This window comes from Terrabacter lapilli, from assembly GCF_039531305.1.
GTDB lineage: Bacteria > Actinomycetota > Actinomycetes > Actinomycetales > Dermatophilaceae > Terrabacter > Terrabacter lapilli.
Genome location: NZ_BAAAPU010000008.1, coordinates 1 through 55,039, shown reverse-complemented (window position 1 = coordinate 55,039; position 55,039 = coordinate 1). Strand labels below are relative to the sequence as shown.

Annotated in this window: 57 protein-coding genes and 2 pseudogenes; 28 read left to right on the top strand and 31 right to left on the bottom strand. The window is 71.1% G+C overall.

The annotated features are described in order from the left end of the window. Window positions 1-954, bottom strand: a 954-nt coding sequence (locus ABD241_RS13940; protein WP_344063713.1) for a DMT family transporter, incomplete at its 3' end; no start/stop codon positions are given. Window positions 955-1,026: 72 nt separating this feature from the next. Beyond that, window positions 1,027-3,852 carry an FAD-binding and (Fe-S)-binding domain-containing protein gene (locus ABD241_RS13935; RefSeq protein WP_344063710.1) on the bottom strand — a complete coding sequence of 942 codons (2,826 nt, stop codon included), beginning with the start codon at window positions 3,850-3,852 and terminating at the stop codon, window positions 1,027-1,029. Between ABD241_RS13935 and ABD241_RS13930 the strand changes: the two genes are divergently transcribed. After that, window positions 3,851-4,549, top strand: coding sequence for a GntR family transcriptional regulator (locus ABD241_RS13930; protein WP_344063707.1), 699 nt, complete (start codon window positions 3,851-3,853; stop codon window positions 4,547-4,549). The genes ABD241_RS13935 and ABD241_RS13930 overlap by 2 nt on opposite strands. Window positions 4,550-4,698: 149 nt before the next feature. Further along, window positions 4,699-5,973 (top strand): annotated as a pseudogene (serA, locus tag ABD241_RS13925) (phosphoglycerate dehydrogenase); the annotation flags it as partial. A gap of 74 nt (window positions 5,974-6,047) precedes the next feature. On the opposite strand, the gene ABD241_RS13920 reads toward serA, so the two are convergent. Together ABD241_RS13920 and ABD241_RS13915 are read right to left on the bottom strand one after the other, a co-directional pair. After that, a complete protein-coding gene (locus tag ABD241_RS13920; RefSeq protein ID WP_344063704.1) occupies window positions 6,048-7,571 on the bottom strand; it encodes a CYTH and CHAD domain-containing protein in 1,524 nt (507 codons plus the stop codon). A 92-nt stretch (window positions 7,572-7,663) separates the two neighbouring features. Beyond that, window positions 7,664-9,733 (bottom strand): transglycosylase domain-containing protein, encoded by a 2,070-nt coding sequence (locus ABD241_RS13915; protein ID WP_344063701.1) that lies wholly within the window; start codon window positions 9,731-9,733, stop codon window positions 7,664-7,666. Window positions 9,734-9,851: 118 nt separating this feature from the next. On the opposite strand from ABD241_RS13915, the gene ABD241_RS13910 reads away from it, so the two are divergent. Beyond that, entirely contained in the window at window positions 9,852-11,462 is a 1,611-nt protein-coding gene (locus tag ABD241_RS13910; protein WP_344063698.1) for an Hsp70 family protein, read from the top strand. Window positions 11,463-11,482: 20 nt separating this feature from the next. Here the strand turns inward: ABD241_RS13910 and ABD241_RS13905 are convergent, their stop codons facing one another. The 9 genes from ABD241_RS13905 to ABD241_RS13865 all read right to left on the bottom strand — a co-directional run bounded on the left by ABD241_RS13905 (window position 11,483) and on the right by ABD241_RS13865 (window position 18,647). Further along, window positions 11,483-13,942, bottom strand: a complete 2,460-nt coding sequence (locus ABD241_RS13905) for a SpoIIE family protein phosphatase (protein ID WP_344063695.1) — start codon at window positions 13,940-13,942, stop codon at window positions 11,483-11,485. Between the two features lie 164 nt (window positions 13,943-14,106). Then, window positions 14,107-14,229, bottom strand: a complete 123-nt coding sequence (locus ABD241_RS13900; protein ID WP_344063692.1) for a hypothetical protein — start codon at window positions 14,227-14,229, stop codon at window positions 14,107-14,109. Window positions 14,230-14,286: 57 nt separating this feature from the next. Beyond that, complete coding sequence (locus ABD241_RS13895; protein ID WP_344063689.1) at window positions 14,287-15,096, bottom strand: sulfite exporter TauE/SafE family protein; 810 nt, start codon at window positions 15,094-15,096, stop codon at window positions 14,287-14,289. A gap of 142 nt (window positions 15,097-15,238) precedes the next feature. Further along, window positions 15,239-15,406 carry a hypothetical protein gene (locus ABD241_RS13890; protein WP_142222626.1) on the bottom strand — a complete coding sequence of 56 codons (168 nt, stop codon included), beginning with the start codon at window positions 15,404-15,406 and terminating at the stop codon, window positions 15,239-15,241. A gap of 293 nt (window positions 15,407-15,699) precedes the next feature. Then, window positions 15,700-17,079, bottom strand: a complete 1,380-nt coding sequence (locus ABD241_RS13885) for an MBL fold metallo-hydrolase (protein WP_344063683.1) — start codon at window positions 17,077-17,079, stop codon at window positions 15,700-15,702. A gap of 135 nt (window positions 17,080-17,214) precedes the next feature. Beyond that, window positions 17,215-17,520 carry a hypothetical protein gene (locus tag ABD241_RS13880; protein WP_344063680.1) on the bottom strand — a complete coding sequence of 102 codons (306 nt, stop codon included), beginning with the start codon at window positions 17,518-17,520 and terminating at the stop codon, window positions 17,215-17,217. Window positions 17,521-17,780: 260 nt separating this feature from the next. Next, window positions 17,781-17,987, bottom strand: coding sequence for an ANTAR domain-containing protein (locus ABD241_RS13875; RefSeq protein WP_344063678.1), 207 nt, complete (start codon window positions 17,985-17,987; stop codon window positions 17,781-17,783). Between the two features lie 6 nt (window positions 17,988-17,993). Next, window positions 17,994-18,167 carry a hypothetical protein gene (locus ABD241_RS13870; RefSeq protein ID WP_344063675.1) on the bottom strand — a complete coding sequence of 58 codons (174 nt, stop codon included), beginning with the start codon at window positions 18,165-18,167 and terminating at the stop codon, window positions 17,994-17,996. 21 nt (window positions 18,168-18,188) lie between these two features. Continuing rightward, entirely contained in the window at window positions 18,189-18,647 is a 459-nt protein-coding gene (locus ABD241_RS13865) for a DUF5994 family protein (RefSeq protein WP_344063672.1), read from the bottom strand. 292 nt (window positions 18,648-18,939) lie between these two features. Between ABD241_RS13865 and ABD241_RS13860 the strand changes: the two genes are divergently transcribed. After that, window positions 18,940-19,257 carry a hypothetical protein gene (locus tag ABD241_RS13860; protein WP_344063669.1) on the top strand — a complete coding sequence of 106 codons (318 nt, stop codon included), beginning with the start codon at window positions 18,940-18,942 and terminating at the stop codon, window positions 19,255-19,257. A 169-nt stretch (window positions 19,258-19,426) separates the two neighbouring features. Beyond that, window positions 19,427-19,819, top strand: a complete 393-nt coding sequence (locus ABD241_RS13855; protein WP_344063666.1) for a hypothetical protein — start codon at window positions 19,427-19,429, stop codon at window positions 19,817-19,819. An 86-nt stretch (window positions 19,820-19,905) separates the two neighbouring features. Here ABD241_RS13855 and ABD241_RS13850 read toward each other — a convergent pair whose 3' ends face one another. From ABD241_RS13850 to ABD241_RS13835, 4 genes and pseudogenes are all read right to left on the bottom strand, one after another. Beyond that, window positions 19,906-21,144 carry a glycoside hydrolase family 32 protein gene (locus ABD241_RS13850; RefSeq protein WP_344063663.1) on the bottom strand — a complete coding sequence of 413 codons (1,239 nt, stop codon included), beginning with the start codon at window positions 21,142-21,144 and terminating at the stop codon, window positions 19,906-19,908. Further along, window positions 21,141-21,428, bottom strand: a pseudogene (locus tag ABD241_RS13845) (hypothetical protein); the annotation flags it as partial. The pseudogene ABD241_RS13845 and the gene ABD241_RS13850, both read right to left, overlap by 4 nt. A 103-nt stretch (window positions 21,429-21,531) precedes the next feature. Continuing rightward, a complete protein-coding gene (locus ABD241_RS13840) occupies window positions 21,532-22,125 on the bottom strand; it encodes a YdeI/OmpD-associated family protein (RefSeq protein WP_344063660.1) in 594 nt (197 codons plus the stop codon). Between the two features lie 264 nt (window positions 22,126-22,389). Then, the gene (locus ABD241_RS13835; protein ID WP_344063657.1) at window positions 22,390-22,647 is read right to left on the bottom strand and encodes a hypothetical protein; all 258 of its coding nucleotides are present in this window, start codon (window positions 22,645-22,647) and stop codon (window positions 22,390-22,392) included. Between the two features lie 116 nt (window positions 22,648-22,763). Here ABD241_RS13835 and ABD241_RS13830 point away from each other — a divergent pair, with 116 nt between their 5' ends. The 3 genes from ABD241_RS13830 (at window position 22,764) to ABD241_RS13820 (ending at window position 24,842) form a co-directional block, all read left to right on the top strand. Next, entirely contained in the window at window positions 22,764-23,699 is a 936-nt protein-coding gene (locus ABD241_RS13830; RefSeq protein WP_344063654.1) for a threonine/serine dehydratase, read from the top strand. Between the two features lie 39 nt (window positions 23,700-23,738). Further along, complete coding sequence (locus ABD241_RS13825; protein ID WP_344063651.1) at window positions 23,739-24,431, top strand: hypothetical protein; 693 nt, start codon at window positions 23,739-23,741, stop codon at window positions 24,429-24,431. A gap of 81 nt (window positions 24,432-24,512) precedes the next feature. Beyond that, the gene (locus ABD241_RS13820; protein ID WP_344063648.1) at window positions 24,513-24,842 is read left to right on the top strand and encodes a hypothetical protein; all 330 of its coding nucleotides are present in this window, start codon (window positions 24,513-24,515) and stop codon (window positions 24,840-24,842) included. 394 nt (window positions 24,843-25,236) lie between these two features. On the opposite strand, the gene ABD241_RS13815 is transcribed toward ABD241_RS13820, so the two are convergent. From ABD241_RS13815 to ABD241_RS13805, 3 genes are all read right to left on the bottom strand, one after another. Continuing rightward, on the bottom strand, window positions 25,237-26,313 hold the full coding sequence (locus ABD241_RS13815; protein WP_344063644.1) for an NAD(P)-dependent alcohol dehydrogenase: 1,077 nt from the start codon (window positions 26,311-26,313) through the stop codon (window positions 25,237-25,239). Next, window positions 26,313-27,095, bottom strand: coding sequence for a DUF4386 domain-containing protein (locus tag ABD241_RS13810; protein ID WP_344063641.1), 783 nt, complete (start codon window positions 27,093-27,095; stop codon window positions 26,313-26,315). The genes ABD241_RS13815 and ABD241_RS13810 overlap by 1 nt, the downstream gene beginning before the upstream one ends. Window positions 27,096-27,160: 65 nt before the next feature. Beyond that, entirely contained in the window at window positions 27,161-27,883 is a 723-nt protein-coding gene (locus ABD241_RS13805) for a DUF4389 domain-containing protein (protein WP_344063638.1), read from the bottom strand. Between the two features lie 202 nt (window positions 27,884-28,085). Here ABD241_RS13805 and ABD241_RS13800 point away from each other — a divergent pair, with 202 nt between their 5' ends. Continuing rightward, entirely contained in the window at window positions 28,086-28,367 is a 282-nt protein-coding gene (locus ABD241_RS13800; RefSeq protein WP_344063635.1) for a helix-turn-helix transcriptional regulator, read from the top strand. Between the two features lie 141 nt (window positions 28,368-28,508). On the opposite strand, the gene ABD241_RS13795 is transcribed toward ABD241_RS13800, so the two are convergent. After that, window positions 28,509-28,883, bottom strand: coding sequence for a YciI family protein (locus ABD241_RS13795; RefSeq protein WP_344063632.1), 375 nt, complete (start codon window positions 28,881-28,883; stop codon window positions 28,509-28,511). Between the two features lie 179 nt (window positions 28,884-29,062). Next, window positions 29,063-29,500, bottom strand: coding sequence for a VOC family protein (locus tag ABD241_RS13790; protein WP_344063629.1), 438 nt, complete (start codon window positions 29,498-29,500; stop codon window positions 29,063-29,065). Between the two features lie 97 nt (window positions 29,501-29,597). Here ABD241_RS13790 and ABD241_RS13785 point away from each other — a divergent pair, with 97 nt between their 5' ends. After that, window positions 29,598-29,990, top strand: a complete 393-nt coding sequence (locus ABD241_RS13785; protein WP_344063626.1) for an ArsR/SmtB family transcription factor — start codon at window positions 29,598-29,600, stop codon at window positions 29,988-29,990. Continuing rightward, window positions 29,990-30,484, top strand: coding sequence for an SRPBCC family protein (locus ABD241_RS13780; protein WP_344063623.1), 495 nt, complete (start codon window positions 29,990-29,992; stop codon window positions 30,482-30,484). Before ABD241_RS13785 ends, ABD241_RS13780 begins: the two co-directional genes overlap by 1 nt. Window positions 30,485-30,605: 121 nt before the next feature. On the opposite strand, the gene ABD241_RS13775 is transcribed toward ABD241_RS13780, so the two are convergent. Further along, window positions 30,606-31,574: a hypothetical protein gene (locus tag ABD241_RS13775; protein WP_344063620.1), complete on the bottom strand. Its 969-nt coding sequence runs from the start codon at window positions 31,572-31,574 to the stop codon at window positions 30,606-30,608. Between the two features lie 264 nt (window positions 31,575-31,838). Between ABD241_RS13775 and ABD241_RS13770 the strand changes: the two genes are divergently transcribed. Further along, window positions 31,839-32,411, top strand: coding sequence for a GNAT family N-acetyltransferase (locus ABD241_RS13770; RefSeq protein WP_344063618.1), 573 nt, complete (start codon window positions 31,839-31,841; stop codon window positions 32,409-32,411). Between the two features lie 135 nt (window positions 32,412-32,546). Here the strand turns inward: ABD241_RS13770 and ABD241_RS13765 are convergent, their stop codons facing one another. Next, entirely contained in the window at window positions 32,547-32,801 is a 255-nt protein-coding gene (locus ABD241_RS13765) for a hypothetical protein (RefSeq protein ID WP_344063615.1), read from the bottom strand. Between the two features lie 335 nt (window positions 32,802-33,136). Here ABD241_RS13765 and ABD241_RS13760 point away from each other — a divergent pair, with 335 nt between their 5' ends. Next, window positions 33,137-33,775, top strand: coding sequence for an NAD(P)-dependent oxidoreductase (locus ABD241_RS13760; protein ID WP_344063612.1), 639 nt, complete (start codon window positions 33,137-33,139; stop codon window positions 33,773-33,775). Window positions 33,776-34,032: 257 nt separating this feature from the next. Here the strand turns inward: ABD241_RS13760 and ABD241_RS13755 are convergent, their stop codons facing one another. The 3 genes from ABD241_RS13755 to ABD241_RS13745 all read right to left on the bottom strand — a co-directional run bounded on the left by ABD241_RS13755 (window position 34,033) and on the right by ABD241_RS13745 (window position 37,078). Next, a complete protein-coding gene (locus ABD241_RS13755) occupies window positions 34,033-34,419 on the bottom strand; it encodes a hypothetical protein (protein WP_344063609.1) in 387 nt (128 codons plus the stop codon). Between the two features lie 104 nt (window positions 34,420-34,523). Beyond that, window positions 34,524-36,215 (bottom strand): alkaline phosphatase family protein, encoded by a 1,692-nt coding sequence (locus ABD241_RS13750; protein ID WP_344063606.1) that lies wholly within the window; start codon window positions 36,213-36,215, stop codon window positions 34,524-34,526. Continuing rightward, window positions 36,212-37,078, bottom strand: a complete 867-nt coding sequence (locus ABD241_RS13745) for a CDP-alcohol phosphatidyltransferase family protein (RefSeq protein WP_344063603.1) — start codon at window positions 37,076-37,078, stop codon at window positions 36,212-36,214. The genes ABD241_RS13750 and ABD241_RS13745 overlap by 4 nt, the downstream gene beginning before the upstream one ends. 134 nt (window positions 37,079-37,212) lie before the next feature. Here ABD241_RS13745 and ABD241_RS13740 point away from each other — a divergent pair, with 134 nt between their 5' ends. The 7 genes from ABD241_RS13740 to ABD241_RS13710 all read left to right on the top strand — a co-directional run bounded on the left by ABD241_RS13740 (window position 37,213) and on the right by ABD241_RS13710 (window position 43,232). Next, a complete protein-coding gene (locus ABD241_RS13740) occupies window positions 37,213-38,211 on the top strand; it encodes a zinc-dependent alcohol dehydrogenase (protein WP_344063600.1) in 999 nt (332 codons plus the stop codon). 3 nt (window positions 38,212-38,214) lie between these two features. Beyond that, window positions 38,215-38,610, top strand: a complete 396-nt coding sequence (locus tag ABD241_RS13735) for a 6-pyruvoyl trahydropterin synthase family protein (protein WP_344063597.1) — start codon at window positions 38,215-38,217, stop codon at window positions 38,608-38,610. A gap of 11 nt (window positions 38,611-38,621) precedes the next feature. Then, window positions 38,622-39,707, top strand: a complete 1,086-nt coding sequence (locus ABD241_RS13730) for a glycosyltransferase family 4 protein (protein WP_344063594.1) — start codon at window positions 38,622-38,624, stop codon at window positions 39,705-39,707. Between the two features lie 81 nt (window positions 39,708-39,788). Further along, window positions 39,789-40,769: a lysylphosphatidylglycerol synthase transmembrane domain-containing protein gene (locus ABD241_RS13725; protein ID WP_344063591.1), complete on the top strand. Its 981-nt coding sequence runs from the start codon at window positions 39,789-39,791 to the stop codon at window positions 40,767-40,769. Continuing rightward, on the top strand, window positions 40,762-41,550 hold the full coding sequence (locus tag ABD241_RS13720) for a RibD family protein (RefSeq protein ID WP_344063588.1): 789 nt from the start codon (window positions 40,762-40,764) through the stop codon (window positions 41,548-41,550). Before ABD241_RS13725 ends, ABD241_RS13720 begins: the two co-directional genes overlap by 8 nt. Next, on the top strand, window positions 41,547-42,239 hold the full coding sequence (locus tag ABD241_RS13715) for a GTP cyclohydrolase II (RefSeq protein ID WP_344063585.1): 693 nt from the start codon (window positions 41,547-41,549) through the stop codon (window positions 42,237-42,239). Before ABD241_RS13720 ends, ABD241_RS13715 begins: the two co-directional genes overlap by 4 nt. A gap of 333 nt (window positions 42,240-42,572) precedes the next feature. Beyond that, window positions 42,573-43,232: an SRPBCC family protein gene (locus ABD241_RS13710; protein WP_344063582.1), complete on the top strand. Its 660-nt coding sequence runs from the start codon at window positions 42,573-42,575 to the stop codon at window positions 43,230-43,232. On the opposite strand, the gene ABD241_RS13705 is transcribed toward ABD241_RS13710, so the two are convergent. Then, entirely contained in the window at window positions 43,210-43,896 is a 687-nt protein-coding gene (locus ABD241_RS13705; RefSeq protein ID WP_344063579.1) for a hypothetical protein, read from the bottom strand. The genes ABD241_RS13710 and ABD241_RS13705 overlap by 23 nt on opposite strands. A gap of 528 nt (window positions 43,897-44,424) precedes the next feature. On the opposite strand from ABD241_RS13705, the gene ABD241_RS13700 reads away from it, so the two are divergent. The 6 genes from ABD241_RS13700 to ABD241_RS13675 all read left to right on the top strand — a co-directional run bounded on the left by ABD241_RS13700 (window position 44,425) and on the right by ABD241_RS13675 (window position 50,683). After that, entirely contained in the window at window positions 44,425-44,742 is a 318-nt protein-coding gene (locus ABD241_RS13700; RefSeq protein ID WP_344063577.1) for a hypothetical protein, read from the top strand. Between the two features lie 146 nt (window positions 44,743-44,888). After that, the gene (locus tag ABD241_RS13695) at window positions 44,889-46,841 is read left to right on the top strand and encodes an APC family permease (RefSeq protein WP_344063574.1); all 1,953 of its coding nucleotides are present in this window, start codon (window positions 44,889-44,891) and stop codon (window positions 46,839-46,841) included. A gap of 262 nt (window positions 46,842-47,103) precedes the next feature. After that, entirely contained in the window at window positions 47,104-47,487 is a 384-nt protein-coding gene (locus ABD241_RS13690; RefSeq protein ID WP_344063571.1) for a hypothetical protein, read from the top strand. Between the two features lie 448 nt (window positions 47,488-47,935). Beyond that, window positions 47,936-48,391 (top strand): hypothetical protein, encoded by a 456-nt coding sequence (locus ABD241_RS13685; protein ID WP_344063568.1) that lies wholly within the window; start codon window positions 47,936-47,938, stop codon window positions 48,389-48,391. Between the two features lie 1,252 nt (window positions 48,392-49,643). Then, entirely contained in the window at window positions 49,644-50,084 is a 441-nt protein-coding gene (locus ABD241_RS13680) for an SRPBCC family protein (protein ID WP_344063565.1), read from the top strand. 53 nt (window positions 50,085-50,137) lie between these two features. Next, on the top strand, window positions 50,138-50,683 hold the full coding sequence (locus tag ABD241_RS13675; protein ID WP_344063561.1) for a hypothetical protein: 546 nt from the start codon (window positions 50,138-50,140) through the stop codon (window positions 50,681-50,683). Between the two features lie 40 nt (window positions 50,684-50,723). Here the strand turns inward: ABD241_RS13675 and ABD241_RS13670 are convergent, their stop codons facing one another. After that, window positions 50,724-50,963, bottom strand: coding sequence for a hypothetical protein (locus tag ABD241_RS13670; RefSeq protein WP_344063558.1), 240 nt, complete (start codon window positions 50,961-50,963; stop codon window positions 50,724-50,726). A 497-nt stretch (window positions 50,964-51,460) separates the two neighbouring features. Then, on the bottom strand, window positions 51,461-51,796 hold the full coding sequence (locus ABD241_RS13665) for a hypothetical protein (protein WP_344063555.1): 336 nt from the start codon (window positions 51,794-51,796) through the stop codon (window positions 51,461-51,463). Window positions 51,797-52,134: 338 nt separating this feature from the next. On the opposite strand from ABD241_RS13665, the gene ABD241_RS13660 reads away from it, so the two are divergent. Further along, window positions 52,135-52,635, top strand: a complete 501-nt coding sequence (locus ABD241_RS13660; protein WP_344063552.1) for a DUF4825 domain-containing protein — start codon at window positions 52,135-52,137, stop codon at window positions 52,633-52,635. Between the two features lie 271 nt (window positions 52,636-52,906). Here ABD241_RS13660 and ABD241_RS13655 read toward each other — a convergent pair whose 3' ends face one another. Continuing rightward, complete coding sequence (locus tag ABD241_RS13655) at window positions 52,907-54,346, bottom strand: wax ester/triacylglycerol synthase domain-containing protein (protein ID WP_344063549.1); 1,440 nt, start codon at window positions 54,344-54,346, stop codon at window positions 52,907-52,909. A gap of 107 nt (window positions 54,347-54,453) precedes the next feature. Here ABD241_RS13655 and ABD241_RS13650 point away from each other — a divergent pair, with 107 nt between their 5' ends. Further along, window positions 54,454-55,014 (top strand): serine hydrolase domain-containing protein, encoded by a 561-nt coding sequence (locus ABD241_RS13650; RefSeq protein ID WP_344063546.1) that lies wholly within the window; start codon window positions 54,454-54,456, stop codon window positions 55,012-55,014. Window positions 55,015-55,039 lie beyond the last annotated feature (25 nt).

Below are 55,039 nucleotides of genomic sequence, written 5' to 3'. Positions count from 1 at the left end.
ACCCAGCAGGAGGTAGCCCAGGATCACCGACACGACCGGGATCACGTAGGTCACGAGGGAGCCGACCTGCTGGCCCACCGCGCGCACCACATCGAACTGCAGCAGGTAGGCGACGCCGGTGCCCAGGACGCCGAGCGTCAGGAGGGAGAGCACCGGCTGCGCCCAGCCACCCGTGCCACCGGCGACCGCCGACCACGGCGCCGCGAAGGTGCTGCGGTGCAGGACCCACCAGGTGAGGAGGACGACGAGCATCTGCGCGGAGGCGACGAGGAGCAGGGCCGCGGGCAGCTGCAGCCCGCCGAGGTCCTCCCTGGCGAGATGCTTGCGTACCCAGGTCCAGCCGATGCCGTAGGAGGCGCCGGCAACGAGGGTGAAGGCGAAGCCCAGCAGGTCCGGTCGTCCGGCTGCCTGCCACGGCTGCGCGATGACGAGCACGCCGAGGAAACCGACGCCGACCGCGACGACCTTGCGGCCCGGCAGCCGCTCCGCCGGCAGCAGCGCCGCGGTGGCCAGCACCGTCACCATCGGCGTCGTGGCGTTGCCGATGCCCGCCAGCGCGGAGGCGACTCGCTCCTCGCCGAGCGGGAACAGCGTGAACGGCAGGGAGGCCAGGAGCAGGCCCACGACGAGCAGGTGCGCCCACACCCGTCGCGACCGGGGCAGGCGGCCGCCGACGAGGTGCAGCAGCAGCGTTACCGTGACGGCGCCGAGGAGGATGCGGCCCGTGGCGATCTGGATCGGGGCGAACCAGCGCAGCGCGTACTTCATGAGCAGGAAGCTCGAGCCCCAGATCAGTGCCAGCGCGCCGAACTTGACCTGCCACGGCAGCGCCCGACGCTGCGTCGCGGTCCCACCCTGCGCGACGGTGGCCGGCGCGGCGACGATGTCAGGGGCGGTGTCAGGGGCGGTGTCAGGGGCGATGTCGGTGGGGCTGGGGACGACGGGATCGGGCACGGGCAAACCGTAGACCGGGCCACCGGCACCCGGTCCTGCATTTTCCGCACCGCGGCGTCCGCCTCGGGGGCGTCAGCCCCTGTCGGCCTCCCGGGCCCCGTCGAGCAGCTGGGCGAGGTGCAGCCCGCGCCGGTCGCGCAGGTCGGCGATCTGGGTGCGGCAGGAGAAGCCGTCGGCGAGCACGACGGCCTCCGGGGCGGCGTCGATCGCGGGCAGCAGGTTCTGGTCGGCGACCGCGAGCGACACGTCGTGGTGGCCGATCTCGACGCCGAAGTTGCCGGCGAGCCCGCAGCACCCCGCCAGCCTTGTGACGCGCGCGCCCGTGTCGGCCAGCAGGTCCGCGTCCGCCTTCCAGCCGAGGACGGCGTGGTGGTGGCAGTGCGGCTGGGCGATGATCTCGGTCCCGCTGAGGTCGGGCGGCGTCCAGCCGGGCGTCTCGGCGAGCAGCTCCGCGAGCGTGCGGACCTGGGACGACACCGCGACCGCGTCCTCGTCGCCGGGCAGCAGCTCGTGGACGTCCGAGCGCAGCACCGCAGTGCAGGACGGCTCGATGCCGACGATCGGCACCCCGGCGCGCGCATCGGGGGCCAGCGCCGCGACGGTTCGGCGCAGGATGGTCTTCGCGGAGTCGAGCTGCCCGGTGGTGATCCAGGTGAGCCCGCAGCACACCGAGCCGCTCGGCAGGCGTGGCTCGTATCCCGCGTCACGCAGCACGCGCACGGTCGCCTCGGCGACCTCCGGGGAGAAGGAGTCGGAGAACGAGTCGGCAAAGAGGACAACGGGTTTCAGGTCGGAGCGGCGCGGGGTGAAGGTGCGCCTGAAGGGCCGGTCCGGGAAGGCCGGGATGGAGCGGCGCCCGTCCACGCCGGCCAGCCAGAGCGCCGCCGGTCCGACGAGGGGCAGCGCCAGCGCGCGGTTGGCGACCTTGGGCATGCGGCCGGCGAGCCGTGCCCACATCGGCAGCCTGCCGAGCGTGTAGTGCGAGCGCGGCCGAAGGCGGCGCCGGTAGGTCTGGTGCAGCACCTCCGACTTGTAGGTGGCCATGTCGATGCCTGTGGGGCAGTCCGAGGCGCAGCCCTTGCACGAGAGGCACAGGTCGAGGGAGTCGTGGACCGAGGGGTGCGACCAGGCCAGCTCGCCCCGGACGACCTCCTGCAGGACACGGGCGCGGCCGCGGGTGGAGTCCTTCTCCTCGCGGGTGGCGAGGTACGACGGGCACATGACGCCGCCGGCCGCGGAGTTGTCGGCCCGGCACTTGCCGACCCCGGTGCAGCGGTGCACGGCCTGGGCCAGGTCGCCGTGGTCGTGGGGGTAGGCCATCGCCAGGTTGCGGACCGGGAAGCGGCCGGCCGGTCGCACGTCCGCGTCGACCGGGTCGGGGTCGACGAGCACGCCGGGGTTGAGCAGGTTGCCCGGGTCGAAGGCGTGCTTGATCCCGCCGAAGAGCGAGATCGCGTCTGCGGAGTACATGTGCGGCAGCAGCTCGGAGCGGGCCCGTCCGTCGCCGTGCTCCCCGGACAGTGACCCACCGAACCCGCCCACCAGCCGGGCGGACTCGGTGAGGAACTCGCGCATGACCCTCGTGCCGTCCGGCTGGTCGAGCGGCAGGTCGAGCCGCACGTGCATGCACCCGTCGCCGAAGTGGCCGAACGGAGCCGACGTCATCCCGTAGGAGCCGACGAGCTCGTCGAACGCGGCGAGGTACTCCCCCAGACGGTCCGGCGGCACCGCAGCGTCCTCCCACCCGGGCCACGCCGGCTTGCCCGACGGCGCGCGACCGGCGAGGCCGGCGCCGTCCTCACGGATGCGCCACAGTCGTGCCTGCACGACGGGGTCCTCGACGACCTCGGCGTCGTCGGCGAGTCCCTCCCCCGCCAGCCGCAGGGCACGGGCCGCGACCTCGGCGAGCTCCTCGCCGGCGAACTCCACGAACAGCCAGGCCCGCCCACGCGGCAGGGGCGGGATGGCGTCGGGTCCGCGGCGGGCGCGCAGCACGTCGATGAGCCGCGAGTCGAGGCCCTCGCACGACGTCGGGCCGTGCGCGACGACGGCCGGCGCGGCGCGCCCTGCGGTGACGATGTCGGGGAAGCCGAGCACGACGACGACCCGCACGGGAGCGTCGACGACGAGCTTCACGGTGGCCTGCGTGATGACCCCGAGCGTCCCCTCCGAGCCGACGAGCGCCTGGGTCAGGTCGAAGCGCTCCGGCAGCAGGTGGTGCGCTGCGTAGCCGGAGACCTGGCGGCCGAACCGGTCGAACTCGGTGCGCGCCGTCGACAGGTGCCGCGACATCACGGCACGCACCCCGGAGACCACGTCGTCGGCACCGCGGGCGAACGGCACACCTCCCTCGTCGTAGCCGGTGGTGAGGGTCTGGCCGGCCGCCGTCAGCAGCTCGAGCCCGGCGACGTTGTCGGAGGTGCGGCCGTACGCGAGCGAGCGCGACCCGCACGCGTTGTTGCCGATCATCCCGCCGATCGTGCAGCGCGGGTGCGTGGACGGGTCGGGGCCGAAGCGTATGCCGTGTGGCGCGGCCGCCTTCTGCAGCACCGCGTGGACGGTGCCCGGCTCCACCACGGCCGTACGCGTCTCGGGGTCGACCGAGAGGACGCGGCCCAGGTGCCGGGAGAAGTCGAGGACCACGCCCCGCCCGACCGCGTTGCCGGCCACCGACGTGCCGGCTCCGCGCGAGGTGACCGGGATGCCGGTCTCGCGGGCCACGGCCAGGGTGGCCGCCACCTCGTCGACGTGGCGCGGGCGGACGACCGCGAGCGGGGGGATGCGGTAGAGGGAGGCGTCGGACGAGTACATGCCGCGGGTGCCGGCGTCGGCGCGCACCTCGAGCCCGGCGCGTTCCAGCGCCCCCACCACATCAGCCACGTCCACCATGCGTAACATGTTACTCATGGTCCAGCTCGCGCTCCCCGACGGCGCACCCTCACTGGCGGAAGCCGTCGTGGGCGCCGTCCGGTCGGGCATCACCGCGGGAGAGCTCCTCCCCGACGAGACCTACTCCGTCTACCAGCTGGCGGACCTCCTCGGCGTCTCGCGCAGCCCGGTGCGCGAGGCCCTCCTGCGCCTGGCCGAGGCGGGGCTGGTCCGGATCGACCGCAACCGAGGGTTCCGGGTGCTCACCCCGCTGGCGCACGACATCGAGGAGATCTTCGACATCCGCCTCGCCCTCGAGCCGATCGCGGCCCGACGCGCTGCGGAGCACGCCACCGACGACCAGCGCGCGGAGGTCCGCGACGCCTTCGAGGCGATGCGCGCGGCGACGGACGACGAGGCGAGGTTCTGGGTGGCCGACCACGCCGTCCACGACTCGCTGCTGCGCGCCGGGGGCAACCAGCGCGCCGCCACGATCATCGAGCGGCTGCGCGCCACGACCGCCCTGCTCGGACCGCCCACGACGACGGCCGGGCGCACCCTGGCCGAGATCCGCGATGAGCACGAGCCGATCATCACCGCGATCCTGCGGCGCGACGGCGACGCAGCGGAGCAGGCCATGCGTCAGCACCTCGAGCACACCGGCCGCCTGCTGGCCCGGAGCCTGGCCGGGCGCCCCGCGACCACCCCGTCTTCCGCCGAGCCCTGACCGTCCTCGCCGCTCCCCCGGAGGCCGCCCTGCCGTCTCACACACTGCACGGGCGAGCGCCCGCGCCGCCGTCTGGGGCACCCTTGGGACCGGCCTGAACCGAGCAGCACCCAGCCGGCGACCGACCAACACCCGACCAGCACCCGACCAGCAACCGATCGCAACCAACGAGCACGGGCCTCCCGCAGCAGGCGAGGACCCTGAGGAGACAAAACGTGAAGGTACTCCTGCTGGAGAACGTCCACCCCGTCGCAGCGGAGGCGTTCCGCCGTCACGGCTTCGACGTCGAGGTCCGGCCCGGGTCGCTGGGCGAGGCGGATCTCATCGAGGCGCTGGCCGGAGTCTCCGTGCTCGGGATCCGGTCCAACACCAAGGTCACCCGCGCGGTCCTCGACGCGGCTGCCCACCTGCGCGCCATCGGCTGCTTCTGCATCGGCACGAACCAGGTCGACCTCGGCCACGCGACCGACCGTGGCATCGCCGTCTTCAACGCCCCGTTCTCCAACACGCGCAGCGTCGTCGAGCTCGTCATCGGCGAGATCCTCGCCCTGGCCCGGCGGCTCCCGGAGAAGACGCAACGCATGCACGACGGGGTCTGGGACAAGTCCGCCAAGGGCAGCTACGAGACCCGCGGCCGGACCCTCGGCATCGTCGGCTACGGCAACATCGGCACCCAGCTGTCCAACGTCGCCGAGGCCATCGGCATGCGCGTCGTCTTCTACGACACCGCAGACCGCCTGGCGCACGGCAACGCCCGCCGCATGGGCTCGCTCGAGGAGCTGCTCGAGGAGTCCGACGTCGTCAGCCTCCACGTCGACGGGCGCCCCGGGAACGCCGGCCTCTTCGGTCCCGAGCAGTTCGCCCGGATGAAGCGCGGCTCGGTGTTCATCAACGCCTCGCGCGGCATGGTGGTCGACGACCTGGCCCTGCGCGAGCACATCCTCAGCGGCCACCTCTCGGGTGCCGCGATCGACGTCTTCCCCGTCGAGCCCAAGGCGCAGGGCGACCTCTTCGAGTCGCCGCTGCGCGGCCTGGACAACGTCATCCTCACGCCGCACGTCGGCGGGTCGACCGAGGAGGCCCAGGAGGAGATCGGCACGTTCGTCGCGACGAAGCTGACGGCATACATCGCGACGGGGGCGACGGCCCTGTCGGTCAACCTCCCCGACGTGGCGCCGGCGCCCCCCGAGGGCGGCTTCCGGATGGCTCTGCTGCACCGCAACGTCCCCGGCGTGCTGGCCGCCATCAACAACACGCTCGCGTCGGCGGGGGCCAACATCGTCGGCCAGTCGCTCGCCACGCGGGGTGAGCACGGCTACGTCGTGACCGACACCGACGTGCCCCTGGCGCCCGAGACGCTCGAGTCGCTGCGCCACGTCGCGGAGGCCGTTCACCTCGAGGCGTGGTACGGCCGCCCCGAGTGACCGACGGCGCGCCGGCGGCATGCCCGCGCGCCGTCCCGGATATGCCGCACGGGCCTCGCCGTGGCGGCGCCCTGCTACCGCTCCCAGCGACGCACCTGCTTCTTGGCGAACTTCCTCCAGAGCGCGGCGAAGTCGGCCTCGGCCCGGTCGGCCCGCGCTTGCTCCAAGGCGTGCAGGCGTCCGAAGGTGAAGGCGTTCTCCCCGGCGAGGTGGGCCTGCATGCCCAGCTCGCGCAGCCGCTCCCGCGCGACGACGGTGTCCTGGTGGATCCCGAGGGTCTCCTGCACCTTCTTGGTGTCGGAGGCGAGCGACCGGGCGCGCTTGCGCAGCACCGGCACGGCCGACTCGGCGGCATACCTCAGCCGCTTGGCCTTCTTGCGGGCCTCGTGGAACGCGACGTCGCGATCTGCCCCGTCGACGGCGGCCTCGACGGCCTCGACGGCGCGACGGAGACGCTTCACGTCCCGCGCAAGCAGGCCGGGCATGACGTCGGCGGCCACGCGGTCGTCGTCGGCGACGAGCGGCGGGGAGGCGACCAGCTCCTCCAGGCAGTCGAGCAGCCGGACGTAGCGGTCGCTGTCCAGGGCGCGCTCGGCCGCCTCGCGGCCACTGGCGTAGGCGGCGCCGAGCTCCTCGTCGAGGCGCGTCTGCACCGATCCCACCACGAGCTCCGCCGGCTCGGCGGCGAGCACCTCGTGCAGGTGCTCGCGCAGGACCTGGGCGTCACGGGCCTGTGCGAACTCCTCCCCCAGCCAGCGCAGCTCCTCACGCACCGGGTCCGTCACCGTCGTGTCCAGCAGCGGCCTGAAGGTCGTCAGCGCCGAGCGCAGCCGCCGCGCGGCGATGCGCACGCGGTGCACGGCCTCCCGGCGCCCGGCCCGAACCCCGGCATCCTGGTCCAGCAGGCGCTCCAGGTGCTGCCCCAGCTGTGCGCTCAGCAGCTGCCGGACGGTCAGGTCGTCGGCGTCCGTGGACTCGAGCGGCGACGTCACGGCCGCCGGTTCGCCCAGGACGCGCGCGAGCTTCGAGCGGACGGCAGCCGTTGTGGCGCCGGCGTCCAGCAGCCGTCGCTCGACGGCATCGAGCAGCTCCGTGGAGCCGTCGACGAGCTCGACCTCCCACTCGCGCCACACCAGCTCCTCGCGGTCGTCGCCCAGGCGCTGGGCCTGCACGCTGTCGTCCGTGGCAAGCGCCAGGACCGAGCCGGCCGGGTCGTGGAGCGGGTACTCGCGCCGGTTCGTCCGCACGGTGGCGACGGGCTCGAGGGTCCGGCCTCGCGTGACCGAGCGGACTCTCGTGCCAAGGCTTTCCGGGACCTCGCGCTCATCGCCGAGCGGCTCGTGCAGCTCCGTTCGGGTGTCCCCGTGGGCCGGGAGCTTGAGGTGCCACCCCTCGTCAGCGCCGCCGGTCCGACGCCGCAGGGTCACTCCCCGGCGGGCGAGGTCGAGGCCGGACGTGTCGAAGTAGACGGCCTCCAGGCGGTGCTCGACGGGCTGGCCGACGGCGTCGACGCCTTCCGCCTCGGCGAGGTTCGGGAAGACCGTCGCCGCGTCGATGTCGTACTTGCGCTCGGTCTCGTCGTGGTGTGAAGCGCCCATGACCTGATCCTCGCTCAAGAACGGCCCCTGTGAGGTCGTCAGCGACAGACCGGCCCGACACGTCCACCTGACCAGCGGGAGCCGTCAGCGGGTCACGGCATGGGCAGGGCCGGCTGGCCGGCGAGGGCGGCATCCATGATCCGACGCCAGATCGGCGCAGCGAAGCAGGCGCCGGTCATCGCGGTGCAGCTCTTGCCGGCCATCGAGACGTCGAACATCCGCCGCGTCTGGTCCACCGGGTTGCCGACCCACACCGCGGTCGCCAGCTGCGGGGTGTAGCCGACGAACCACGACTGCGCGTTGCCGTCGGCGGTGCCGGTCTTGCCCGCCGACGGCCGGCCGGCGAGCTGGTTGAGGATGCCGGAGCCGTGGGTCATGTTGTACATCAGGTACTGCGTCGCCTGGCTCACGGCGCCGGCGTCGGCGACCCGTGCGCACGACGGGGGCGGCGCGAAGAGCACCGTGCCGCCCTGCGTGATGCTCGTGACGGGCCGGGTGCGGCACAGCACGCCCCCCGCGGCGATCGCGGCATACGCGTTCGCGAGCGTCTGCGGGGACACCTGCTGCGCGCCGAGGACGACCTGCGGCGGGTAGGTGCCGATGGGAGCGCCGCTCGCGTCGTGCATGCCGAACGCCGTCATCGTCTGGTGGATCGCGCAGACCCCGATCCTGATCGCGAGCGCCACGAAGGCGGTGTTGGTCGACTTGGCCGTGGCGGTCATCAGGGGCATGGTCCCGCCGCCCCAGGCCTCGTCGTTGTAGACCTTCCAGCTGCTGTAGAGGCCGCACGGCTGGGGGAACTGGCTGCGGCTGAAGGTCGCCGCCTGGTGGGGGCCCGCCGCGGGGGCGTCGACGGACGCGTTCGTGCCGAGCCCCTGCTCCATCGCGGTGACGAGCGAGAACGCCTTGGCCGTCGAGCCGAACTGGAACCCGCGCGACCCGCCGTAGGCGGTGTCGACCGAGTAGTCGACCTCCGTCTGCCCCGAGCTCGCCGAGGTGCCGTATGCCGTGTCCTGGCCGATCGCGAGCACGTTGCCGGTGCCGGGCTGGGTCACGTAGGCCGCTGCCGCGACTCCCAGCGCGTTGTTCGTCGGCGCGACGGCGCGCAGCGCGTCGTTGGCGTCCTTCTCGACGGACGGGTCGAGGGTCGTGTGGACCGTGAGGCCGCCGCGGAAGAGCAGGTCGTGCCGGGCCTGACGGGTGGGACCGAGCTCGGGCTGCTGCTCGAGCCAGCCGATCACGAAGGAGCAGAAGTAGGGGTAGCGCGAGGACGCGCACGTGGCGGGTGCATAGGTGACGTGCAGGTCGGCCGTGAGTGGCCTGCGCAGGGCCGCCCGCCACGCGGCGGTGGTGACGAGACCCAGCTCGTGCATGCGTCCGAGCACGACGTCGCGCCGGGCGAGCGCCTCCTCGGGGTGGCGGACCGGGTCGGTGGTGCTCGGGCTCTGCACGAGGCCCGCGAGGGTCGCCGCCTCGGGCAGGGTGAGCTCGCTGGCGTGCACGCCGAAGTAGTGCAGGGCGGCGGCCTCCACGCCGTAGGCTCCGTCGCCGTAGTAGGCGAGGTTGAGGTAGCCCTCTAGGATCTGGTCCTTGCTCCACGTGCGCTCGAGCCCCGCGGCGTACCGCAGCTCGGTCAGCTTGCGTGGGAGGGTCTTGGCGACTGCGGCGTCGGCCGCGGCGTTCCTGCCCTCGCGCAGGGCCTGGTCCTGCAGCGTCAGCTTGACGAACTGCTGCGTCAGCGTCGAGGCGCCCTCGCTCGCCGTCCCGGTGCGCACGTCGTCGATCACCGCCCGGGTCAGGCCGGTCAGGTCGATCGCGCCGTGGGTGTAGAAGCGGCTGTCCTCGATGGCGACCTGCGCCTCTCGCATGACCGGCGCGACCCGGCTCAGCGGGACGACACGACGGTCCTGGTCCTGCGGCGTGGCGATGACCGAGCCGTCGGCGGCCAGGATCTGTGAGCCCTGCTGCAGCTGCTGCACCGTGAAGGTGCTCGGCAGCGACATGAACGTGTCGTCCCCCACGGCCGTCAGCCGGCCCACGGCGATCACCGACGGCACGGAGAGGCCGGCGCCCAGCACGCCGAGCACGACGGCAGCCACCACGAAGGCGGCGAGGAGCGGCACGATCCGGTGCAGTCCCCGCCTGGGAGGAGCACTCACCACGCCTTCGACGGTAGGCACGGTCACTGGGCGCTGTCTGGGGTTCGGCTGGGCTGGACCCGGCCGATCCGGCATCCGGGCCAGAGTCCGCGGCGTGACGTGGGCCACCTAGCCTTGGGTCATGGATCTCGGCCTGGACTTCGGCACGACGCACACCGTGGTCGCCCACGCCGACCGGGGGAACTACCCGGTGGTGGCGTTCCTCGACGAGGACGGCGACGCGCGCGACCACTTCCCCTCCGTCGTCGCGGACGACGGGGGCACGCTGGTCTACGGCTTCGCGGCGCTCGAGGCTGCCCGACGCGGTATGCCGTCGTCCCGCTCCTTCAAGCGTCTGCTCGCCGAGCCACGCGTGACCGCCGACACGCTGATGCTCATCGGGGAGCGCGAGGTGCCGCTCTTCGGCGTGCTGACCGGGCTCTTCTCGGCGGTGCTCGAGGCCCTCCGGACGTCCTCGAGCATCGAGGGCCGGCTGGACGGGAGCACGCGGCCACGCGCCATGCTCGGCGTGCCGGCGCAGGCGGGGAGCGCGCAGCGGTTCCTCACGCTGGAGGCCTGCCGGCACGCCGGCTTCGAGGTGGCCGGGCTGGTCAACGAGCCGTCGGCCGCGAGCTTCGAGTTCGCCCACCGGCAGGCGCGCTCCATCACCTCCCGGCGCGACCTCGTCATCGTCTACGACCTCGGCGGCGGCACCTTCGACGCGTCGTTGCTGCGCCTCTCCGGGACCCGGCACGAGGTGCTCGACTCCTTCGGCGTCAACCGGCTCGGTGGCGACGACTTCGACGAGGCCCTCGCCGAGGCCGCCCTGCAGGTGGCGGGCCGCTCGCGCACGGAGCTGCCGGAGGCCTCGTGGGGGGCCCTGCTCGAGGACTGCCGGGAGGCCAAGGAGCGCATCGGCCCGCAGTCCCGGCGGGTCGTCGTGGAGGTGCCGGCGGCCGGTGCCGCGGCGTCGACCTCCGCGACCGTGCCCGTCGACGAGTTCTACGCGGCGGTCACCCCCCTGGTCGAGGCGACGACCGAGGCGATGGAGCCGCTCGTGCAGTCGCTGGGGTCCCCCGACAAGGACGGCGAGGAGCTCCAGGGCGTGGCCGGCATCTACATCGTCGGCGGCGCGAGCGGCCTGCCGCTGGTCCCCCGGATGCTGCGCTCACGGTTCGGCCGCCGCGTGCACCGCTCCCCGATGCCGAGCGCGTCGACGGCGGTCGGCCTGGCCATCGCCGCCGACCCCGACGGCGGGTTCTCGCTGCGCGACCGGCTCTCGCGCGGGTTCGGTGTCTTCCGGGAGCGCGAGGCCGGGGCCGCCGTGTCGTTCGACCCCGTGCTGGACCGCTCCCTCCGCACCGCCGAGGCGCTCGGCGAGACGGCGTCGCCCGAGCCGGTGGTGGTGACGCGTCGCTACCAGGCCGCCCACAACATCGGCTGGTTCCGCTTCGTCGAGTACTCGTCGGTCGACGACCAGGGCGAGCCCCGCGGCGACATCGCGCCGGTGGCCGAGATCGTCTTCCCCTTCGACCCACAGCTGCAGCAGGCGGTCGACGGGAGCACGGCCGGCACGGCAGCCACGGCCGGCACGGCGTCTGGACCGTCGCTCCTGCAGGACGCCCGCATCGTCCGCATGGACGCCGGCCCGCTGCTCGAGGAGCGCTACACCGTCGACCCGGCCGGCATCATCGAGCTGTCGCTGACGGACCTGACCACCGGTTACCGGCAGGAGCACGTCTTCCAGGTCTGAGCCGACGGGTGCCCGGACGGTCAGGTGAGCCGGACGGCGAGCATGCAGACGTCGTCGGCCCGGGTCGACTCGTCGAGGAGCTCCTGCTCGGCGATGCGGCAGAGGTCGTCGGCGGTGTCTGCGGTGCTGTCGGTCATGGCGCTCACCAGGGCGGAGAGCCCCTCGTCGAGCGACTGCGACCGGTTCTCGATGAGCCCGTCGCTGTAGAGCAGCAGGCCGCCCGGGCGCGTCAACGTGCGCTCCGCCCACGCGTACTCCGTCGAGGGGACAGCGCCGAGCACGAGACCTCCCGCGGAGTCCAGCAGCGTCGGGACGCCGGCACCTATCGCCAGCGGCGGTGGATGGCCGGCGTTCGCGTACGTCAGCTGCCCCGTCCTGAGGTCGAGCCGGGCGTAGAAGACGGTCGCCAGCGTGTCCGGCAGCAGGCGCCGTACGGCGCTGTTCGTCCGGGCGAGGACGGTGCTGGGGTCCGAGTCGTCGACGGCGTATGCGCGGAGGGCGTTGCGGACCTGCCCCATCGCCGAGGCCGAGCCGATGTCGTGGCCGACGACGTCGCCGATGACGAGGGCGAGGCGGTTCTCGTCGACGGGGAACGCGTCGTACCAGTCGCCGCCGACCTTCGCTCCTTCGGTGGCCGGCAGGTAGCGGACCGCGAGGTCCAGCCCGGGCAGTCTCGGCAGGGCCCCGGGCAGCACGGCCCGCTGGAGCGTCTCGGCGACGCTGTGGTCCCGGGCGAAACCCTCGACGTTCGCGAGGCCCGCGCTGAGCCGGCGACCGAGCTCCTCGACGACCTCGAGGTCGTTGCCGGCGAACGGGGTGCGGTCGCCGCTGCGGCCCACGAGCAGCAGACCCACGCGCTTGGCGTGGCTGGTGAGGGGCACGGTGATCAGGCTGTTGGCCGACAGCCCCTCCAGCACCCCGGCGAGGCGGGTACCCGGGGAGACCCATGCCCCGAGGGGGGCCTCCTGAGGGCGGAGCAGCTGCCCGGTCGGGGCCGCGAAGGCTGTCTCGAGGGTGACTCCCGGACCCACGACGCACTCGTCCCGCACCCCGAGCCCCTCGAGCAGCGGCCGGCACTCGGGCTGCACGAGCTCGGCGGCGACGACCGCGAGCCCTCCGCCCGGATCAGCGAGGACGACCGCCGAGAAGTCGCCCAGCGCCGGCACGACGAGGCCGGTCGCGTGCTGCAGCATCTGGCGCCGGTCATGGGTCGCCGCCACCACGGCACCGGCACGGAGCAGCAGGCTCAGCCGCTCCTCGACGCGCTCCGCCTGTGCCCGGGCCGCCTCGGCGGCCGCGTGCAGCCGCGTCCGCTCGGCCTCGGCCGCGCGCCGTTCCGACTGGTCGAGCACGAAGGTGATCCACTGGAGCGGCTCGTGGCCGATGACGGCGGCGCCGAGGAGGATCGGCACCCGGTGCCCGTCCGCGTGCAGGAGCTCCTTCTCGAACGGGCGGCACGAGCCGGTCGCGCGCAGCTGCTCGATGGCGTCGGCGTCGGCCGGCACCCACTCGGCCGGCGTCATCTCGGGCCAGCGGATGTGACCGGCCGCGAGGTCCTCGGGCGTGTAGCCCACCATGCGCAGGAAGGCCGAGTTGGCGTCGAAGATCCGGGTCTCGTCCGCCGTCACGATGCCCAGCACGTCGGCGTCGCGCAGGCGCCCGATGAGCTGGTCCCGTTCCCTCAGCGCCGCGGCCGTCCGCTTCTCCCGCGTCACGTCGTCGAACATCGCGTAGACCCGGCGAGGCAGCCCGTCCGGGCCGAAGCTGTCCGGGACCGCAGTGACCGACAGCCATCGCCGCTCCCCGGTCCGGCCGTGCCTGACACCCATCACCCGGGCGCGCACCGTGGTCCCGGTGCGCAACGCCACCATGGCCGGGTGCTCCGCGCCGGGGAAGGGACGGCCGTCCTCGCGCACGGCGTTCCAGCTCTCGCCGCTCGGGCTGAGACCGACGAGCTGCTCGGGATCGACACCGAGCATCTGCCCTGCGGCCGGGTTCGCGGCGGTGATCACACCCTCCGGGCCGTGGTAGACCACGCCCTGCAGCATCGTCCGGAACAGGCTCTGGTAGCGCTCCTGGGTCTCCCGCAGCTGGACGGTGAGCTGCTCGAGCCGCTGCTTGCCACGCACGTGGTCGGTGACGTCGGCGGCCTGGACGAGCACGCCGACCGGCGTCCCTCCGGCACCGCGCACGGGCTGGTAGACGAAGTCGACGAACAGCTCGTTCGGCGTCCCGGCGCTGTCGACGACCACGACTCGTGCCTCACTGCCGCGGTACGGCTCGCCGGTCCGCAGCACCTGGTCCAGCAGCTCGAAGTAGCCCTGGCCCTGCACCTCGGGCAGAGCTCCACGGATGGGCCTGCCCTCGACGTGCCGCCCGCCGACGAGCTGCCGGTAGGCCTCGTTGGCGAACTCGAACCGGTGGTCGGGGCCGCTGAGGTAGGCCACCGCGGTCGGCAGCTCGGACAGCAGCTCGCGCATCAGCTCCAGCCCGACTCCGGGACGGTTGTTCGATACGGGGACCAACGACACCTCTCACCAACGCGCAGCAGGCCCGACGGGCCTGCGGCCTGCCTCGTCCCTGTGGGTCCAGCCTCGCGCACGCGTGCGCGCACGTCCTCGAAATGATGATGGGACTGGTGCCGTCAGGACCCGACGGGTCGGGAGTGCGTCTCGTCCATGCGCCCAGCGACGAGCGCCTCGGAGAGTGCGGTCAGGGCGGCGACGACCCAGACGGAGGCGCGCAGGCCGAGGACGTCGGCGACCACCCAGCCCCAGGAGGGGGCGACCCTGCTCGCGCCCGTTCTGTCGAAGCTGCTGTGTCATCAGCCGGCCAGACCCAGCGAACGGAGACCGGTGTAGAGCGCGACGAAGACCAGGAGGGTCGCGAAGGCGATGGTGAGGTGTCGGGGGTTGGCTCGGCCGGCCAGCCGTCCGCCGACGAGGCTGCCCGCCACGGCGGCGGCGGTGAAGACGCCGATGAGGGTCCAGTCGAGGTGGGCGGCGCCTGAGCCGAGCCGGGCGGCGAGGGCGGTGGCGCTGTTGACGGCGATGACCAGCAGCGAGGTCCCGACGGCCACCGGCATCGGGAAGCCGAGGGCGAGCACGAGCGCTGGGACGAGGGCGAAGCCGCCGCCGACGCCGAAGAAGCCGGTGAGCAGCCCGACGGCCGTCGCGGTCACGACGACCTTGGCCACCCGCGGGCAGGCGCAGGCGAAGGGGTGCAGGCTGAGCATCGGCTCGACGGTGGGGTCGATGGTGTGGCCGAGCTCGCGCGGTGCGCTGCGAGCGCGGCGGATCATCAGGGCCGCGACGAGCAGCATGAGCGCCGCGAACGCGGTCAGCAGGGTGGTCGGGCGCACCGAGGTCGACAGGGCGGACCCCGCCACGGACCCGGCGGTGCCCAGGAGGCCGAAGAGCAGCCCCTGGGTGAAGCGCACGCGCTTGGCCCGCGCGTGCGGGACGAGCGCGAGCAGGGACGTGACGCCGACGATGACGAGCGAGCTGGTCGTGGCCGTCCGCGGGTCCTGACCGAGGACGTAGACCAGGGCCGGGACGGTGAGGATCGAGCCGCCGCCGCCGAGCGCGCCGAGGGAGAGCCCGATGGCGATCCCGAGCGGGATGGCGATCAGCATGGGAGGTCCTCCTCTCGTCGTGGTCGTGATGGTCGTCGGGACGTCATGGTCGTCGGGACACCGGGTGTCCCCCGACGCACCGCCGGTCGGCGGAGGGAGCCACGGACCGGCGGGGCGTCAGGGTGTCAGTGGGGCGGGCTGGTCAGCGGTTGAAGAGACGCGACAGGAAGCCGCCCGAGGCGGACTCGCCCTTGTCGTGGCCTGCGCAGCGCTGCGCAGCCGGGACGTTGCGCATGACCTGGTCGACGTGCTGGCCGCAGCCGGCCCAGGTCGTCTTGCCGCAGGTCCGGCAGGTGGCGGGTCGACACATGGTGGTTCTCCTTCAGGGTGTCCGGCACGTGCCGGGAGTGGGGCCCGCGCAGGTGAGCGCGGGTGTCTGGGTGGGAAGTACGGGGAGGGCGTATGCCGTGTCGTGGCCGCCCGCGTCAGGCGGCGTCAGCCCGGGCACCGTCGACGACGCGCCGGCCCGAGCGGTGGATGGCGGTCGGTCGATGGTGCAGGACGGGAGGCCCGCCGCCCTGGTCGGCGACGTCCGGCACACGGCATACGGCATACGGCATACGGCACACGGCACCTGGTTGTGGTCGACGCCTCGCGCCGGCGTCAGGAGGCCTTGGCGTGGGCCAGGTCCCAGGCGCCGTAGCCGCCGAGGATGTCGGAGACGTCGGTGAAGCCGCGGGCGCGCAGCAAGCTGGCCCCGACCGAGCTGCGCCACCCGCCGGCGCAGTAGACGACCACGGGTCGGTGCCGGTCGAGCTCACCGGCGCGGCGACCGAGCTCGGCCAGCGGGATGTGCCGCGCCCCTGGGAGCATCCCGGCCTCGAGCTCGCCGGCGTTGCGGATGTCGACGACCTGCACGTCGGCGCGGGCCGCCGCCTCGTCCACCTCGGCGACCGGCAGGCGGCTGGCCCGGGTCACCTGGTCCTGGTGGGTCAGGAAGTACTCCTCGAGGTTCGCGACGTAGCCGACGACGTGGTCGTAGCCGATCCGCGCGAAGCGGGTGGCGACCTCCTGCTCCTGGCCCTCGGGGGCGATGACGACGATCTCGTCGTCCGGGGCGAAGACCATGCCGACGGTCTCAGCCATCCGGCCGTCGACCGGGACGTTGACCGAGCCGCGCAGGTGCGCGGCGGCGAACTCTTGCACGTCCCGGGCGTCATGGACGCGCGCGCCGCGGGCCACGGCGGCCTCGACCTCGGCGCCGCTGAGGGCGGGCACCGCCGCGTCGAGGTCGCGCAGGTCGCGGGCCTGCTTGTTGAGCGTCGCGTTGTAGACGAAATACGCAGGCGCAGTGGGCTGCCCGGCGGTGACGACCTCGAGGAACTGCTCCTCGGTCATCGGCTGGCACGCGTAGTTGAGGCGACGCTGCTCCCCGACCGTCGACTGCCGCTCGGTCGAGAGGTTCTTGCCGCAGGCCGAGCCGGCGCCGTGGGCCGGGAAGATGCGTACGTCGTCGGGCAGGCCCATGAGCTTGTGCTGCACCGAGTCGTAGAGCATGCGGCCGAGCTCGGTGGCGGTGACGCCGACGGAGGCGAGCAGGTCCGGCCGACCGACGTCGCCGATGAAGAGGGCGTCACCGGTGAGGACGCCGTAGGCGACCTCGTCGTCGGGGTGCTCGAAGACCAGCACCGAGATGGACTCGGGGGTGTGGCCGGGCGTCGCCATGACCTCGAGGGTCACGTCGCCCAGGGGGATCCGCTCCCCGTCGGCGAGAGAGCGGACCGGGAAGTCGGTGACCGCGGCCTCGCCGTAGCCGATCCACGCGCCCGTGGCCCGGGCGAGCTCGAGGTGCCCGGAGACGAAGTCGGCGTGGAAGTGGGTGTTGACGATGCCGACGATGCTCAGCCCGCGGGCCTGCGCGTCGGCGAGGTACTCCGCGACGTCGCGACGCGGGTCGACGACGACGGCCTTGCCGGTGCTTTCGTCGGCGACCAGGTACGACGCCTGCGAGAGGCAGTCGAGGTAGTACTGCGTGAAGATCACGGCTTCTCCTCCGGTGGGCGGGAATTCCCGAACACCATAACAGGTACCCCCGGGGGTATGCCGAATCGAGGCTACCGCCCTCCCCGAGCCGCTGCAGGCGGCGGGTGACCAGGGCGACTCGCCAACCGCGTCAGGTCACAGCCGCTGGTCGATCTCGATGTCACCCCAGGCGGACTGGGACGCGGGGACCTCTCGCGCCTCGAAGCCGGCCTCGCGCAGCAGGCGCACGACCGCCTCGGTGTGGGCCCATCGGGAGGCCTGGTCGCCCGAGCGCCGGTCTCTCGTGTCGATGAGGCGGACACCACGGAGGGACCCGTCCTCGTTGAGCCACCGGTGCAGCACGTAGCGGTTGTCCCCCGTCAGGGGCCGCAGCGCTAGCCGCACCTGCTCGTCGTCGCCCGGTTGGAGCGGCCGCTCCCTGAGGAAGTCGAAAGTACCCACACGTCTCACCTCCGCGTCCCTCACCCTACGCCGGAATGGTCCGTCACCCGTGGATCCACGGACGTCATCTCCGACGCATCCAGAGGGCCCGACCCACGACGTCTCCCGCGACTGGTCCGACGGCGTCCCGGCGGCGCAGCCGCGGATCCGCCTGCCGGAACTCGGAGGTTTCCCGCGTGGCGCGAGAGGCGGGGGGTACACGAGTGGTGCCGTCACCAACCGTGTTCAGCAGCGTAGGACGGTCGGTGGCGTGCCCATCCCTACTCGTCGATGCCCAGCGTGCCGACGATCTCGGCCAGCGTCACCACGAGGCCGGCGGTGACCTCGAGCAGTTCTCCTCGCCGGATCGTGAGCTCGAGGAGCTCGTCGAAGGCCCCGTCGAAGTCCGCGCCGCCGTGCTCCATCAAGACGCCGACGGCCCGGCACACGAGGTCGTACGAGCTGTGCGGAGCGGAGCGTCCAGCCATGTGCCGTCAGGCCTCGCCGCCGGAGTCCGGGTCGTCGTCCTCGTCGTGCCGTTCGTTCTCGAACTCCCGCACGAGCTTCCGCGCCCTCTTGTCACGGCCGGCGGTGTCGTCGTCGTCACGGTCGTGCATGGCCTGCGCCGTGGCCCAGTCCGGAGGACGACCTTTGTCCTCGTCAGGCATCTCTCCCCAGACCTTCGCGTCTCAGCCGTCGGCCGACTCGAACGTGCTCCGAGAGACGTCCCCGTGCCCCGCCGGCAGCACCGTGAGCACCAGGCGCTGGTAGTTGGCCAGGGAGAGCAGGATGTGGTCGGGGTAGCGGCTGTGCTCGAACCAGCCGAGGTGGGTGACACCCATAGGGGTGCGAACCCTGTTCGGCGCGTCGGGCCAGCGACTGCGTTCGTAGGCGACCCGGCCGATCCTGGCGCGCGTCAGCCCTTGGACGGCGACGTCGAGCAGCGGCACCTCGACCATCAGGTCGCTCGTGCGGGGCCACCAGACGCCGTCAGAGGCGTGCTCGCCCGGATGTGCCGACAACCTGACCCGGCTGCCCGGATGGGCCGCCTCGACGGCGGGACCGGACGCCTCGCGGGTGGCCGCGGTGGCGGCCGAGGGCTCGTGGCCGGGATCTGGATCTGACGGAATACGTGGTATGGCGCTCACAGCGGGCTCCTCAGGAGCATGGTGGTGACGGATGGTCCGCGGCTCTGCCGTCACTCCCAGGTGCGAGGCCGACACCGCGTCAGGATCGGGACCTCTGCTCACTGCCGACGCCAAGGCCCTGGCCGGATCACGACGTCTCCTCACGAGCATACGCCTCGGTACGAAAGTCGCTGGGCGCCAAGCCAAAGAGCCGCGCCGCACATCTCGGTCACTGTGGGACCTCAGGAACCGTAGCGCGGCGTAGGGTCGGCAGGAGGTCGACGCGTCAGGCGGCGGCAGATGGGAGTCCGTCATGGAGAGCGGCTCACCGAGCCTGCCACCCGGCTCACACCTGCGCGAGCTGATGTCGGTGGTCCAGACGGCACGGCGAAAGGTCCATCTCCTCCGCGCCGGCAGGGTCGACCCGGCACTGCTCCTGGCAGCACGCGCGCAGCTCCTGGGAGCCATGGAGGACTACGCAGCGGAGCTGAGCCGGTGTGGGCTGCCCACGCCACCCGGCCTTCGCGACGAGCTGCGGCTGCACCGGGCGATCCCCGGCATAGCGAAGGAGGCGCCGCTGCCGTACCGGCACGGCCCACGGACGAGGCCTGACCGAGGAGGTCCGGCCTGAGCGCGTCGACGCGGACGCGCGCAAGAGCGGCCGGCCACTGGTACCCGAAGGCACCCCGCAAAAGCCACATTCGACTCCGACGTCGTGCGCAGCGCACTGCTTGGCCCGGAAACGACTCTTCGAGCGACGGTTGCCGACCCGCGGCGACCGATTCTCGCAAGGAGTCAGCATGAGGACCAACAGGATCGTCAGCGGCGTCGCTGCCGTCGTGGCCGCCGCCGGACTGATCGGAACCGGTGCGGCGCTGTCCAACGCAGCGTCCACGCCGTCGCCGTCGAGCACCAGCACGAGCACGGCCGGCACCGGCTCGGATGCAGGCTCGGAGGCCGGCCCGGACAGGTCGATGAACCCGAACAACGACACCCCGGTGACCGGCACGGAGCTCGCCGGCGTGACGGCGGCCGTCAAGGCCAAGGACGCCAGCGTCACCGTCACGTCGGTGCGCAAGGACCCCGACGGCTCCTACGACGTCCTCGGCACCAGGTCCGGCGCCGACGTCATGCTCGAGGTCAGCAAGGACCTCAAGACCATCACGACCAACGCGGGGGGCCCGCGAGGCTGACCTCGCGACCAGGCGGGCCCGGAAGGCCCTCGACCGGCTCCCGGTCGAGGGCGTTGCTGGACCGGGAGCCGGCCCACGGGCCGCGGTCAGCGAGCGAGCGGGTGGACGGTCGCGTCAGCGGCGAGGACGTGCAGCGAGTCGCCGGCAGGCGCACCCGTCAGACCCAGGACACCACTCGCGCAGGAGATCTCGACGACCTGGGCATCGAGGACGACTCGGACGTCGCCGCCGTCGAACGGCATCTGCCAGGCCTGTGCGCCCGCTCGCGCCTCGAGCAGGCCCTCGCCTGCCCGCAGCTCCACGACCGGCTGGCCCGCACTCGTCACGACCAACGTGGCGCCCTCGGAGGCTGACCACTCGACGTCAGCCGCGAGGCCGGGCACGACACCGTCCACGACGGGATCCGCGCGGTAGCGCTCCAGGTCCGGGTGGGGCGCGGCGGTGAGGCGGTCGCCGTCCACGCCGAGGACGTACGGCACGCTGTGGGCGCCGGCCCACCCGGCACCGATGTCCTCGACCCCACGCATCCAGAACAGGACGCAGGGCCGGCCGTCGGTGTCGCGGAAGAAGGACGGGGCGTAGTAGCTGGGGCCGTACGTCAGTCGTCCCCACGTCCTCGCGTCGAACCGGCCGGTCGCGTAGCTGCCCAGGGCGTACCCGGCGTAGTGCAGCACGTCGGCGTCCCAGACCGAGGACACCATCGCGTGCACACCCTCGATCGCGATGACCTGCGGGCACTCCCACAGGGCGCCGAGCCACACGAGGTCCCGCACGCCCTTGGACCGCTGCAGCGCCACTCCCTCGTAGCTCCACGTGTCCAGGTCGTCGGAGCGGTAGCTCAGGGCCATGGCGGTCCCGTCGGCGGCGCCTGCACCGACGAACATGCGCCACGCGTCGGGATCGCGCACGACGAAGGGGTCGCGGAAGGCGACGAGGTCGAGGTCGGCCGGGGCGTCGACGACCACCGCGCCCTTCTCCCACGAGACCCAGTCGTCGTCCCTCGGCGTCGCGACGCGGATGCGGCCGATGCCCAGGTCCGGCAGCGTCGTCGACGTGTAGAAGATCCGCGCCTCGCCGTCGTCACCGGTGACGAGGGACCCGGTCCAGATCCCGTCGTCGCCGTCGCCGGGGGCGATCGCGACGGGCAGTGGTGCCAGGGAGAGCAGGTCCGGGCCGGTGGCGTGGCCCCAGTGGCAACCGGGCGCCCACACCGTGCTGTCCGGCACGTACTGGTAGAAGGCGTGATAGGTCCCGTCGCGGACCGTGATGCCGTGCGGGTCGTTGATCCAGCCCCGCTCGGCGGTGAAGTGGAATGCGGGTCTCATCCCTGCCCCTCTCCGTCGGCGCGTACCCCACCGGCGCCCAAGGGCGTTGCTCGTGACACCGGTGAACCAACCGTAGGGGTCGCTCGTACGGCGTTGACCGCCCGGTCGGCGACGACCTGGGCGTCGGTCCCGGAGTCGAGGATCGTGTTCGCGCTGGACTCCGGGTCGACGAGCACGGTCGTGACGGGCAGGACGCCTGTCGCGTCGGTCGCCAACAGGGCGTCCACCTGGGCCGAGAAGCAGGAGTCGCTCGACGTCGACGGCACGTCCAAAGCCACGATGTGCGTCCCTCCACCCGCCCGCACGAACGGCCTTCGTGGTGGACGGCTTAGGAGCGCCGGCGGAGCAGGCCGGGGCACGAGCCGGGGCGACGACCCCCACTTCCCGTCAGTGGACGGTCTGCTGGTGGTGGCACATCTCGACGAACTTCGCGATGCGCGCGGCTCGCGTCTCGGGCTTCTTCGCATCCTGGACGCGGTAGAGGATCGCGTACCGGTTGGCGCCGGTGAGCGTCTCGAAGAAGGCCTCGGCCTGCGGGTCGGCCGCGAGCGCGGCAGCCAGGTCGTCGGGGACGGTCGCGCTCCTCTGACCGGCATAGGCCGCCGCCCACCGGCCGTCGGCCTTCGCGGCGTCGACCTGCGCCTGCCCGGCCGGGCGCATACGGCCCGCCCTGATCAGCGCCTCGGCCTTGTCCCGGTTGAGCTGCGACCACTTGCTCCGCGGCCCGCGCGGGGTGAAGCGCTGCAGCCAGTAGGTGTCGTCGTATCCCCGCTTCTGGCCGTCGATCCAGCCGTGGCACAGGGCGATGTCGAGCGCTTCGGCGTAGCCGACCGTGTCGGCAGCGCCCCTCTTCCCGATCTTGAGCCAGAAGCCGCCATGGTCGGTGTGGTGCTCGGCGAACCACGCCTCGCAGTCCAGCACGGTGGCGAACAGGATCACCGGCTGGCCGGCCAGCTCCTCGGGCTTCTCCCCATCCGACATGAGGCCATGCTCGCACCGCTCACCGACACTTCCGCCTGGCGCGCAGGGATCCTCACTGGCGGGGAGACGGGAAGGCGCCTCGATGGCCGGGCTGTCGACTCGATGGGTGGTGGTGTCGACACGAGGGCGTCAGGCGCCGTGGAACCAGCCCATCGGGCCGTTGCCGACCGCTGCCCTCCCCGCCGGAATGCGCGACTGGCACGGCCCGTTCGGCCGAGGTCGACGTCCCCCTCAGCCGCAGAGCCTGCATCGCGGGCCGAGCCGTTATCTGCTGGCGCGGGCGTCGGGGAAGACGCAGGAGGCGAGCGGGAGAACCATGCCGATGAGCGCGACGATGACCCACTGCTGGAACGTGGACTGCGTCTCGAGCAGGCCCGGCGTCGCCGGGCTCTGCCGAGCACCATCGACAGTGATGGAGCGCCAGATGCTGTGCCAGTTCATCGCTGCAATGATCGCCCCCACGGACACGAGAAGCGAGATGCCGCTCAGCCCGCGCAGAAGTTGCCTCGTGCGGTAGCTCATGCGGGGACGGTAGCGGTCGGCGCGGCGATCTCGCGTCCGACGCCCGGGCGGCCGTCGCTGCGGTACGCGCAAACCGCCGAGGACGCGATCGCTGCTCTCGGCCTCATACTGGCCGCGTGGAAGTGACGAGGCAGGACGTGCTGGCTGCAGCTCGGCGCGTCGAGGGCCGCGTTCGACGGACGCCTCTGCTGCGCCCGAGCGGTCGCGACGCCGTATGGCTGAAGTGCGAGTTCCTCCAGCACTGCGGAGTCTTCAAGACTCGAGGCGCCTTCAACCGGCAGCTCGCGGCGCTCGAGACGGGCGAGATCGGCGACGCCGGAATCGTGGTGGCCTCGGGTGGGAACGCCGGCCTGGCCCAGGCCTTCGCCGCACAGGAGCTGGGGATCCGGGCCACGGTCTTCGTGCCGCAGACCGCGCCAGAGGTGAAGGTGGCTCGCATCCGTCGCTACGGCGCTGACGTCCTGCGCACCGGGACCGAGTACGCCGAGGCGTATCAGGCCGCCATCGACTTCGCCGAAGAGAGCGGAGCTGTCTTCGCCCACGCCTACGACCAGCTGGAGGTCGTGGCTGGGGCCGGCACCGTCGGGGAAGAGATCCTCGAAGACGAGCCGGCCATCGACACGATCGTCGTGGCGGTCGGCGGCGGCGGCCTCTACGCGGGCATCGCCGCCGCGGCGTTGGGTCGCGCCCGCATCGTCGCCGTGGAGCCGGAACGATGCGCCACTCTGAACCAGGCGATGCACGCCGGTGAGCCCGTCGACGTCGCGGTCTCGGGTGTAGCAGCGGACGCGCTCGGTGCTCGCCGAGTCGGAGCGTATGCGTTCGCCGCGCAGGCCCTCGAGCCGCCGGTATCGGTCCTGGTCAGGGACGAGGACATCGTCGAGGCTCGGACGCGGTTGTGGTCCGAGTACCGCGCAGCATCGGAGTACGGGGCAGCGACGGCGTACGCCGCCCTCACGTCAGGCCGGTACGTACCGGCACCCGGTGAGCGGGTGGCGGTCGTGGTCTGCGGCGCGAACACGGATCCGGCGACACTGAACGTGGACACCTGAGTGCCCGGTGACTCCGCTCGGATGACGCACCTGGTCCGAGTGCGGCACGACCAGAGCGGCATCGCCCGCTCCCAGCTCCATGCTGGCAGCATGCATTCCGTGAGAGCCGCTGACGACCTGACGCCTGAACACGCGGACGCCTGGCCGAAGCCTCGCGCCGTGCGGGCCGTGCAGGTGATCTGGCTCGTCGCGGCCAGCCTCCTGTTGCTGGTGTCGCCATTGCTCGTCTTGGGGATCGGTGACGCGTTGTCGCGGCTCGACCCCTCCGTCGACGGCGCGGGTGTGGTGACCCTGCCGTCGGTGGACGCCGGAACGTGGATCGCGGTGCTCGCCGTCGCGCTGGCCGTCGCGGCAACGGCTGGCGCCCCGTGGGGCCGAGCTGCCGTCGGTGACGGCACCTCATCACCCGCTTTGCCTGTGCTGGGCGGCCTGGTCCTCGCGGGCGGATCCGGGCTCCTGCGGTGGCTCGCGAACGCCTTCTACTTCACCAGCCAGGCAGACGGATGCGCCCATCCCGGCTGCGTCCCGCTCACGGTGCAGACGTGGCTGCTCATCGCGCCCGCGGTCATCACCGGCGTGGTCCTCGTTGCCCTGGGGGTCGGCGCCCGGAGGGGTCCGTGGTGGCCACGCGCAGTCGTTCCGACCGCGGTCTGGCTCTGCGTCTCCGTGGCTCAAGTCGCCCTCTGGGACAGCAAAGCCCTCCCGTTGATCGAGCAGAGTGCTGCCCGGTGAACCTGCTGGGCGCCCACAGGTCAGCGCAGCCCACAACCCATCGTGAGACACTGCCGGCTCCTCGGCTCTTGAAAGGGATCCATGTCCGACGTGCCGGTTGTTCGGCCAAGGGTCGTGTGTCTGTGCGGTTCCCTGCGCTTCGGCAGAGAGTTCGCGGCTGAGCGCGCCCGCCTGACGCTCGAGTTGGCGATCGTCCTGGCTCCGGAGGCCACCGAGGTGCCCGTGCCGGACCCAACCCTCGTCCGCTCATTGGGAGAGCTGCACCTTCGCCGGATCGACCTCGCCGATGAGGTGCGAGTCGTGAACCCCGGTGGTTACGTCGGAGAGGCCACCCGACGCGAGATTGCGTATGCCGGCTCGTCGGGTAAGCGCGTGACGTACCTCCACGAACCGTCCACGTCGAACAGCTAGTCAGCGGTTCGGGTCATCCCTGTGGGGGCGTAGGCCAATCTGGCGGAGCCTGAAACCGGTAGCGCCCATCGCGCCATGACCACCACGCCGACCACCCCGCACAGACCGCTGCGCTGATGAGGAACCCCAGCCCGACCGCGGCGAACGTCACAGGTTCCGGGCCGCAGGCACCCGGCCCAGCTCCCGGCGGACACGGTTCCGAGGGGCTGCTCGCGATGAACAGGCTGAGGAAGCCAGCGATCGCGAACACGCCGCACAGGACTCCTCCGACCACGATCAGCGCGGTGTGCCGCGGATGGTCTTCATAGCCGTGCCACTCTCGGGGGTCGGGCGAGGCGGGCGAGGCGGGCGAGGGCACAACGCCCATTACAGATGGTCCCGACTAATGTGCCGGTCACCGCGCCGGGCCGACGCTGATGGCGACCTTGCCGCGGACCGCGCCGGATTCGAGAAGACGCATCGCGTCGGCCGTGTCGGCCATCTCGAAGGCCCGGTCGACGCTCGGGACCAGTTCTCCAGCCTCGAGCAGGACGGCGAGCCGCTCGTAGTCCGAGCCCCGCTCCTTGGCGAGCACGCTGGTGAGGCGATGCCGACCGAACAGTGAGCGGAGTCGGGCTCGCAGCTGCCGGCCGATGGTGCCGCCCGTCCAGTCGCCGCCTCCTTCGCCGCCGACGAGGACCAGCGTGCCGGTCGGCTTGAGCGCCCGGCGCAGCCGGGTGAGGTCGGACAGCCCCGCGATGTCGATGATGACGTCGTAGTGCCGGGACCCGTCGGCGAAGTCGTCACGGTCGTAGTCCAGGACGTGGTCGGCGCACAACGACCGGAGCAGGTCCTGCTTGGCGGCGCTGGCCGTCCCGGTGACCTCAGCGCCGACGGACTTGGCGAGCTGGACGGCATACGATCCGACTCCGCCGGAGGCGCCGATGACGAGCACCTGCTGGCCTGCGGTGACGCCCCCGGCGTCGAGGACAGCCTGCAGCGCGGTGCCACCGGAGACGGGCACGACGGCGGCCTGCTCCCAGCTCAGGTTCGGCGGGCGTCGGGCGAGCTTGTCGGCGCGGGCTGCCGCGTAGTCGGCGACCGATCCCGGGGCGACACCGAAGACCTCGTCGCCGACGCACAGCGTCGTCACCTGCGCGCCCACCTCGACGACCGTTCCGGCGATGTCACGGCCGATGATCGGCTGCTTGGGCGTCCGCAGCCCGAAGGCGAGGCGAAGCAGTCGTGGCTTGCCGGCCATGAGATGCCACGTCCCCCGGTCGAGACCGGCGGCTTCCACGGCGAGCAGCACCTCGTGGGGGCCGACCCGAGGTCGAGGCATCTGCGCCAGGCGCAGGATGTCGGAGGTGCCGTAGCCGTCCTGCACGATCGCGTCCATGGATGGCGCCCGGTCGCTGTCGCGGTCGACGGGCTCGGCCGTGGTCGCCGAGGCACCGGGCAGCTCGTCCCGCACGCCGCGGCGCGGGGTCATCAGCTGCCTCGGACGGGGAGGTCAGCGCCCAGGTCGGTCCAGTACTTGCTCGGCCTGAACCCCTTGACGATGAGCCAGATGCCGAGGGTGAGCTCGAAGGCGGCGACGGGTACCGCAGCGAGGACGGCCACCGGCGAGACGTTGCTGTAGGCGCCGAAGAAGATCGCGATGTCGGAGATCAGGAGTAGCGGGGCGCCGATGAAGGCGATGATCGGCAGGAAGCGCGGCACCAGGGCGGAGCGGTACAGCACATAGCCCAGGAGCAGGTCGCAGAAGACGGGCATGAGGCTCTGGGAGAGCAGGAACGTCCACGTGTAGGAGGCGAGCAGGCTGTGGCCGGTCGTGACGAGCGCCGAGGGGCTCGCGCCAGCGGTTCCGGCGACGTCGGTGCGCAAGGTGAGGATCGTGAGCAGGCTGACGACGCTGGCGAAGACGAGGCTCGTCTCCACGACCCGGGCGGTGACGAAGCCGAGGGCGGCCGTCTGGCTGACCCGTTTGGCGACCGGGTAGAGCACGACAGCGGTGCCGATGCCGGCGATGCCGACGATCACCTCGGAGAGCGCGCCCCACAGCACGCCGGTGTCGCTGCCGGCCCCCAGAACGAAGGCGCCGACGTCGTCCTTCACCGGCTTGTACAGGGCAAGGGTTGGGATCGACACGAACGTGATGACGTACAGCACCCCGGCGGTCAGGGAGATCCTCCGCATCGGGTCCATCCGTCGGCGCGGCGTGGTGGGACCCGGGGTGGTTGTCGTGCCTGGGCTGTGCGTGGCAGCGGTCATGGGGTGCTCCTGAGGGTTCGGGTGGTCGGTGGCGCCGGGTGTCGTTGCCGCGCCGGGCACGGCGCTCATGAGACGACCGGCGTCGGGGTCGACGGGCTCTCGTCGGGCTCGGGGACGAGGGCGGGTTCGGTGCCGCCCAGGTCGAGCCGGAACGGCGGGTAGACATCCGTCATCAGCCCGGCGTAGGCGGCGACGCGGAAGACCCAGCGGTTCATCCCCAGCGCGAAGTCGAACAGGCCGCGCGGGTAGCGGTCGGCGAACAGCAGGACGATCCCCGCGATGAGGACGAGCAGGCCGATCAGCCCGGAGCCGTACAGCCACGCCTCGCCGTGGCTGACCTGGTCGTAGCCGCCGAACGCGGCACCGGTGAAGACGCCGATGATCAGGTAGTGGGGCAGCGCGAGCAGCCACCACTTGACGAGCACGAGCCCGCGCGAGAGGGACGTCGGGTAGTCGACCTCGAGCCGGGCCGGGTAGTCGGACACGTCCTTGAGCGTGAACGGTGGGTACTGGTCGGTGCCCAGGGCGCTGTAGGAGTAGAAGCCGACGCGCCAGGTCCAGCGCAGGACGCCGACGTTGAAGGTGAACAACCCGACGGGATACCGGCCGGTGAAGAGGATCGCGAAGAACGCGATCACGCTCACGAGGGAGAAGGCCAGCCAGAGGAAGACCAGGACGAAGTAGTGCGGGATCGCGAGTAGCCACTTGACGAGCCAGAGGCCCCGGCTCAGTGTCGGGGCGAGCTCACCGGTCAGGCGAAGGGGATAGGGGCGTGCCTGGGTGTCCATGACTGGCCCTCTCTGTCGCGCGGTCGCGACTGATGCTGAACGGGCCCCTTGCAGATGTCCGTGACTCCTGGACTCGACGAGCTTCACGCTCGAGCGTCATCCGCCGGCCTTCGGGCTGGGCGCCGCACTGGTGGTCTCGACGCTACGCATGCACTTCTAAACGCGCAATGTATTGCTAGAATTCGGTTGCTATACTGCGCGTATGGGTGCAGAGTGGAGCTTCCTGACGAACCATGCCCGGGTCCTGGTCTGCATCGCCCACGACCCGGGCTTGCGGCTACGAGACGTCGCCGAGGCACTCGGGCTCACCGAGCGAACGGTGTTCGGGATCGTCGCGGACCTGACCACCGCGGGGTACGTCGTCAAGGAGAAGGACGGGCGACGCAACCGCTATCGGATCCAGCACCACCTGCCGCTCAGGCGGCCCCTCGGCAGAGAGGCGACGATCGGCGAGCTGCTCGAGCTGCTCGTGGCCTCGACCTGACGTCAGCCAACTCGTCGGCGACTCGGGGACTGAGTGGCAGGTGGAGGATTCGACCCTTCGTGGCCGCGGCGGCGGATGTGCAGTCCACACAGTGCAATTCGCTGGTCGTCGCGACTTCAGCGCTCGACGCAGGACCGTGCCTCACCCACCCAGCGCGAGTGCCTGCAACGAGCCGGCCTTGAAGCGGCGCACCTCCTGCGGCCAGCCGCACCCCTCGGCCACCCTGCCTGCCCACATGCGAGCGGACTCGTCGTCAGGCACGTCCACGATGGTGAGCCCGCCGAGCCACTCCTTCGTCTCGACATAGGGCCCGTCGGTGACGACCAGCTCGCCGCTCGTGGCGTCCGCGCTTGCCGCCTCCTCGAGCTCCTCGACCAGTCCGCCGGCGTAGACGAGGACGCCTTGGTCCTGCATGTCTCGAACGACGGCGGTCGACGGTTCGACGCGGCTCTCGAACCACGCCTCGTCGTGGTGGCCGACCCACTGCTGGTTGAAGTAGATGAGGTACTGAGGCATCGGTGCTCCCCTTCGTCGGGCGGACCTGATGTCCGCCACTGTCTACGCTACGAACAGCAGTCGGCCGATACGACACCCACCATTCAGCCCAAGCCACGTGCGGCGGTCCGCTCCGCCCGCGGCCAGGCAGTCGTCGAGCCCCTCGACCCGCGGCGTGTGCCGCGCATGCACGGAGGGCCCTACCGCTCAGCCCCGCCCATTGCGACGCTGCCATCGGAGAGGACCGGCGAGATGAGCCCGAAGACGTTCCCGTCCGGGTCGAGCAGGTACCCGATCCGGCCGACCCCCTGCATGTCGGCCAGGGGCAGCGCCTCCGCGGCACCGAGGTCGAGGCCTTTCTGGAAGAGCTCGTCGATGCTGCCGTCGACTCCGACCACGACGTTGCAGCCGTTCACTGGCGCGCCGCGCTCGGGCGGCGGCCCCTGACGCTGCGTGAGCCCGCCGTTGATGCCGTTCCCGGGAGCGTTCACGCCGATCGACCCTTCGCCGGTGTCGATGGACCAGTACGGCATGTCGCCGAACTGCGTGAAGGTCCAGCCCAGCAACTGCCCGTAGAAGTCGATGAGCGCCTGCGGCTCAGACGCATGGATCTCGAAGTGCACGACGAGGTTCGGCACGGCGGCCCCCTATGACGGTCCCCACTCACGCTACGCCGGGGGAACCACATCCTCGAGGGCTTGACAACATACAACCAGATGGTTGTATGTTGGTCTCATGGACGGAACCGAAGAGGACCGGGCGGATGCCTGGTTCCACGCCCTGTCCGACCGCACCCGACGCGACATCCTGCGCCGGGTTCTGGCCGGGGAGCACTCCGTCTCGACGCTCGCGGCGTCCTACGACATGAGCTTCGCCGCGGTGCAGAAGCACGTCGCCGTGCTGGAGAAGGCAGGACTGCTGACCAAGCGCCGACAGGGGCGCGAGGCGTTGGCCAGCGGCGACGTGGCCGCGGTGCGGTCGGTGGCAGCGATGCTCACCGAGCTCGAGTCCATCTGGCGCGGCCGCATCTCCCGGATCGACGAGCTCATCGCCTCGCCGCAGACCCACACCGAGCACGCGCCGACCACCGAGCAGGCGCCCACCCGAACCCATACACAGAAGGACTGATGACCATGCCCGTCACCGACGTCTCCCACGACCTCGACACCCGGACCCTCACCATCGTCGCGGACTTCCACTGCCCACCGAAGCGGATCTGGGAGATCTACGCCGACCCGCGACAGCTCGAGCAGATCTGGGGACCGCCGACCTACCCCGCCACCTTCGTCGACCACGACCTGGTCCCCGGCGGCCGGATGAACTACTACATGACGAGCCCCGAGGGCGAGAAGTTCTACGGCTACTGGGAGGTCGAGACCGTCGACGAGCCCAGCGGATTCACCTTCGACGACGGCTTCGCGCTCGACGAGCAGTTCACCAAGAACCCCGACCTGCCCGTGGGCAAGAACGTCTTCTCCTTCGCAGAGCACGATGGGGGCACCCGGGCCATCTTCGTCAGCACCTACGCGACCGCCGAGGCTCTGCAGAAGGTCCTCGACATGGGAGTGGTGGAGGGCGCGTCCTCGGCGATCAACCAGATCGACGGCCTCGTCGCCGCCTGACAGCGAGGACACTGCGTCGGACTCGGTGGGTCGGAGCGGCGTACCCTCACGACCGAAGTCCTGGAGTACGTACGCGTCATGCTCGGCTACGGTGCCGTGGCGGGCGACGTCCCACCGGACTTCAGGGCCGAGGGCGGGCTTCGAACCAGTCGAGGACGCGTAGGGCCCGCAGGGTGTTCCACCGGCTCGGTCGCCCGTCGCCATCCTCGAGCTCGAAGTGCGTCTCCCCCGGGTGCGTGTTCTCCAGCAGCCACGTGCCGTCCGGTCGACGCTTGTCCAGGACCAGTTGCACGCCCTCGGCGACCCGACCGTCGGGCTCTTCACCGCCGGACCTGAAGTAGTCGAGGGCACGCAGGACGTCGTAGTGCCAGCGCGGCGGCCAGGAGAACTGCAGCCAGCCCTCGACCGGCACCTCACCCGTGGACTTGCGGCGTAGCAGGTGCCGCTCGAGCAGGTACTCCTCGCCGCGCCGACGCGAGTCAGCCACGGGGACCTTTCCTCCCGATGACTCGTACTCGCGCAGGCCCTCGAGCACGCAGATCGTCGAGTCGAACGACGAGACGGTGGCACCGTTCTCGCGCTCGCAGTTCCAGCCTCCATCTGTGAGCTGCTCGTCGAGCAGCCCCGAGGCCAACGTGTCGACGTCGGCACCGAAGTAGGCGCCGATGGTCAGCGTCCGGCCGTTGATGCACGGCTCGACCTCGCCGTCGAAGAACGCCTCGTCGTCGTGTTCCCACCGGCAGTTCGCCGCGACCCGCGAGATCGTGTCGCGCGCTGCCGGGCTCTGCGGGTCGAGACCGAGATCGCGAAGCAGGACCAGGGTGGGCAGCGTCGCGGTCCACGGCTGACCATGGGAGAAGTCCGGGTGGATCCCGGCTTGCCAGGCATCGACGATGCGCCGCGGGAAGCACGCCCCACCGTCCCACTGGCCGTCGAGGTCCCGGAGCGCCAGGAGGCGTGCTCCCCAGCCCTCGGTCTCCACGCGGGCGCGCTCGGTTGCGACCTGGTCCGCTGGGGCACGGAGTAGGTCGCGCAGCACCTGCCACCGAATGGCAGGATCGCCGTCCATGAGCCAGTCGATGACCTCCATGGGCGCGATCCTAGGGTCCGGCCTCACACTGCGGTGCCCTCCCGACCCGTCAGGCGAGGCAGCAGGACGTCGCCTCAGCTTCCGTCACCTGGCGGTTCCAAGGTCGGCAACGAGGGCCCCACCAGCGCTCTCTCGGGGCTACTGCGGACGAGATCCCGCCTTCGCGCAGCCCGCCTTGCTCACCCCCAGCGGAAAACCCCTTGCGAGTGGCGGGCACAGGGTGGCTGGCTGACAGCCCGTCCAATGCCACGGAAAGTTGCGCACATGTCGTTGCCCACGCCCACCTTGCTCACCCCGCGACTGCGACTACGTCCGTTCGAGAACGCGGACGCGGACGACGTCTTCGCGCTGCAGAGCAATGCGTTCGTGCTGCGCTACTGGGATGCCCCGCCGTGGACCGACCGCGGACGCGCCGACCGGTTCCTCGACGTCTGCCGGCAGATGGAACAAGACGGCACCGGGGCGCGGCTGGCAGTGGAACGAGCCGCCGACGGCGCGTTCATCGGCTGGTGCACCCTGACCAAGTGGAACCCGGACTACCGCAGTGCATCCTTGGGCTACTGCTTCGCAGAGGCAGCGTGGGGACACGGCTACGCCACCGAGGCCGCACGCGCGGTGCTGCGGTGGGCTTTCCAGACGCTCGACCTCAACAGGGTCCAAGCCGAGACCGACACCCGCAATGTGGCGTCCGCCCGCGTGCTGGAGAAGCTCGGATTCGTGCGTGAAGGGACATTGCGGGAAGACTGCGTCGTCAACGGCGACGTCTCGGACTCGTGGGTCTTCGGGCTGCTCCGACGGGAGTGGCAGCCTTCGTCAGAGCAGGCTCCAGCGGGATGAGTCGCTCGCCCCTCCCGGCCTCAGGCCGGGCGCCGGGGGCCCCAACTGTGAACGTGCCGGCTTTGTGGTCCCGCCGGGCGAGGCCCGTATGCGATGTGGTCGCGAGGGCGACGCCACGTCACCGCGCCGACAGCCTCAGAAGGTGCTGGCCTCCCATGGAGCGGCCGCCGCGTTGCGGAGCCGATACTGTCGGGCGAAGCCACGCGCTGCTTCGGCGTAGCTCGAGCCCTGAGGCAGGCCGAGCTGTGAGCAGTAGAGCCCAGGCAGGGTGTCGTCGCACTCGAGCAGCTCCTCGATCGTGGACGACTCGTCCTTGGCGAGCCTGGTTGGGAACGAATCGGGCTGGTCGAGCCAGTCGAGAAAGGCATGGCGGTCGGATTCGTGAGACATCTGGTTCCCCGCTTGGTGGGACGTCGGTTGGTTCTGGTGTAGTGACCGAGCACCAGGCCACGCGGCTGGACAGCCGACCAGTCCACGAGCGGCAAGCGGCTGTCGGAGCGCTGTGCAGGTGCATGGCCGAACCCCTGACTCGGCCGATCCGGCTGGTGCTCTAGCCTTCCGAGCGACACGAGGAGGGCCTAGGGACGAAGGTCCCGAATCGGCGCCCGCCTGGAGAGACCCCTCGCCGTCTTCGGTCACCTCGAAGTCCACTGCGGCCTAGCCGTCCGGCCCGAGAGCGAGGTAAGTTGACGAGTCAACCAACCCTCTGCCAGGAGGAGGCCCTGATGGCCACGATCGTCGTTTTCGGGGGTACGGGCTACACCGGCGGCAACGTCGTCCGCGAGGCGTCTGCGCGCGGGCACCAGGTCGTGTCCGTGAGCCGGTCCGAGCCGCAGGACCCGGTCGAGGGCGTGAGGTACGTCAGCGGCACCGTCGAGCAGGTCGCGGGGCGGGTGATCCCGGGGGCCGACGCGGTCGTGGCGGCCCTGTCGCCGCGCGGGGACTTGTCGGGACGGCTGGTGGAGGTCTATCGCGACCTTGCCCAGCGCTCGGCCGTGGCCGGCGCGCGCTACATCCAGGTCGGCGGGTTCAGCTCGCTCCGCCCCGCGCCCGGGGCGCCTCGCTTCGTGGAAGGGGACATCCCGGAGCAGTTCCGCGACGAGGCGCTCGAGGGGGAGGCGACCCGCGTCATGCTCGCTGAAGAGGCGCCGCAGGGCCTGGACTGGGTCTTCGTGAGTCCCGCCGGCGGGTATGGCGCATGGGCGGCCGGCGAGCGAACAGGCAGCTTCAGGGTCGGCGACGATGTCGCGCTCTTCGACGAGGAGGGCGGCTCCAACATCTCTGGTGCAGATTTCGCCGCCGCGATCGTCGACGAGATCGAGCGCCCGACCCGACACCGCGCGCACATGAGTGTGGCGTACTGAGCGAGGGCCGGCCCCAGAGCGTGAACGCGGGGTGGTGGACTGGACCGGCCTGACGAGCGCAGGGGCGCCTGGCCGGCGGGTGCTGCCGGATCCCGATCCACAGATACCCTCCGCATCACCCAGCACGACGTGGCGCAGTGCTTCAGCGCCTCGGCGAGACCTGCCCGACGTGGCCAGTCGCTCGAGAAGCGCCGTCACCCTCCGCGTGGCATCGTGCGGGGCGTCGCTCCCGCCCGGGCACCTGCGGGCCGAGGGAATCAGGCGTGCTTGCCGTGGCGGGTCGGCAGGTGCAGGACCACAGGAGTCTGGTGCAGGAGCAGAGCTGCGCCGGTGACGATGCACACGACCTCGGCGACCGCGGCAAGCCAGACGGACCCGCCGCGCCACTCGGTGTGCACTCCGAGCAGGCCGACGGTCGAGGCGATGGTGAAGGCTCCGAGAGTCGCCACGCCGAAGCCGAGCGTGAGGAACGCCGACAGCCAGTGGCGCCACGCCAGGAGCAGCCCCGCGATGATGACGCCCGAGACGACGTTGACCAGGAACATCGGGCCGACGGTCTGGTTGCGCACGCCGTCGAACCACAGGTAGAGGTGCACTCCGGCGGAGACGAGCAGTGCTGCCGCACCCACGAGTCGCAGGGTCATGGTGGCTCTCCTTTCTGCCTCGACAGCGGGTCCGCGTCCGCGGCCTGCTGTTCGTTGACCACATCTCTGACGACGCCACGCGGGCCGTTCCGGTTCAGGGCTGGTCAGCGGAAGGAGGTGAGGATGCGGTCTCGGAGAGCATTCATCGGCCACACCGGTGCGTCAGCTCCCGGGGCGAGACCGTCCTGCCACCCCCAGTTGGCGATTCGCCTGGTCACCGAGGGATCCCGGGTCAGCAGTGTCACCGGGACGTCGTGGGATGCCCCTTCGCCGGACACTTGGGCGGCCGGCTGGTGGTCGCCGAGCATGAGGACCACCAGATTGTCGTCTCGGGTGTGCGAGAGCCACGCCACGACACTGCCGAGCGAGTAGGCGATGGTCTGGGCGTACGCGGTGCGGATGCCAGAGGTCGTGCGCCAGACGACGGACTGTGGCGTGGCCTGGGCGGGTTGCGGCGCGAAGACGGTCCCGTCGCCGACTACCGACCAGTCGACCAGGCGCGGAAGCGGAGCCCACGGGAAGTGGCTCGACACGAGGTCGATCTCCGCCATCACCGGGCGCCGGGGCGAGGGCTGCAGCTCCAGACGGTCGAAGGCCGCGAGGGTGTACTCGTCGGGCATCGGCGCGTAGCCGAAAGCAGGTCCGTGGTAGCCGAGGGTGCGTTCGTCCCAGACCCGGTCGTAGCCGTAGAAGTCGTGTCCCTCAGGCCAGTCGTGCATGTTGGCGGGCACGACATCGACGGTGCGCCACCCGGCCCGCGACAGGACGCGGCTGAGCGTGAGCCGGTCGGTGGTGACGAGCTGGTCGTAGCGTTGCTGGCTGTCGACCCAGAGACCGGACTGCACGCTCGAGTGGGCCAGCCAGCTGAAACCGCCGAAGGTGGGTGAGACGAGCCACGCAGTGCGCGTCGAGTAGCCCTGTGCCGCAAGCGTTGTGACCCCACTCCCCAGTGCCTGCTGGACGACCGGCGAGTCGAGGGCAACCTTGCCGTAGCTTTCGACGAACACGACGACGACGTCCTTGCCCCGGAGCGCCCCGACCAGCATGGAGGGGTCCACGCCGGAGAACGCGTCAACGCTGATGGCGGAGCCGAAGACGCTGTGGTCCCGGATGTCGTGAACCGCCTTGCCGGCCTGCTCGGCGCCGGTGGCGAAGGCGCTCGAGGCCGCGACCGGCACGCCGGGCGCTACCGCCGCGCCGGTCGCCGCGGCGACAACCCAGACGGCCGCGAGCGCGACGAGCACTCGAGCGGACAGGGGCCGGTGCCGCTCGACCAGGCCGGCGACTCGCCGCAGGGCAAGCGGAAACGCGACCAGGAGGACGACGAGAACGAGCCCTGCCGCCACGGCGGCGAGCACGGCCGCTGTCTGCCCTGAGGCGTCCCGCACCAGCTCGAGCCCCGAGGGCGCATACCGCCAGTCGCTGAGGAGGTTGAAGGGGCGGTAGAAGAAGACCAGGCGGAACACGTGGTCGAGGACGCGGACCAGCAGGAGCACCGCGAGGACGACGCCCACCGGCGGCAGCACCCAGCGGCGCACCCACCGCCGGCCGGCACTGGGCAGGCACAGCAGCAACGCACCGAGCACGAGAGCCTCGACCGGCACCCGCAGCAGCAGCACGGGTTCCGTCAGGCTGCCCGACTCGGGCGCGGCAAGCGCGACCCACACGAGCAGACCCGCGGTTCCCGTCAACAGCGCGTGTGCGGCGCCGATCAGCCGTGCTCGTGCCCCACCGTGCCCCCGGTCCTTGTCGGCGACGACGCGGGGCGCACGTGAGAGGGCGAGCTGATTTCTCATCGCGGCCCCCCGAGGCGAACGATGCCCGGGACAGCACACACGGATGCAGGTGAGGCATCCGGGCCGACTCCCGCGGTCGCTGCAGTCGACGCCGTCGACGCCGTCCGGGAAGTCGCGACAGTGACAGGCACGTGGGCCGGGGAGTCTCGGCCGATACGCGGTCGGCGGTGGGGCCACAGCTCCAGCGCCTGGGTCCCGAAGGAGAGGGCGATCGCGACCAGGGCCACCCCGACGACCAGCACGGCCAGCCCGGGTGGCAACGACCTCGACGCGGCCACCGTCAGCCCCGCCCCCGTGTAGGCGGCCACCGCCTTGCGCCACCGCCTCGCCGGCACCACGCCGGCCAGCCAGGGCATCAGGCGCTGCGCGAGGATGAGCAGGTAGCGCGCCGCGCCGATCAGGAGCACCCACCAGCCCACGGTGCGTGAGACGTGGACGGCGAGGACGAGGATGAGGAAGGCGTCGCACTCCATGTCGAACCGCGCGCCGAACGGGCTTGCCGTTCCGGTGCGCCGGGCGATCGGACCGTCGACCGCGTCGAGCAGCAGTGCCGCCGCAGCGAGGACGACGAGGAGCGTGGTGCTGCTCTCCAGGCCGGTGTCGTTCCTGACGGCGTCGGCGACCATGGCCGCGACCCCGCACGTGAGCACGGCCCTGGTCAGGGTGACGCGGTCGGCCGGCGCCAGCTTGCCCCGTCCCGATGCACCCAGGCCGGCGGCCACCAAGGCCGACAGGCCCACGGCACAGGACAACCCGACGAGCTCTCCGAACCGTCCGACATCGGCCTGGACGGCCAGCGCCTGCACCAGCGCCACGGCGCCCACGAGCGCGACCACGAGCTCCCGGTGAATCGTCTGTCTCACGCCACCCTCCTGCGAGTCCCGGGCGAGCGAGGCTCGCAACGCACCCAAGGACGCCCCCATCCGCAGATGGGTTCACCCGACTCGGTTCACGCGCTCCGCACTCCGAGGTCCCCGGCCGTGGCTACGCTGACGCCGTGGTGACGGACGCACGCGCGTTCTGGCTGGCCGAACCCGGACGGGGCGAGATCCGGCCCCTCACCGTGCCCGCCCCGGGCCCGGACGAGGTGCTCGTGCGCACGCTGCACTCGGCCGTGAGCCGCGGCACCGAGACGCTTGTGTTCCGCGGCGAAGTGCCACGCGGCCAGTGGGACGCCATGCGAGCCCCCTTCCAGCAGGGCCAGTTCCCCGCCCCGGTCGAGTACGGCTACCTCTCAGTCGGAGTGGTCGAGGAGGGTCGGGCGACGCTGCGTGGCAGGAGCGTCTTCTGCCTGCACCCGCACCAGACGGCATACGTCGTGCCGGCATCGGCGGTCGTCGTCGTGCCCGACGGGGTGCCCCCGGCTCGGGCGGTCCTCGCCGGCGCCGTGGAGACGGCGGTCAACGCGTTGTGGGACGTCCCGCCGCTGATCGGCGACCGGGTGGCTGTGGTCGGCGCGGGCATGATCGGGTGCTCCGTCGCCCGGCTGCTCGGCCGCATACCCGGGGTCGAGGTGACCCTCGTGGACCTCGACCCCTCTCGTGCCGCGACAGCCGCGCGGCTGGGGGTCGCCTTCGCCCGGCCCGACGAGGGCTTGCCGGTCGGCACCTGCGATCTCGTCGTGCATGCGAGTGCGACCTCAGCCGGCCTGCAGACCGCCCTGGACCTGCTGCGGCCGGAGGGCACCGTCCTCGAGCTGAGCTGGTACGGCGACAGTCCGGTCGAGGTGGCCCTCGGCGGCGCCTTCCACTTCGGGCGCCTGCGGATCCGGGCGAGCCAGGTGGGGGTCGTGTCCCCGGCTCGTCGCTCGCGCTACACGAACTCCGAACGACTGGCCCTTGCCCTCGACCTGCTGCACGACGACTCCTTTGACGCCCTGATCACCGGCAGCTCCCCGTTCGAGGACCTGCCCGAGGTGCTCGCGCGGCTCTCGGACGGCCGCCTCCCCGCGATCTGCCACGCGATCACGTATCCGCCCAGCGACGAGCCGAGGTGACCGATGTTCAGCGTGACGGTCCGCGACCACATGATGGTGGCCCACAGCTTCGAGGGTGAGCGGTTCGGCCCTGCCCAGCGGCTGCACGGCGCCACCTTCGTGGTCGACGCGACCTTCCGCGGCGCGGAGCTGGACCCGGACGGGATCCTGCTCGACATCGGCCTGGCCACCGAACAGGTCCACGAGGTGGTCGGCGCGCTCAGCTACCGCAACCTCGACGAGGTCGCCGGCCTGGCGCGCAACACCTCCACCGAGGTGCTGGCCCGGCACATCGCCGACCGGCTCGCCGAACGGGTGCAGTCGGGCGCCCTCGACACCGAACCGGGCCGGCTGAGCGCCATCCTCGTCACCCTCCACGAGTCCCACGTCGCCTGGGCGTCGTACGAGCGGACCCTCTGAGAGGCGGCCGGGTGCGGAGACTGCACGCCCTGCTGCCGGAGGCGGTCCGTGACCCGGCCCGTCCCAGCGGCGGCAACACCTACGACCGCCGGATCCTCATGGAGCTCAAGGCGTTCGGGTGGAGCGTCGAGGAGCACCTGGTCGCGGGAAGGTGGCCGGTCCCCGACGCGGCGGGACGTCGGTCCCTCGCCGAGGCGGTCGATCGCCTCCGCGACGGCGGCCTGGTGCTCGTCGACGGTCTGCTGGCCTCGGACTCCCCCGAGCTGCTGGTGCCGCTGGCACGCCGGGCCAGTCTCCTGGCCCTCGTCCACCTGCCCCTCGGCGGTCCACGGGAGGGAGCCGTGCTGGACGCGGCGTCGGCGGTCATCACCACCAGTTCATGGTCCCGAGAACGCGTCGTGGAGCTGCATGACCTGGCCCGGCCGCGTGTCCACGTCGTCGAGCCCGGCGTCGACGCCGCGCCCCTGGAGACCGGGACTCGCAGCGGAGGCTCGCTCCTGTGCGTCGGCGCCGTCACTGCGTTCAAGGGCCAAGACGTGCTCGTGGACGCGCTCGGCTCGCTCACCGACCTGCCGTGGCACTGCGTGTGCGCCGGGTCCCTCGAGATCGATGCCCCCTTCGGCGCCGATATCGACCGGCGGGCGCGTGGCACCGACCTCGTCGGCCGGCTCACGCTCGCCGGCCCGCTCGGGCACGACGAGCTCGCCCACGCGTACGCGTCGGCCGACCTGCTCGTCCAGCCCTCCCGGGTCGAGACGTACGGGATGGTCGTCACCGAGGCGCTGGCCCGTGGGCTGCCGGTCATCGCGAGCGACGCCGGCGGCCTACCACAGACACTGCGCGGGCCGGGTGCTCGGGCAGGGCGCGAAGGGACCGGCGCCGCGACCGCAGAACTACCCGGCATGCTCGTGCCTGCCGGCAACGGGCCCGCCCTCGCCGAGGCGCTACGCGCGTGGCTCACCGACGCGCACCTTCGTGGCCGGCTGCGGCACGCGGCGGCCGTCCGCAGGACCGCGCTCGCGCCGTGGTCGGAGGCGGCCCGATCCCTCGCGGCCCTGCTGGCGGCTCTCTCCGGTGAACCGTCTCGTGTGCGCTGACGTCCTCGGAGGTGGGCCCAGAACGCAGTGGCGGGAGCGGTTGCAGGCGGGAAGCGGCACGGGAAGCGCACGGGAGGCAGGATGGGACGGCTTCGCAGGTGGCTGCGTCCGCTCGCCGTGTCGGCCGTTGCCGGAGTGCTCGCCTGGCGGGTGGGACCCGGCGCGATCGCGCAGGCTGCGCAGCAGGTGGACCCCGGGTCGCTCGGGCTCGCCGTTGCCGCCGCGGTGGCCGTGGCCGGGGTCACGACTGTGTGCGTGGCCTGGCGCTGGGTCCTCGTTGCCCGCGGGTTCGGGCTCTCCCTGGCGCTCCCCCACGCCGTTGCCGCCTCGTACCGGGCCCAGTTCCTCAACGTGACGCTCCCGGCCGGGGTGGCGGGCGACGTGCACCGCGCAGTCGCGCACGGCCGGTCGGCGGGCGACGTGGCACGTGGGGCGTATGCCGTCGTGTGCGAGCGGGCCATCGGCCAGGTGGTGCAGATCGCTCTGGCCGTCGCAGCGTTGACGATCGTGCCGTCGCCGCTGCAGTGGGCGGCAGGCCCTCCGTGGCGCGGAGTCGGCGCGTGGATGTTCGCCGGCGTCGGGCTGGTCGTGATCGTCGGTCTCGGTGTGCGCCGTCGACCGGGTCGCAGAGAGCCACCTGCCGACCCTCCGCCCCGTGATGCACGTTCCCGGCTGAGCCCGCCCGTGTTCTCGCCGCGCGCCTGGTCGGCAGCGGTCGCCATGTCGGTTCTCGCCATGTCCGGCCACGTCGGTACGTTCCTGCTCGCCGTCCGGGCCGCCGGAGTGACCGAGACGCCCTCGCACCTGGTTCCCCTGGCCTTGCTCGTGCTCCTTGCCGCCGCCGTGCCCCTGAACCTCGGCGGGTGGGGTCCGCGCGAGGGCGCCGCGGCCTGGGCGTTCGGCGCAACAGGACTCGGCACCGACCACGGCCTCGTCGTCGCGGCCCTCTACGGAACGCTCGTGACCGTCGCGAGCCTGCCTGGAGCGGTGGTCATCCTCTACGCGGCGACCCGCCGGGACCGCACACTGGAACCGACCAGCGCTGGGAGGACGTATGCCTGAGCCCCACGCCGCCACTGCCCCCGGCAGTTCCGAACGAACCCACGAGCGGCCGTATGTCGTGCTCAGCTGCGGCATGTCCATCGACGGGTACCTCGATACCCCGTCCCCGCAGCGGCTGCTGCTGTCCAACGAGGCCGACTTCGACCGGGTCGACGCCGAACGGGCCGCGTCGGACGCGATCCTCGTCGGGGCCGCCACCATCCGCCACGACGACCCCCGCCTGCTCGTGCGCTCCACCGCCAGGCGAGGCCACCGCGTCGCCCGTGGGCTGTCGCCCTCCCCGACCAAGGTGACTGTGACCAGGACGGCCGACCTGGACCCGGCAGCCCGGTTCTTCGCCGACGACGGCGCCGAGAAGCTCGTCTACTGTCCCCCAGCGGCATACGCCGTCGCCCGCCTCCGAGTCGGGAGCCGCGCCACCGTCGTCGATGCCGGCGACGAGTGCCCTCTGCCCGGCGTCCTGGCCGACCTCGCGGCGCGTGGGGTCGGACGCCTCATGGTGGAAGGTGGCGGCACCCTGCACACGCAGATGCTCGCCGGCGACCTCGCCGACGAGCTGCAGCTCGTCGTCGCACCGTTCTTCGTCGGGAGCTCCCGCGCGACACGGTTCGTCGGCGACGGCGCGTTCCCGTTCAACCCCGAACGTCGCGCCACGCTCATCGGGCTTCGGCAGATCGGCGACGTCGCGCTCCTGCGCTACGCCCTGTCCGAGCGCTGCGTCGAGCCGACGCGCCTCGGCGACGACGCGCACACGACCCACGACACGGAGCCAGACAGATGATGCAGCCCGCGACGAGCCCTGAACCGCCCGGGAGCAGCCTGCCGCGGGCGACGATCCGCACCGCCGTTCGGGTGCCACTCGAACTTGCCGACGGCTTCACGACGACCGCCGTGGCCCACACCTTCACGGGACTCGTCGACGGCCTCGAACATGTGGCCCTCGCGCTCGGCGGCCGGGTGGAGCCACAGCCATCGCTACCGTGCGGGGAGGACACGACGCCGCTGGTGCGATTGCACAGCGAGTGCCTCACCGGAGACGTGTTCGGCAGCCGGCGCTGCGACTGCGGGCCCCAGCTCAACGAAGCCGTCCGGCGGATCAGCGCAGCCGGCGGATACCTGCTCTACCTGCGCCAGGAGGGCCGCGGGATCGGGCTGTACCCGAAGCTCGAGGCCTACGTCCTCCAGGATCGCGGCCTGGACACCTACGAGGCGAACCTGGCCCTGGGCTTCGGCGCCGACGAGCGGGACTACACGGTGGCCGTGCAGATGCTCCTGGCGCTCGATGCACCTCGGGTCCGGATCCTCACCAACAACCCGGACAAACCCTCCCAGCTCGAGCGGTTGGGCATCGAGGTCACCCGTGTCGAGCCGACGGCCGTCCACGCGTCACCCGCCAACGTGCGCTACCTGACGGCCAAGGCTCGCAGCGGAGCCCACAACCTCCGGCTGCCCGGATGGCCAGGTGACTGAGCCGGGAAGCCGCGTGGGGCGTTCGGCGCGCACGTGCCGACGGGCGCCCACGGACATGCTCGCATCGATGGCGCGGCGCCCAACGGTCGGCGTTCCATGATGGGTATGCGCGCTCGCCCGCTCCGCAGCCCGCGGTGGGCTGCCGCTGCAGCGTGCTTCGCGGCGGTCTCCGCTGGCTGTCTTGCCGGCTGCGACGTCGGTGGCGCGGCGAGGGAGCCGACCGACGTCAGCCGGCCGACACTCGGCGCCCCCGGCACCACGGTGCGGGTGTTGCAGATGAATCTGTGCAACAGCGGGCGCGCTGGGTGCTACTCCCACGGAAGGGCCATCACCTTGGCCGCTGCCCTGGTCCACGAGCACCAACCGGAGATGGTCAGTCTGAACGAGGTCTGCCGCAGTGACCTGCGCCCGCTCGAGCAGGCTCTGTCGGCCGGCTTCCCGAAGGCGGCGGTTGCTACGGCATTCGCGCCCGCGAAGGACCGCCAGACGCAGGCACCGGTGCGTTGTCAGAACGGCCAGGAGTTCGGCGACGGCGTGCTGCTCGTGGTCGCGCGTCCGGAGGGTGGCGCCCGCACCGACAGCGGCCTCTACCCGGCACAGGACCTGCAAGACACGGAGGAACGGGTCTGGGTCTGCATCCATCTGGCCGCCGGGTTGTCTGCCTGCACCACACACACCAGCAGCACCGACGCCGCGGTCGCGCTGAACCAGTGCCGATACCTGCTGGACTCGGTCGTGCCGATGATCAGCCGCCGAGGCGGTGTCGGCCCGATCATCATCGGCGCCGATCTCAACCTCGCGGCCCGCGGCTCACCCAGCCCGCAGTCGTGCGTGCCCAGCGGCTACCAGCGCACCGACGACGGCGGCCTTCAGGACGTGATGGTCGGCCCTGATCTCCGGGTGCGCGGGCACTGGGTCCTGGACATGCACGGCACCACTGACCACCCCGGCCTGCTGGTCGATGTCGACCTCAGGCCGCCTTCCGTCGGATGACCAGCAGCTTCCAGCCCACGAGCGCGAACCACGCCGGCAACAGCAGCCCGTAGACGAGGTAGGCCGCGCCGACGACGGGGCGGAAGGCCTCGGAGGCGATGCCGACCGCACCCGTGACGACCCCGAACGCGGCAACCATCCGACCGAAGTCGCTCCTGCCCATGACGGCCGACAGGATGAGGATCGCAGCGGCGGTCAAGATGCCGGCCCACGACACGGCATTCGTCGCTGCGATCAGCGCGTCAGCGGCGCTCGCCAGGCTGGTGCGCTGCGCCTCGGTCGTGGCGGCGGAGAATGAGCTGCTCAGGACCACGAGGCCACCGTGCAGCGACTGGGGGCTGCTGCCGAGGGCGAGCGCGATGGTCTCGGAGGCGATCCCGAACAGCCCACCGATCAGCGCGATGCTCTTGTTGACGTCCTTGAGCGCGGCGGTGACCGCTGCGAACACGACGAGTGCTGGCACGCTCAGCCCGACGAAGCAGATCAGCTCGGTCAGGTAGACGCCCTTGTGTGCGGCGATGTAGAGCAGGAGCTCCCTGCCGTCGGTCGGCGGCACCGGCGCAGCGAACACCAGGACGACGGGCACCAGGACCAGGACCACGTAGAGCACCGCCGAGATTCCCCCGAGCCGGTACAGGGTGGCCCACGACGGGTCTGCTGGCACCGGTGCCCTTGGTGCGTGAGCGCGTACGGGAGTCGCGGGTGGGCGGGCGGTCATGGTTGGCCACCCGACTTCGATCGCGGCCGGGTGCGCGCACCGGCGGTGCCACCCGAGGAGAATCCGGCCGAGTCGCTGCCTCCAGCGGCGGGATCCGCCCCGGCAGCGCAACCCGCCAGCAGCAGCGTCGTACAGGCCGGCGCGAACACGGCGAGCACGCGGCTCCCGCCGTGGGTACCGCCTGTCCTGCGCCCCACCGAAGAGGCCATGCCGCGCCTCGATCCCCGCGCCCGATGTGTCCCACCGGCTGCGTCCTGAGACCCAATGTGCCACCGAGGAGGCCGTCGCGCGGCAGGATGCCGGCAAGCGGGCCAGCCTCCCGACTCCGGCGCTCGGGGACTTCTCGAGGTGGGCGGGCAGCGCGAAGGCGGGCCTCGTCGCCGCGGGGGCGCACTCCGGAAGGCACGACTACGCGTCCCTTGACAAGCGTCCGGCCGCTGCACTCCCATCGAAGGATCGAGATGGAGGCTGACCATGTACGGATACACGCTGCACTTCCCTGCGCCGATCGAGGCATACCGGGCCATGCACAAGGCGGTTCTGGAGGTGGTCGCCGAGGAAGGCGGCGGCGACGGACTGCTCCTCCACGTGGCCTATCCCACCGACCGAGGCTTTGACCTCACGGAGGTGTGGGAGTCCAAGGAGAACCTGGACACCTTCAACCGTGACGTGTTGCCCAAGGCCATGTCACGAGCGGGTCTGCCGGCGGACGCGCCGCAGCCCGAGCCGGACGAGTTCACCCCGGCCGCCGTCATGACGCCTCGCGCCTTCAACTCCGATGCCGTGACGTGACGTCCGACATCGCTGGACGTGCCACACCAGGACGCCGACGGCCAGGCGCACGATTTCGTACGAGCTGAGAGCGGACTGGGGACAGCGCGCCCTTCTCCGGCCCGAGCAACCAAGGCGTCCGCACCGGACACATAGACTCCCGACCCGTGATCACGGAACAGGACGAGCGCTCGGCACTCAAGCGGTGGCTGCTCGAGTCAGACGAGGTCGAGCCCGGCGGCTACTACGAGAACGAGCGGGAGGCGACCGAGAAGGCGCACGTGCAGCCGTGGTGGCGGGTCATGTGCCTGACCGGTGTGGACTACTTCTCGACGCTCGGCTACCAGCCCGGGATCGCCGCCCTGGCGGCGGGGGCACTCGCGCCGGTCGCGACGTTGGTGCTCGTGCTGATCACCGTCTTTGCCGCGTTGCCGATGTACCGGCGGGTCGCCGTGGAGAGCCCGCACGGCGACGGAAGCCTCTCGATGCTCGAACGTCTCCTGTCGTACTGGCCCAGCAAGGTCCTGGTGCTGTGCCTCATCGGCTTCGTCGCCACCGGGTTCATCATCACGATCACCCTCTCGGCGGCCGACGCGAGCGCCCACCTCATCGAGAACCCGTTCCTGCACGACGCGCTCCAGGGGCGCAACGTGGTGGTGACCCTGGTCCTGCTGGCTGCGCTGGCGGCCGTGTTCCTCAAGGGGTTCAAGGAGGCGATCGGCATCGCGGTGGTCCTCGTGGCCGCCTACCTGGGGCTGAGCCTGGTCGTGATCATCCGGGCCGTCATCGAGCTCCAGAGCCACCCCACGGCGGTCGGCGACTGGGTCACCGCGATGACCTCCGCGCACTCGGCCCCGTTCGGGATCATCGGCGCCTCGCTGCTGGTGTTCCCCGCCCTGGCACTGGGGCTGTCCGGTTTCGAGACCGGTGTCGTGGTGATGCCACTGGTCAAGGGCGATGCGTCCGACACCGAAGAACGCCCGGTGGGGCGGATCCGCAACGCGAAGAAGCTGCTCACCACGGCAGCGCTGATCATGAGCGTGATGCTGCTCGGCAGCTCGCTCGTGACGACCCTGCTCATCCCGGCCCCGGAGTTCCAGCCCGGCGGGCAGGCCAACGGGCGCGCCCTGGCGTACCTCGCGCACCACCTGTTCGGGGACGGGTTCGGCACCGCGTACGACGCGGCGACCATCGGCATCCTGTGGTTCGCGGGCGCCTCGGCGATGGCTGGGCTGCTCAACATCGTCCCTCGCTACCTGCCGCGGTACGGCATGGCCCCGGACTGGGCTCGCTCGACCCGGCCGCTGGTGCTGGTGCTGTCCTTCATCGCCGCGGTTGTGACTCTCGCGTTCCGGGCGAGCGTCGACGAGCAGGCGGGGGCCTACGCCACTGGCGTGCTGGCCCTGATGACCTCTGCCGCGATCGCGGTGTTCCTGACCGAGCTGCGCCGACGACACCGCGGCACGGCTGCCTTCTTCGCCGCCGTGAGCACGGTGTTCGTGTACACCTTCGCGGTCACGATCCTGGACCGGCCTGAGGGCCTGCTGATTGCCGGTCTGTTCATCACGCTGATCATCGTGATCAGCGTCTGGTCCCGCGTCGCCCGGTCCACCGAGCTGCGGGTGCTGCAGGTCGTCTACGACGAGGATGCCACCCGGATGCTCGAGGACGCCGCGGCCGGACCGCAGCCGCTGCGGTTCATCGCGAACAAGCGACAGGCCGGGGACCGGGAGGAGTACCGCGAGAAGTCGCTGGACGTGCGGATGTTCAACCACCTCAATGCCCGCCAGGGGGCGATCTTCCTCGAGGTCGAGATCAGCGACGCCAGCGACTTCGAGACGACCGTGCACGTGACCTCCGCCGTGGTCGGCGGCCACTACGTGCTGCGCGCCACCGGGCCCTCGGTGCCGAACGTGCTCGCGGCCGTGCTGCTCGACGTGCGTGACCGGATGAGCAAGCCGCCGCACGCGTACTTCGAGTGGAGCCAGAAGGCCCCCGGCCAGAACGTGTTGCGGTTCCTGATCGCCGGCGAAGGGGACGTCCCCCCGCTGGTCCACGAGATCCTGCGCCGAGCAGAGCCCGACGAGCAGCGCCGACCCCACATCCACGTCGGGGGCTGACAGGCGACCGGCCGGGAGGATCCGCCGGTCTGACCCACCCGACGACCCGGAGGACCTCGGGGGGGCCTCCACGCGCCGGTTCGAGGCTCGGGGATGGATGACCTTCCCGCCATCGCGGGCATTACCGACGCCGGCCCCGGCAATGTCAGGGGTTGTCCAGCAGGGCCGCCCGATCAGGCGTATGCCGGGACGAGGGCCTGTCGCCGAAGGCGGCCCGACGGGACGTCTCAAGGGACGCCACGGAGCCGAAAGGAACGACCCCATGATCAAGCGTCTATCCGTATCCCTGGCCTTCGGAGCTGTCGCGGCGTTGGCCCTCGCCCCCGCCGCCTCAGCTTCGGGAGCAACCACGATCGGTTCCGTCTGCGACGACGGGCAGGTGATCGAGCTGGTCTTCAACGGGGGCGGCAACTTCACCCCCGGTCACTTCGTGGGCGGCACTGCGATCTACGTCACGCAGTCCATCCACGCCACCCGGGAGTTCACGCCGAACGGTGGGGCCACCCAGGTCACCTACTTCAACGTCGACAAGCCCCACGTGGTCGGCGACCTCGTGAGGTGCAACTTCAACCTCACGCGGGTCACGCCCACGGGCACGTTCCACGCCTTCGGGACATCCACCTTCTTCATCACGCCGGCGTCGTAGGCCCGACAGCGTCCGAGCAGTCGAGTCAGGCCGGGCGCGCTGAACGGCCCGACCGCCGCGTTCCCGCAGGTCGGATGCGAGGGGAACGCCTTCGCCATCGAGGGGTGCAGGTACCCCTATGGGGTATGCGCGAGAGGCCCCGACCCGCGTTTCCGCTGGTCAGGGCCTCTCGGCGCACTGGGTGGCAGGTGAAGGATTCGAACCTTCGTAGCTTTCGCGACGGATTTACAGTCCAGACAATGCGATTCGCTAACCAGCACTCACGCGGCCGCTACCGAAACTTCCCCACGAATTCCCCACAGACACTCGCCGTCCACCGTGGACATTCGACCTCAACCGGACAGCGGCCACGACTCTTCGCCGACCTCTCCCCCCTCCCTGGACGGCAGTTCTTTACCTGTCATGCCGAGAAGAGGACGTTGTCTCGGGACAGTGGCACCCTGTGGCAATGAGTGCCGCGCGCTTGGTCGTCCGAAGCCGTAGGCGAGCCCTCTTTCAGGCGCTCCTGGCAGCCTTGGTCACCGCAGTCATCGCCTCTGCTGTCGGGCTTCCGAGTGGGCTGGTGCTGGCGTTGGCTGGGATCGCTCTAGGAGCGAGCGTCCGGTTCGCCCCACCGCAACAGGTCTGGCTGAGCGAGGACAGCCTCGTCGTTGAGGGATGGAGACAGCGACGAACAGTGCGGCTCGCCGACATTGATTCGTTGTCGATCCAGGGGGTCAGGATCGATCCGCCCCTACTCGAGATCATCTATGCACGAACAAAGGCAGTTGGGCCCATCTACCTAAGGGACTCCTCGAAGGCATTTCTCGACGACTTCGTCACGGCGCTAGAAGGCCATGGCCGCGCTGATGACCGATACATCCATGACAACTTAGTTTCGGTGCGCCGATTTCTAGGTCGCTGAGCCGAGTTCCGAGCTCGTCCTGATGTGCCGCTGGCGGCGTCAGCATTCGTGATCCACACGCGATGCCTCCGAGCTCGCGCGCCGCGGCGGTCCCGAAGCGGCCGTCTGGCCCGATGGCGCACCGGCCACTCTTTCAGCCCTTTGACTGGCCACCAAAGAACAGCGACGCAAGGGCTGTCAGGGCAAGCACTAGGAAGAGCCAAGCAGACGCCGCGCCAAATGACTTGACGTCTCCGTGGATAAGCGAGACCACCATCATTACGAAGGCGGCAGCGACACCTAAAACGTTCGATATCTGAAAATGAAAGGGGAGCCGTCGGAAACCCCTGATTATCCTAGTGAGCACTGCTGCGCCGCACCTCTTCACTCATGGGCGTCCCTGGTAAACAGGCCCGCCTGGCCGGGCCAGAGGCTCGCACGAAGAACCGGCTCCACTTCCACACTCCGTCTGGAGATCAATCGTTTCGTCGCTACGCCGCGGCCGGACCGGAATCCCGTCATGCGCATCATGGCATGGGGGCTTCCGGTCATGCCGCCGAGCGGTCGTGCCGATCGTCGGACGTCAGGCCGCCGGATGGACAGACTGCGGATTTGCTGACTCTCGACCCAACCGGTCGCGAGACCGGCGAAGGATGATGCCCACCATTAGCGGGACGATGCCAGCAGCCAAGGTGATCAAGCTGCCCGTGTATCGGCCAGATCCGTCATCCAGGATGGGCTCTTGGCCGCTCTTGACGAGGACTGCGACGCGCTCACCCGGCGAGTAGTCGCTAGCAACTTCCGTTGAAGCAGCGTGGCGAACGACGTGACCGTCGTCGGTCTTGACCAGCAGATGAACGGAGTCTGATGAGTTTGCCTGCGCCTGGACGGTCTGGACGACTCCCGGCAGCCGCGTAGTTCCGGAGGTGCCAGCGAAGACCGCCCACGTGCTGAGCAGGCCTAGGGTCATGAACAGCAGACCGATGCTAAGGGCGGATATGGCGTAGGCACGGCCCCACTTGGGCGTGCTCGAAAACACAGGAGTCCTCCCGATTAGGGCCAGCAGGTTCGTGAGTCCTGTGGGGCTGGCGCAGGGCCAGGCAATCATCTCACCCACGCAGCACTCGTTTGCAGCTCGCAAGGCGACGTCCGATCATGCCGCTCCGCGAGCGGACGTCGCTGGGTGTGCACTGCCATTCGTACCCTAGTCGGCGGGCATGAACTCTACGCTTGCGAGGGGGAACGCGTACCAGGGGTGGGGGAAGAGTCGGCGATGGCACACATCCGCGGTGAGGTCGTGATCGATGCGCCGGTGGAGGAGGTCTTCGATTTCGTCGCCGATGAGCGCAACGAGCCCAAATACAACCGTCGCATCGTCCGCGCGGAGAAGCTGGGGGAGGGCCCGGTGGAGAAAGGTTCTCGATTCGTGGCTCAGCCCACGGGGATGGGCGCCGGCGGCGTTATGACGGTGGAGGTCACGGAGTATGAGAGGCCGCGTCGGTTCCGCAACCTCGTCCGGTCCTCGTATATGCAGGTCGACGGCACCGTGAGCTTCACGGACCAGGGTGGGGTCACGTTGCTGAGGTGGGACTGGGAGATGGGCCTGATCGGGCCGATGAAGTTGCTCTCTCCTGTGCTGGCACTGGTGGCTCCGCGTTGGGAGCGTCGCAACTGGGTGACGCTCAAGCGGTACATCGAATCGGGCTACGCGTGAGCGCCTCCTGTTGAAGAACCGCCTCGAAGGGGCCGGCGGATGGGGAGGCTGAAGTGATCACTCTGATCGGTGGCGTGGCCGCGGCTGCGGTCGCCGTCGCGTTACTTGCCGGTGCCGCCGGCATGGTGCTTGGTGCCGTCCGGAGGTGGTGGCCGTGGCTGGCCGTGCTGTTCGGCTTCAACGCCCGGTACCGGGTCGCGTCTCGAGACGAGCTGCGCGGCATCAACGCGATCGACGTGGCGTTGCTGGTGCTGGCCGGCGCCGCCTATGCCGGATTCTGGCCCGGGCCCGGCACCAGTCATGTCCCGTGGATGGCACTCGCGGTGGCGCAGCCTCTGCTCGGGATCCTGGTGCTGGTGGCCACCAGGCTGGCCGGGCGCTCGGGCTTGATGGGCGGCGGGTTGGTGCTGTCGATCCTCATGCTGGTCGACGGCAAAGCGCCCGTGGTGGCGTGGGTGGGCGTGGCGGTCAGTGTCCTTCTGCTCGTCGGGGACTTCGGCACGACGGCACGACCCTCGCGCATCCTCGCCCTCGCCCTCGCGCTCGGCTACGCCCTGCTGGTCGTTTGGTTTGCCTGCCTGGCGGCGCTTCTGTTGTGACATGCGGCCGCGAACATGGGCGCTGAGTCCAGCCTTTCGGTCAGGCGAGTTTGCGTCGAAGCCCCAGCAGCTTCCACCCGACGAGGGCGAACCACACCGGCAGTAGCACCCCGTAGACGAGGTAGTCGGCGCCGATGACGGGCCGGAGTGTCTCGGTGATGATCCCGACCGCGCCCGTGATGACGCCGACCACTGCGATGACGCGCCCGAAGCCGCTGCGGCCCATCAGGGTGGACAGGATGACCATGGCGGCTGCGGTCAGGATCCCGGCCCAGGACACGGCGTTGGTCGCGGCGATAAGCGCATCGGCGGCGCGGGCCAGGCTGGCGCGCTGCGCCTCGGTCGGGGCGGCGGTGTACGAGTTGCTGAGGACGACGAGCCGCCGTGCAGCGATTGCGGGCTGCTACTGAGCGCGAGGGCGATGGTTTCGGAGACCACACCGAAGAGCCCGCCAACGAGCGCGATGCTCCTGTCCACGTCCTTCAAGGCTGCGGTGACCGCCGCGAACACCACCAACGCCGGCACGCTCAGCCCAACGAAGCAGAGCAGCTCGGTCAGGTAGATGCCCCTTGTGGGCGGCGATGTAGAGCAGAAGCGCCCTGCCGTCGGTCGGCGGTACCGGAGCGGCGAACACCAAGACGACAGGGACCAGGACGAGGACCACGTAGAGCAGTGCCGAGAAGGCGCCGAGCCGGTACAGGCTCGCCCAGGACGGGTCCGAGCGAGCAGGTCCCCGGGGTGGGTGAGCGTGGGCAGGAGTGGTGTGCGGGCGCCTGGTCACGGCTGGGCTCTCTTCTTTCGGGGCCGCGTGCGGGCACCACCGGCGGTGCCACCGGAGAAGAAGATGGTCAAGCCCACGATGTAGCCGAAGTCGTACCAGGCGCCGTTGTTGTGGACCTCGTAGATGCCGACGCTGTGGTTGAACAGCGACACCAGGAACGCGATGGGGCGATGAACCCCTGCCACAGACCCAGCCAGAACCCTGCCGAGTCGCTGCTCCCGGCCGCCGGATTCGCCGCGGCAGCGCAGCCCGCCAGCAGCAGCGCCGACGCACTGAACGCGAGCACCACAACCATGCGGCGTCGGTCGTGTGAACTTGCTGTCCTGCGCCACGTCGAAGAGGCCATCTTGCGCCTCGATCCCCTGAGAACCTGACGCGCCGCCCCGGCCGCGTCCTGTCCCCATCCAATCTGCCACCGGGCACGCGGTCGCGCCGCGGATCCACACAAACGAACCGCGACTGAGGTGCATCCGATGCTGAGACGACCCGCACGAAGACGTTCTCATTCGCCGCGCTTGGTCGAAGGCGAACGGCCCCTGACGAAATGCACGACACCTCTGTTGCGGAACGGGCCCGGCCGCGGAGCCGTCTGGAGACCGAGGGGTCATCCAGGGCCCCCAACTGGCCCCCCAACTGGCCACCCACCGGCGCCACCCCCAGGAGAACATCCATGAACCGTCGCGCCACTCGCTCCCGAGCCGCCGGACTCATCATCGCTGCCTCGCTCGTCGCTGTCCCGCTGACCGGGTGCTCGGTGAATGCCTCCGCCGGGGCCGGGGTCGACGCCGAGTCCGACGCCCTCTGGGCGCACCGCACCCCATACGTCGGGGACAGCAACAAGGCCCTCGCGCTCATCGCCGACACCAACTTCGGCCCACCCCGTTCGTACAGCATCAAGCTGCAGACCGTGAACGCCCCCTACGACCTCACGGTCACCTTTCCCACCACGGAGGTGGACGGCAAGCCCCTCGACGCGATCGACTTCACTCCCGCCGCCACGAAGCTACTCGGCACCATCGGCAACCTCGACTCGGTCACCGTGACCAGCAACGACACGCCCGTATTCACCCTCACGGCCAAGCAGGCCAGCAAGACACTCGGCTTCAACGTCAAACAGCTCGGGCAGGACAAGCGCAAGCTGACCGACTACGTCGCCTCAGATCGCGACTGACCCTCATCGTTGGCAGCAACGAGGAGGGCCACAGGCGCCGTAGTCAGGTGACGTCAAGAGTTGGCCGTACCTCGCTATTGCCGCATTGGGCTGAACCACGCTGGCCACCGCAACCTTCACTCGGCAGCCGTCGCCAGCTCCCGCCAGGGGTCGACTAACGCGGGCAGGTCGTCCCAGCGACGGGTCAACTTTCCGTCCGGCCGCAGCAGCAGGCCGCCGGCGTGGTTCGTACCGATGACCGCACGTCGGACGCGGCAGGCCTTGCGGCCGGTCACTCAGCCGCTTGGAAGTTGGTTGCAAGTGCGGGACCGCGACGGGTCCCGCTCCCCTGGCCGCCGCGTCCCCGACGTTGGGGTATGACGCGCGCGACGAGCGAGGCAAGCTCCGCAGCAGCACCCGAGGCGAGGACCTCGACGTCGGGATGGAGGTCGGCATCCGCCACGACGAGGAGCTCGAAACGGCCGGCGTACGAGAGGGCTCCCACGCCGAGGGTGACGTTGCCCAGCAGGTTGATCAGCGGGAACACATCGCGGACGGTGGCACCGGCGAAGGACAGCGGCTGACTGGGCCCGACGATGTCGGCGCTGAGTAGGTTGATCCTCTTGCGGATGATCAGCCGGAGCACGAGCGCGCCGAGCACTCGGTTGCTGAAGACCGCCCCCATCGACGGGTGCGGCAGAGCCTTCCCGCTCGTCGTGCCCGCGCTGATCCGGCGCAGGCGCGCGACGGGGTCGGCCTCTCCTACCGGCAACCCGACGGCCATCTGCGAGATCCGATTGCCGAGCCCCGCCTGGTGGTCCGGCTGCCGCAGCGAGACGGGCACGAGGACCGGCACCACCAGCCCGTCGACGGACTCGCCGCGGCTCCGCAGCAGCGCGGACACCCCACCGGCGCTCATCGCGAGAAGCACGTCGTTGACGGTGACGTGCGCGTTGTGAGCGACAGCCTCGACGTCCTCGAGCTGGGCGCGCACGACGGCCAGCCGACGGTGCGGGCCCACGAGCCCGCCGAGACTCGTCACTGGCCCGGGTGCCCCCGTGACAAGCCCACGTATGCCGTGCCACAGCTGCGCAGCCGACGCGTAGCTGCCGCGGGGGTGCGCCGCAGCCCGAATGGCGCCGTGCAGGGCTCCGCCGCGCGATCGCAGACTGTCATGGAGGAGCTCGCCGCGGGATGGCGCCGGCCGTGGTGACCACTCCCCCGCGCGAGCGGGCCGCTCCCCGGCTTCGTCGCTGAGCAGCGTCGCCAGAGTGGCAACGCCCGCCACTCCGTCGGCCATGACGTGGTGCATCCGCACGAACAGCGCCAGGCGCCCGTCGCGGAAGCCGGGGAGCAGCCAGAGCTCCCACAGCGGGCGGCGCATGTCGAGCCGACGGCTCCTGATCCGCTCGATGGCTGACAGCAGGTCGGCGTCGTCTCCGGACGCCAGTTCTGGCCCGACGCGTACGTGGTGGGCGAGGTCGAAGGAGGGGTCGTCGACCCAGTAGGGGCCGCCGAGACCAGACGGCGGCACGCGAAGCACCTGCCGTAGGCGCGGGACAGCGTCCAGCCCGTGCCAAACCGCCTTCTGGGCGGCCTCCACACGAGGGCGTCCCGACCCGTCGAGCAGCGCCCCGCCGTCGACCACGGCGACGACGCCGACGTCCTGCGGCCACCGTGCGTCCGAAAGCAGCAGGAGACGGTCGTCCGCGCTCAACCTCTCGACCGACACCACACCACCTCCCAGCGGCCTGACCTCCAGCATCCGACCGCCCGACCACCGGCGAACAGGGACCAACGGCCCTGTCCCGCCGCCACCGCCGTCCCGAGGCTGGGCCCATGGGCACCGGTGAAGTGGCCTTGGAACGCGCCGTCGGGCGGGCTCTCGACCGCTGGCCGACCGCGGGGCTGGCAGTTGCCGTCGTGCGCCCCGGTGAGCCCACCTGGTTCCACTGCCACGGTGTCTCGGACATGACGACCGGCTCGCCGGTCACGGCGGACACCGTCTTCCGCGTCGGCTCGCTCACCAAGACGTTCACGGCGGTCGCCGTCATGCAGCTCTGGGAGGAGGGCCGGATCGACCTCGACGCCCCCGCCGACGACTACCTCTCGACGATACGACTGCGGCCGGTACGGCCCGGCCTGGGTCCGGCCACCGTGCGCAACCTGCTCACCCACACCTCAGGCGTCGGCTACTGGCTGCGACTGTCGGACCTGCTCCGACCGGTGGCGGGAGCCGGCGTCGAGGCACGGCGGGTGCAGCCGCTGGGGGTCTACTACCGCAGGGGGATCCCCCGGGAGGTCCAGCCGGGGACGAAATGGGTCTACAGCAACCACGGCTTCGCCGCCCTAGGTGTACCCAGCCATCAGGTTGGTTGCAGTCGGCTGACGGGTGGGTGACCTCGCAGGGCGCTGTGGCGGCGTT

Bases quoted from the DNA above. Each gene is read 5' to 3' on its own strand.
- ABD241_RS13930 (WP_344063707.1), top strand. From the start codon at position 3,851: ATGTTACTCATGGTCCAGCTCGCGCTCCCCGACGGCGCACCCTCACTG.
- ABD241_RS13935 (WP_344063710.1), bottom strand. From the start codon at position 3,852: ATGTTACGCATGGTGGACGTGGCTGATGTGGTGGGGGCGCTGGAACGC.
- ABD241_RS13920 (WP_344063704.1), bottom strand. From the start codon at position 7,571: ATGGGCGCTTCACACCACGACGAGACCGAGCGCAAGTACGACATCGAC.
- ABD241_RS13910 (WP_344063698.1), top strand. From the start codon at position 9,852: ATGGATCTCGGCCTGGACTTCGGCACGACGCACACCGTGGTCGCCCAC.
- ABD241_RS13905 (WP_344063695.1), bottom strand. From the start codon at position 13,942: ATGCGCGAGCTGCTGTCCGAGCTGCCGACCGCGGTGGCCTACCTCAGC.
- ABD241_RS13895 (WP_344063689.1), bottom strand. From the start codon at position 15,096: ATGCTGATCGCCATCCCGCTCGGGATCGCCATCGGGCTCTCCCTCGGC.
- ABD241_RS13890 (WP_142222626.1), bottom strand. From the start codon at position 15,406: ATGTGTCGACCCGCCACCTGCCGGACCTGCGGCAAGACGACCTGGGCC.
- ABD241_RS13875 (WP_344063678.1), bottom strand. From the start codon at position 17,987: ATGGCTGGACGCTCCGCTCCGCACAGCTCGTACGACCTCGTGTGCCGG.
- ABD241_RS13870 (WP_344063675.1), bottom strand. From the start codon at position 18,167: ATGCCTGACGAGGACAAAGGTCGTCCTCCGGACTGGGCCACGGCGCAG.
- ABD241_RS13860 (WP_344063669.1), top strand. From the start codon at position 18,940: ATGGAGAGCGGCTCACCGAGCCTGCCACCCGGCTCACACCTGCGCGAG.
- ABD241_RS13855 (WP_344063666.1), top strand. From the start codon at position 19,427: ATGAGGACCAACAGGATCGTCAGCGGCGTCGCTGCCGTCGTGGCCGCC.
- ABD241_RS13850 (WP_344063663.1), bottom strand. From the start codon at position 21,144: ATGAGACCCGCATTCCACTTCACCGCCGAGCGGGGCTGGATCAACGAC.
- ABD241_RS13840 (WP_344063660.1), bottom strand. From the start codon at position 22,125: ATGTCGGATGGGGAGAAGCCCGAGGAGCTGGCCGGCCAGCCGGTGATC.
- ABD241_RS13835 (WP_344063657.1), bottom strand. From the start codon at position 22,647: ATGAGCTACCGCACGAGGCAACTTCTGCGCGGGCTGAGCGGCATCTCG.
- ABD241_RS13820 (WP_344063648.1), top strand. From the start codon at position 24,513: ATGTCCGACGTGCCGGTTGTTCGGCCAAGGGTCGTGTGTCTGTGCGGT.
- ABD241_RS13815 (WP_344063644.1), bottom strand. From the start codon at position 26,313: ATGACCCCGCGCCGCGGCGTGCGGGACGAGCTGCCCGGTGCCTCGGCG.
- ABD241_RS13810 (WP_344063641.1), bottom strand. From the start codon at position 27,095: ATGACCGCTGCCACGCACAGCCCAGGCACGACAACCACCCCGGGTCCC.
- ABD241_RS13805 (WP_344063638.1), bottom strand. From the start codon at position 27,883: ATGGACACCCAGGCACGCCCCTATCCCCTTCGCCTGACCGGTGAGCTC.
- ABD241_RS13800 (WP_344063635.1), top strand. From the start codon at position 28,086: ATGGGTGCAGAGTGGAGCTTCCTGACGAACCATGCCCGGGTCCTGGTC.
- ABD241_RS13795 (WP_344063632.1), bottom strand. From the start codon at position 28,883: ATGCCTCAGTACCTCATCTACTTCAACCAGCAGTGGGTCGGCCACCAC.
- ABD241_RS13785 (WP_344063626.1), top strand. From the start codon at position 29,598: ATGGACGGAACCGAAGAGGACCGGGCGGATGCCTGGTTCCACGCCCTG.
- ABD241_RS13780 (WP_344063623.1), top strand. From the start codon at position 29,990: ATGACCATGCCCGTCACCGACGTCTCCCACGACCTCGACACCCGGACC.
- ABD241_RS13775 (WP_344063620.1), bottom strand. From the start codon at position 31,574: ATGGAGGTCATCGACTGGCTCATGGACGGCGATCCTGCCATTCGGTGG.
- ABD241_RS13770 (WP_344063618.1), top strand. From the start codon at position 31,839: ATGTCGTTGCCCACGCCCACCTTGCTCACCCCGCGACTGCGACTACGT.
- ABD241_RS13765 (WP_344063615.1), bottom strand. From the start codon at position 32,801: ATGTCTCACGAATCCGACCGCCATGCCTTTCTCGACTGGCTCGACCAG.
- ABD241_RS13760 (WP_344063612.1), top strand. From the start codon at position 33,137: ATGGCCACGATCGTCGTTTTCGGGGGTACGGGCTACACCGGCGGCAAC.
- ABD241_RS13755 (WP_344063609.1), bottom strand. From the start codon at position 34,419: ATGACCCTGCGACTCGTGGGTGCGGCAGCACTGCTCGTCTCCGCCGGA.
- ABD241_RS13750 (WP_344063606.1), bottom strand. From the start codon at position 36,215: ATGAGAAATCAGCTCGCCCTCTCACGTGCGCCCCGCGTCGTCGCCGAC.
- ABD241_RS13735 (WP_344063597.1), top strand. From the start codon at position 38,215: ATGTTCAGCGTGACGGTCCGCGACCACATGATGGTGGCCCACAGCTTC.
- ABD241_RS13725 (WP_344063591.1), top strand. From the start codon at position 39,789: ATGGGACGGCTTCGCAGGTGGCTGCGTCCGCTCGCCGTGTCGGCCGTT.
- ABD241_RS13720 (WP_344063588.1), top strand. From the start codon at position 40,762: ATGCCTGAGCCCCACGCCGCCACTGCCCCCGGCAGTTCCGAACGAACC.
- ABD241_RS13715 (WP_344063585.1), top strand. From the start codon at position 41,547: ATGATGCAGCCCGCGACGAGCCCTGAACCGCCCGGGAGCAGCCTGCCG.
- ABD241_RS13700 (WP_344063577.1), top strand. From the start codon at position 44,425: ATGTACGGATACACGCTGCACTTCCCTGCGCCGATCGAGGCATACCGG.
- ABD241_RS13690 (WP_344063571.1), top strand. From the start codon at position 47,104: ATGATCAAGCGTCTATCCGTATCCCTGGCCTTCGGAGCTGTCGCGGCG.
- ABD241_RS13685 (WP_344063568.1), top strand. From the start codon at position 47,936: ATGAGTGCCGCGCGCTTGGTCGTCCGAAGCCGTAGGCGAGCCCTCTTT.
- ABD241_RS13680 (WP_344063565.1), top strand. From the start codon at position 49,644: ATGGCACACATCCGCGGTGAGGTCGTGATCGATGCGCCGGTGGAGGAG.
- ABD241_RS13660 (WP_344063552.1), top strand. From the start codon at position 52,135: ATGAACCGTCGCGCCACTCGCTCCCGAGCCGCCGGACTCATCATCGCT.
- ABD241_RS13650 (WP_344063546.1), top strand. From the start codon at position 54,454: ATGGGCACCGGTGAAGTGGCCTTGGAACGCGCCGTCGGGCGGGCTCTC.